The sequence below is a fragment of the Streptomyces sp. NPDC001507 genome (assembly GCF_042894765.1).
Lineage (GTDB): Bacteria > Actinomycetota > Actinomycetes > Streptomycetales > Streptomycetaceae > Streptomyces.
Genome location: NZ_JBIAVV010000020.1, coordinates 1 through 57,671, shown reverse-complemented (window position 1 = coordinate 57,671; position 57,671 = coordinate 1). Strand labels below are relative to the sequence as shown.

At 68.0% G+C, this 57,671-nt stretch carries 46 protein-coding genes and 5 pseudogenes (1 of these 51 running past the window's edge); 26 read left to right on the top strand and 25 right to left on the bottom strand.

The genetic code is table 11. The features are described 5' to 3' along the window. Together ACFY0K_RS44015 and ACFY0K_RS44010 are read left to right on the top strand one after the other, a co-directional pair. On the top strand, positions 1-2,069 hold the 3' portion of the coding sequence (locus ACFY0K_RS44015; protein ID WP_390644661.1) for a hypothetical protein. Its footprint begins 1,228 nt before the window's first position; 2,069 of the gene's 3,297 nt are visible here — the last part of the coding sequence; the start codon falls outside the window, past its left edge; the stop codon is at positions 2,067-2,069. Continuing rightward, positions 2,069-4,834: an RNaseH domain-containing protein gene (locus ACFY0K_RS44010; protein ID WP_390644660.1), complete on the top strand. Its 2,766-nt coding sequence runs from the start codon at positions 2,069-2,071 to the stop codon at positions 4,832-4,834. The genes ACFY0K_RS44015 and ACFY0K_RS44010 overlap by 1 nt, the downstream gene beginning before the upstream one ends. Positions 4,835-4,952: 118 nt before the next feature. Here ACFY0K_RS44010 and ACFY0K_RS44005 read toward each other — a convergent pair whose 3' ends face one another. After that, a complete protein-coding gene (locus ACFY0K_RS44005; protein WP_390644659.1) occupies positions 4,953-6,272 on the bottom strand; it encodes a hypothetical protein in 1,320 nt (439 codons plus the stop codon). Between the two features lie 426 nt (positions 6,273-6,698). Between ACFY0K_RS44005 and ACFY0K_RS44000 the strand changes: the two genes are divergently transcribed. Then, on the top strand, positions 6,699-7,214 hold the full coding sequence (locus ACFY0K_RS44000) for a TIGR00725 family protein (RefSeq protein WP_390644658.1): 516 nt from the start codon (positions 6,699-6,701) through the stop codon (positions 7,212-7,214). Continuing rightward, complete coding sequence (locus ACFY0K_RS43995) at positions 7,211-7,708, top strand: hypothetical protein (protein WP_390644657.1); 498 nt, start codon at positions 7,211-7,213, stop codon at positions 7,706-7,708. The genes ACFY0K_RS44000 and ACFY0K_RS43995 overlap by 4 nt, the downstream gene beginning before the upstream one ends. A gap of 335 nt (positions 7,709-8,043) precedes the next feature. Here ACFY0K_RS43995 and ACFY0K_RS43990 read toward each other — a convergent pair whose 3' ends face one another. From ACFY0K_RS43990 to ACFY0K_RS43975, 4 genes are all read right to left on the bottom strand, one after another. Next, positions 8,044-9,513: a UvrD-helicase domain-containing protein gene (locus ACFY0K_RS43990; RefSeq protein ID WP_390644656.1), complete on the bottom strand. Its 1,470-nt coding sequence runs from the start codon at positions 9,511-9,513 to the stop codon at positions 8,044-8,046. Continuing rightward, positions 9,510-9,992 carry a hypothetical protein gene (locus ACFY0K_RS43985; RefSeq protein ID WP_390644655.1) on the bottom strand — a complete coding sequence of 161 codons (483 nt, stop codon included), beginning with the start codon at positions 9,990-9,992 and terminating at the stop codon, positions 9,510-9,512. Before ACFY0K_RS43985 ends, ACFY0K_RS43990 begins: the two co-directional genes overlap by 4 nt. A gap of 88 nt (positions 9,993-10,080) precedes the next feature. Then, on the bottom strand, positions 10,081-10,770 hold the full coding sequence (locus ACFY0K_RS43980; RefSeq protein WP_390644654.1) for a DUF6083 domain-containing protein: 690 nt from the start codon (positions 10,768-10,770) through the stop codon (positions 10,081-10,083). Positions 10,771-11,017: 247 nt separating this feature from the next. Beyond that, positions 11,018-11,281, bottom strand: a complete 264-nt coding sequence (locus tag ACFY0K_RS43975) for a helix-turn-helix transcriptional regulator (protein WP_390644653.1) — start codon at positions 11,279-11,281, stop codon at positions 11,018-11,020. A gap of 177 nt (positions 11,282-11,458) precedes the next feature. Here ACFY0K_RS43975 and ACFY0K_RS43970 point away from each other — a divergent pair, with 177 nt between their 5' ends. After that, positions 11,459-12,511: a hypothetical protein gene (locus tag ACFY0K_RS43970; protein ID WP_390644652.1), complete on the top strand. Its 1,053-nt coding sequence runs from the start codon at positions 11,459-11,461 to the stop codon at positions 12,509-12,511. Positions 12,512-12,686: 175 nt separating this feature from the next. Then, complete coding sequence (locus ACFY0K_RS43965; protein WP_390644651.1) at positions 12,687-13,280, top strand: hypothetical protein; 594 nt, start codon at positions 12,687-12,689, stop codon at positions 13,278-13,280. Between the two features lie 113 nt (positions 13,281-13,393). Here ACFY0K_RS43965 and ACFY0K_RS43960 read toward each other — a convergent pair whose 3' ends face one another. The 3 genes from ACFY0K_RS43960 to ACFY0K_RS43950 form a co-directional block, all read right to left on the bottom strand. Further along, positions 13,394-14,365, bottom strand: coding sequence for a hypothetical protein (locus ACFY0K_RS43960; protein ID WP_390644650.1), 972 nt, complete (start codon positions 14,363-14,365; stop codon positions 13,394-13,396). A gap of 137 nt (positions 14,366-14,502) precedes the next feature. Continuing rightward, on the bottom strand, positions 14,503-15,072 hold the full coding sequence (locus ACFY0K_RS43955) for a hypothetical protein (RefSeq protein ID WP_390644649.1): 570 nt from the start codon (positions 15,070-15,072) through the stop codon (positions 14,503-14,505). 137 nt (positions 15,073-15,209) lie between these two features. Beyond that, positions 15,210-17,423: a DUF262 domain-containing protein gene (locus ACFY0K_RS43950; protein ID WP_390644648.1), complete on the bottom strand. Its 2,214-nt coding sequence runs from the start codon at positions 17,421-17,423 to the stop codon at positions 15,210-15,212. 267 nt (positions 17,424-17,690) lie between these two features. On the opposite strand from ACFY0K_RS43950, the gene ACFY0K_RS43945 reads away from it, so the two are divergent. The 3 genes and pseudogenes from ACFY0K_RS43945 to ACFY0K_RS43935 all read left to right on the top strand — a co-directional run bounded on the left by ACFY0K_RS43945 (position 17,691) and on the right by ACFY0K_RS43935 (position 20,859). Further along, the gene (locus ACFY0K_RS43945; RefSeq protein ID WP_390644647.1) at positions 17,691-19,565 is read left to right on the top strand and encodes a WD40 repeat domain-containing protein; all 1,875 of its coding nucleotides are present in this window, start codon (positions 17,691-17,693) and stop codon (positions 19,563-19,565) included. Positions 19,566-19,840: 275 nt separating this feature from the next. Further along, positions 19,841-20,317, top strand: a pseudogene (locus tag ACFY0K_RS43940) (MBL fold metallo-hydrolase); the annotation flags it as partial. A 191-nt stretch (positions 20,318-20,508) separates the two neighbouring features. Then, complete coding sequence (locus tag ACFY0K_RS43935; protein WP_390644646.1) at positions 20,509-20,859, top strand: hypothetical protein; 351 nt, start codon at positions 20,509-20,511, stop codon at positions 20,857-20,859. A gap of 94 nt (positions 20,860-20,953) precedes the next feature. Here the strand turns inward: ACFY0K_RS43935 and ACFY0K_RS43930 are convergent, their stop codons facing one another. The 3 genes from ACFY0K_RS43930 to ACFY0K_RS43920 all read right to left on the bottom strand — a co-directional run bounded on the left by ACFY0K_RS43930 (position 20,954) and on the right by ACFY0K_RS43920 (position 24,036). Then, positions 20,954-22,456 (bottom strand): hypothetical protein, encoded by a 1,503-nt coding sequence (locus ACFY0K_RS43930; protein ID WP_390644645.1) that lies wholly within the window; start codon positions 22,454-22,456, stop codon positions 20,954-20,956. A gap of 326 nt (positions 22,457-22,782) precedes the next feature. Continuing rightward, positions 22,783-22,941 carry a hypothetical protein gene (locus tag ACFY0K_RS43925; protein ID WP_390644676.1) on the bottom strand — a complete coding sequence of 53 codons (159 nt, stop codon included), beginning with the start codon at positions 22,939-22,941 and terminating at the stop codon, positions 22,783-22,785. Positions 22,942-23,196: 255 nt separating this feature from the next. Beyond that, on the bottom strand, positions 23,197-24,036 hold the full coding sequence (locus tag ACFY0K_RS43920; RefSeq protein ID WP_390644644.1) for a site-specific integrase: 840 nt from the start codon (positions 24,034-24,036) through the stop codon (positions 23,197-23,199). A gap of 36 nt (positions 24,037-24,072) precedes the next feature. Here ACFY0K_RS43920 and ACFY0K_RS43915 point away from each other — a divergent pair, with 36 nt between their 5' ends. After that, complete coding sequence (locus ACFY0K_RS43915; RefSeq protein WP_390644643.1) at positions 24,073-24,705, top strand: IS4 family transposase; 633 nt, start codon at positions 24,073-24,075, stop codon at positions 24,703-24,705. A 362-nt stretch (positions 24,706-25,067) separates the two neighbouring features. Next, positions 25,068-25,919 (top strand): helix-turn-helix transcriptional regulator, encoded by an 852-nt coding sequence (locus ACFY0K_RS43910; protein WP_390644642.1) that lies wholly within the window; start codon positions 25,068-25,070, stop codon positions 25,917-25,919. Between the two features lie 213 nt (positions 25,920-26,132). Here the strand turns inward: ACFY0K_RS43910 and ACFY0K_RS43905 are convergent, their stop codons facing one another. Together ACFY0K_RS43905 and ACFY0K_RS43900 are read right to left on the bottom strand one after the other, a co-directional pair. Then, positions 26,133-27,236 (bottom strand): alpha/beta hydrolase fold domain-containing protein, encoded by a 1,104-nt coding sequence (locus ACFY0K_RS43905; protein WP_390644641.1) that lies wholly within the window; start codon positions 27,234-27,236, stop codon positions 26,133-26,135. Positions 27,237-27,421: 185 nt separating this feature from the next. Beyond that, positions 27,422-28,165 carry an Asp/Glu racemase gene (locus ACFY0K_RS43900; RefSeq protein WP_390644640.1) on the bottom strand — a complete coding sequence of 248 codons (744 nt, stop codon included), beginning with the start codon at positions 28,163-28,165 and terminating at the stop codon, positions 27,422-27,424. 588 nt (positions 28,166-28,753) lie between these two features. Here ACFY0K_RS43900 and ACFY0K_RS43895 point away from each other — a divergent pair. From ACFY0K_RS43895 to ACFY0K_RS43870, 6 genes are all read left to right on the top strand, one after another. Further along, positions 28,754-29,956, top strand: coding sequence for a homogentisate 1,2-dioxygenase (locus ACFY0K_RS43895; protein ID WP_390644639.1), 1,203 nt, complete (start codon positions 28,754-28,756; stop codon positions 29,954-29,956). Continuing rightward, a complete protein-coding gene (locus ACFY0K_RS43890) occupies positions 29,949-31,223 on the top strand; it encodes a hypothetical protein (RefSeq protein ID WP_390644638.1) in 1,275 nt (424 codons plus the stop codon). Before ACFY0K_RS43895 ends, ACFY0K_RS43890 begins: the two co-directional genes overlap by 8 nt. 103 nt (positions 31,224-31,326) lie before the next feature. Beyond that, on the top strand, positions 31,327-31,602 hold the full coding sequence (locus ACFY0K_RS43885) for a YciI family protein (protein WP_390644637.1): 276 nt from the start codon (positions 31,327-31,329) through the stop codon (positions 31,600-31,602). A 238-nt stretch (positions 31,603-31,840) separates the two neighbouring features. Next, complete coding sequence (locus ACFY0K_RS43880; protein ID WP_390644636.1) at positions 31,841-32,284, top strand: putative quinol monooxygenase; 444 nt, start codon at positions 31,841-31,843, stop codon at positions 32,282-32,284. 633 nt (positions 32,285-32,917) lie between these two features. Continuing rightward, positions 32,918-34,288 carry a homogentisate 1,2-dioxygenase gene (locus ACFY0K_RS43875; protein WP_390644675.1) on the top strand — a complete coding sequence of 457 codons (1,371 nt, stop codon included), beginning with the start codon at positions 32,918-32,920 and terminating at the stop codon, positions 34,286-34,288. A 1,129-nt stretch (positions 34,289-35,417) separates the two neighbouring features. Next, positions 35,418-36,206 (top strand): alpha/beta hydrolase family protein, encoded by a 789-nt coding sequence (locus tag ACFY0K_RS43870; protein WP_390644635.1) that lies wholly within the window; start codon positions 35,418-35,420, stop codon positions 36,204-36,206. Positions 36,207-36,288: 82 nt separating this feature from the next. Here ACFY0K_RS43870 and ACFY0K_RS43865 read toward each other — a convergent pair. From ACFY0K_RS43865 to ACFY0K_RS43845, 5 genes and pseudogenes are all read right to left on the bottom strand, one after another. Next, positions 36,289-36,595, bottom strand: a pseudogene (locus tag ACFY0K_RS43865) (IS5/IS1182 family transposase); the annotation flags it as partial. Between the two features lie 527 nt (positions 36,596-37,122). After that, positions 37,123-37,971, bottom strand: coding sequence for a phosphatase PAP2 family protein (locus ACFY0K_RS43860; protein WP_382729525.1), 849 nt, complete (start codon positions 37,969-37,971; stop codon positions 37,123-37,125). Positions 37,972-38,543: 572 nt separating this feature from the next. Beyond that, entirely contained in the window at positions 38,544-39,170 is a 627-nt protein-coding gene (locus ACFY0K_RS43855) for a sigma-70 family RNA polymerase sigma factor (RefSeq protein WP_390644634.1), read from the bottom strand. Positions 39,171-39,198: 28 nt separating this feature from the next. Next, a complete protein-coding gene (locus tag ACFY0K_RS43850) occupies positions 39,199-39,666 on the bottom strand; it encodes a hypothetical protein (protein ID WP_390644633.1) in 468 nt (155 codons plus the stop codon). Positions 39,667-40,442: 776 nt separating this feature from the next. Then, complete coding sequence (locus tag ACFY0K_RS43845; RefSeq protein ID WP_390644632.1) at positions 40,443-41,291, bottom strand: helix-turn-helix domain-containing protein; 849 nt, start codon at positions 41,289-41,291, stop codon at positions 40,443-40,445. A 767-nt stretch (positions 41,292-42,058) separates the two neighbouring features. Here ACFY0K_RS43845 and ACFY0K_RS43840 point away from each other — a divergent pair. Next, complete coding sequence (locus tag ACFY0K_RS43840) at positions 42,059-42,358, top strand: helix-turn-helix domain-containing protein (RefSeq protein WP_390644631.1); 300 nt, start codon at positions 42,059-42,061, stop codon at positions 42,356-42,358. A 397-nt stretch (positions 42,359-42,755) separates the two neighbouring features. Here the strand turns inward: ACFY0K_RS43840 and ACFY0K_RS43835 are convergent, their stop codons facing one another. Beyond that, the gene (locus tag ACFY0K_RS43835) at positions 42,756-43,157 is read right to left on the bottom strand and encodes an SsgA family sporulation/cell division regulator (RefSeq protein ID WP_390644630.1); all 402 of its coding nucleotides are present in this window, start codon (positions 43,155-43,157) and stop codon (positions 42,756-42,758) included. Between the two features lie 288 nt (positions 43,158-43,445). Beyond that, positions 43,446-43,877 carry a hypothetical protein gene (locus tag ACFY0K_RS43830; protein ID WP_390644629.1) on the bottom strand — a complete coding sequence of 144 codons (432 nt, stop codon included), beginning with the start codon at positions 43,875-43,877 and terminating at the stop codon, positions 43,446-43,448. A gap of 631 nt (positions 43,878-44,508) precedes the next feature. Here ACFY0K_RS43830 and ACFY0K_RS43825 point away from each other — a divergent pair. Beyond that, positions 44,509-45,022 (top strand): annotated as a pseudogene (locus ACFY0K_RS43825) (transposase); the annotation flags it as partial. 192 nt (positions 45,023-45,214) lie between these two features. Here ACFY0K_RS43825 and ACFY0K_RS43820 read toward each other — a convergent pair. Then, positions 45,215-46,246 (bottom strand): IS110 family transposase, encoded by a 1,032-nt coding sequence (locus tag ACFY0K_RS43820; RefSeq protein WP_390644628.1) that lies wholly within the window; start codon positions 46,244-46,246, stop codon positions 45,215-45,217. Positions 46,247-46,607: 361 nt separating this feature from the next. On the opposite strand from ACFY0K_RS43820, the pseudogene ACFY0K_RS43815 reads away from it, so the two are divergent. Next, positions 46,608-47,677 (top strand): annotated as a pseudogene (locus ACFY0K_RS43815) (IS110 family transposase). Positions 47,678-47,737: 60 nt separating this feature from the next. Here ACFY0K_RS43815 and ACFY0K_RS43810 read toward each other — a convergent pair. From ACFY0K_RS43810 to ACFY0K_RS43800, 3 genes are all read right to left on the bottom strand, one after another. Continuing rightward, positions 47,738-48,289 (bottom strand): OsmC family protein, encoded by a 552-nt coding sequence (locus ACFY0K_RS43810; protein WP_388938458.1) that lies wholly within the window; start codon positions 48,287-48,289, stop codon positions 47,738-47,740. A 145-nt stretch (positions 48,290-48,434) separates the two neighbouring features. Then, the gene (locus ACFY0K_RS43805) at positions 48,435-48,782 is read right to left on the bottom strand and encodes a carboxymuconolactone decarboxylase family protein (protein WP_382729506.1); all 348 of its coding nucleotides are present in this window, start codon (positions 48,780-48,782) and stop codon (positions 48,435-48,437) included. Positions 48,783-48,828: 46 nt separating this feature from the next. Beyond that, positions 48,829-49,617, bottom strand: coding sequence for an SDR family NAD(P)-dependent oxidoreductase (locus ACFY0K_RS43800; RefSeq protein ID WP_390644627.1), 789 nt, complete (start codon positions 49,615-49,617; stop codon positions 48,829-48,831). Positions 49,618-49,976: 359 nt separating this feature from the next. Here ACFY0K_RS43800 and ACFY0K_RS43795 point away from each other — a divergent pair, with 359 nt between their 5' ends. Together ACFY0K_RS43795 and ACFY0K_RS43790 are read left to right on the top strand one after the other, a co-directional pair. After that, positions 49,977-50,912 carry a LysR family transcriptional regulator gene (locus ACFY0K_RS43795; RefSeq protein WP_382729502.1) on the top strand — a complete coding sequence of 312 codons (936 nt, stop codon included), beginning with the start codon at positions 49,977-49,979 and terminating at the stop codon, positions 50,910-50,912. 340 nt (positions 50,913-51,252) lie between these two features. Further along, positions 51,253-52,137 carry a DMT family transporter gene (locus ACFY0K_RS43790; RefSeq protein ID WP_390644626.1) on the top strand — a complete coding sequence of 295 codons (885 nt, stop codon included), beginning with the start codon at positions 51,253-51,255 and terminating at the stop codon, positions 52,135-52,137. A 191-nt stretch (positions 52,138-52,328) separates the two neighbouring features. Here ACFY0K_RS43790 and ACFY0K_RS43785 read toward each other — a convergent pair. Beyond that, positions 52,329-52,425, bottom strand: a pseudogene (locus tag ACFY0K_RS43785) (IS5/IS1182 family transposase); the annotation flags it as partial. 481 nt (positions 52,426-52,906) lie between these two features. On the opposite strand from ACFY0K_RS43785, the gene ACFY0K_RS43780 reads away from it, so the two are divergent. Genes ACFY0K_RS43780 through ACFY0K_RS43765 form a run of 4 tightly spaced genes read left to right on the top strand, consistent with a single transcriptional unit; the run spans position 52,907 to position 56,496 of the window. Further along, positions 52,907-54,094: a CE1758 family FMN-dependent luciferase-like monooxygenase gene (locus tag ACFY0K_RS43780; protein WP_390644625.1), complete on the top strand. Its 1,188-nt coding sequence runs from the start codon at positions 52,907-52,909 to the stop codon at positions 54,092-54,094. Beyond that, positions 54,094-54,576: a MarR family winged helix-turn-helix transcriptional regulator gene (locus ACFY0K_RS43775; RefSeq protein ID WP_390644624.1), complete on the top strand. Its 483-nt coding sequence runs from the start codon at positions 54,094-54,096 to the stop codon at positions 54,574-54,576. Before ACFY0K_RS43780 ends, ACFY0K_RS43775 begins: the two co-directional genes overlap by 1 nt. Next, positions 54,573-55,301, top strand: coding sequence for a CE1759 family FMN reductase (locus ACFY0K_RS43770; RefSeq protein WP_382729494.1), 729 nt, complete (start codon positions 54,573-54,575; stop codon positions 55,299-55,301). The genes ACFY0K_RS43775 and ACFY0K_RS43770 overlap by 4 nt, the downstream gene beginning before the upstream one ends. A gap of 58 nt (positions 55,302-55,359) precedes the next feature. Next, complete coding sequence (locus ACFY0K_RS43765; protein WP_390644623.1) at positions 55,360-56,496, top strand: flavin-containing monooxygenase; 1,137 nt, start codon at positions 55,360-55,362, stop codon at positions 56,494-56,496. Positions 56,497-57,671 lie beyond the last annotated feature (1,175 nt).

Here is a 57,671-nt window from a genome sequence, read left to right as displayed (position 1 = left end):
CCAACCACCACAACCTGATCCGTGGACGCTGCAAGGTGCCCGTCGAGGTGGACGGCGAGCGGGTCGTCCATGACATGAGCGTGCTGGAGTTCGTGCTGCGCCGCTGCCGCGTCGTGATCATCGACGAGGTCGACGCCTTCCAGTCCACCTGGTGCACGCAGGGCGCGCAGGAGTTCACCCTCATCAGCCGCGGCCGGGGCCACTCCGGGCGGCTGGAAGAGGTCGACCGACACCGGGGCGGCCTGTCGGCGCTGGAGAACCTGCTGGTGACCGGCCCGTTGATGGAGGCGCGCCGGCTCAGCGAAACCTTCCTGGACAACGTCCTGACCGGGCACCTCTACCTGGACTCCGAACAAGAGCGCCAAAATCGCCCGGGCTCCGGCTGGTACATGGTGGGCAAGAAGGATGCCGAGCTGTGCCGTCTTCTGACCGGCGCCTCGGCGGACGCCGAGATCACCGAAGCAGTGCACCAGGCCTACCTGGCCCTCTTCCCGGGTGAGCGGTCCGACGCCGAGCCGCTGGCGGGCTGGCAGCCGCTCGCCGATCAGATCCGCCAGGCCCTGGCCGGCAAGGTCAAAGGCACCCGCCGCAGCAGAAAACTCGCGGTCTTCAAGGACTCCATCGCCCGCATCCTGGCCGACGCGCCGTTCCACGTGCCCGCCTCCCAACGCGCCGCGCTGGTCAACGACCTCCTCGTGCGGGCCTGGCTCGGCGCGCTCCACAACGAGCTCCACACCCTGAAGTGGTCCATCCTGCCGCTGCTCGGGCAGCTGAACGCGGCCACCGACCTGGTCTCCACCATGGGGCTGCTCCCCCGCGACGAGCCGATTCCCTACGGGCCGCTCGGACAGAACCTGTACGGATTCAAGCTCGACAAGAATGCGAGCGGCACCGGCCGCCTCTCGCTGCAGTCCCTGGGCGGCGACCCGCACACCTCCACCGTCCGCCTCGGCGACACCGTCGCGCTGGCCACCGCCGGGGTACGGCGCAGCGTCCTGGGCCTGTCCGCCACCGCGTTCTTCCCCAAGGCCGCCCTGCAGCACGTGCACACCCTGCCCGCCTATGTGATGACCGACGCCGCCCCCGGCGCGGTCACCGCCCATGCCGGGAGCGTGTCGTCCACCGATGTGGGCTGGCAGCCCATCTCGATCGGCGGCGTGGAGGAGAAACGCAAACCCTCCGAGCTGCGCAAGCTCGCCGAACGGCTGTGGCACACCCAGATGTCATCGCACCTGGAGAAGGTCGCCCGCAACGACCCGCTGCGGGAGCTGGCCCTGCTGGCCGGGAACTCCTACTTCCACGCGGCGGTGATGGCCGCCGGGATCGCGGCCGCGTGCGGCCGCCCGGAATGGGTCGCCCTCCTCGTCAGCAGCAACCAGGCCGCTTCCGGGAAGGCCGTGCATCTGCCCGAGGGCGTGGTGCGGGTGACCATCGACGAACTTGAGGACCTGCCCGCCACCCACCCACGGGTGAAGGTGATCTGCGCGCCGCTGTCGGTGGTCTCCCGCGGCCTGAACATCCTCATCCCCCACACCGACCGCTCAGCCCTCGCCTCGGTGTGGGTGGGCGTGCGCCCCCTCACCCACCTGCACGAGCCGGCCGTCATGTACGCGAGCATCAATGCCTGCGGCATCGCCGCCGGCACCGTCAGCGCCGATCCCGCCGGCATGCTCGCCTCCCAACGGAGCGCAGCCGTCCGCCAGCGGGAGTTGCTGCTGCGCACCGACCCGCGGTTCTCCCGCATGCCGAAGTTCCTCAAGACCGAGATCCTGGCGGGCATCCTCGTCGAACTCATCCAGCTGGCCGGGCGCGCACGCCGCGGCGGCACCCCCGTCGAGCTGTACCTGGTCGACCACGCCTTCTTCAACCAGCAGTTGGGCTGCGACTTCCCCCGGCTGCTGCGCTCCTACTACGGCCAGCTGGATGCGGAGGAGCAGGACATCCTGCGCCGCGTCTACGGCTCCACCCTCACCGCCTGGCTCGACCTCGCCCACAGCGAGGACCTGCTGCTGCCCAACCCCGTCACCCTCATCCCCGCCCCGACCCCGGATGCCCAAGGACCTCAGTAATGCCGTCGAATGACACCCGCATGTCCCTGCTGGCCGCGCCGTTGACCAGCTCGTTGATGGGCACCGTGTGGCTGTACCGGCTCCCCGAGAAGATCGAGCCCGCCTGGAAGAAGCTGCGTGCCATCTACCACGGCAAGACCGGCTCGAAGGCCAACTTGCCCTATGCCGGGCTGCTGATGGTGCTGCGCGCCAGCGGCGCCACCAGCGCATCGCTGTATCCCACCAGCAAGAGCAAGCCGCCGCAGTTCCTTGCCCTGTCCAAGAAGCTGCCGCCGGCCCACCTGAGGGCCGCGGTCGCGCTGTGGGAGCAGGCTCTGCTGCAGACACCTCAGAACGAGATCTCCCTGGCCCACCCCAGTGACCTCGCCGACCTGTTCGCCTCGGTGGAGCCCGAGCAGGTGGCGGTGTGGGACCACGTCCGCCTCGGAGCGCACGCGGTGGACGCGGACGGCTGGGTGTGGGACGCGGCCAGCTGGAACCTCGCCTCCCTCCTGGCCGGGACCGACCTGGCGGTGGACGGCCGCGCCATCCCGCTCCGCCCGGACACCGAGAACAACATGATGGTCTGGGACACCGAACACCTCTGGTCCAACACCTGGCTCGAGGCCCGGCCCGCCAAGGAGAAGACGGGCGAAGCCAAGGCAGACGGGGCGGCCACGGAGGCCGAGGAGTGGAAGATCAGACGCCACTACGCCGCGCTGCGGGTGGAGGTGGCGATGAAGTCGCTGCACTCCCTTCCCGTTCCGCTCGTGGTCATGACACCGCGCGTGTCGAGACTGAGCAATCAGATCAACGGTGCCCGCACCGCCTGGTGGGCGCCCCGCTCCCCCGGCGCCCCGCTGCTGCGTGTGAACCTGGGCGGCACGGGCAAGTACACCCACCTCGAGCACACCAGCCGCCTGGCCCTGAACGCCTGGGTGCGGCTGATGGACGACCCCGTCTTCCCGCGCAGCATGGACGACACCGAGTTCCTTCCCCTCAGCGCCATGGACCTGTCCGGCACGCCAGGCAACTTCCGCGCGCTGATCCCCTTCCCAAAGTCGTTCCCCATCGGCAAGGGCGTCGGCCTGCACACCATCACCGCCCTCGCCGAGCACCTGTCCACCGTCACCGGGCAGGATCTCGTCCACGGCAGGCAGGTCGCCAAAGTCCTCTCGGTGGGCGCCCGCAAGACCGAGTACGGCCGCGATGCCACCCTCCTCGACGACGCCAGCCTCAAAGAGATCCTGGCCGCCGCCAGCTGCTCCAAGCTGCGTGTCCTGGCCCTGTACCAGCACCAGGACATGCGCACCCGCATGCAGCGCCTGCTTGCCTACCACTTCAACCAGCCCCACCTCGCCGACGGCATGCCCGACGACGAAATCGTGCAACTCGGCTGCCGCACCGAGGTGTTGCTGCACCGGGCCCCCATGCTGCTGTCCCACGGCAGCCACCATGACCGGCGCGGCGCACTCACCGACGCCCTGCCCGGACTTCAGGCCGAAGACACCGGGGTCCTGGCCCTGGTCGAGACCGAGTACGACGCCAAGGACTGGGGCCGCAAACGGCGCGCCGCCCGCCGCGGGGAGGACGGCACCGTCGACCCGTACACGCTCGATGCCAAGCCGGAGGTCTCCCGCCACCTGGCACGGCACGGCGTGCTCGCCCAGTTCCTGACCCCCGAAACAAAGAAGCGGCGCTCGAAGAAGAAGGAACGCGAGGCCCAGACCCCGCTCGAGGCCCTCGGCATGGAGCTCGCCGCGGACTTCCCCGGCCACCACGCCATCGGGGACATGCTGCGCTCCGCCGGCCTGGTCCATCCCCGCCTGACCCGCGCCATCTCCACGGGAAAGGGGATCAAGGACCGCGTCGCCCACCTCGGCCTGCACATGCGCGCCCAGCTCGGCGAGAAGCACACCAACCGCACCGAGGAACCCAAACTCATGTGGGTCCTCACCGCCTTCGTGCCGGTCGGCGAGCAGTGGAAGGCCCTCGCCCACCTTCCCGCCGGCCGAGGCGGCCACGGCGGCTGGTTCAACTACGCCCGCGCCCAGGGCCTGTCCCGCAGCCGGCCCATCCCGGAGGGCAGCCGCGGCGACGACACCCTGCCCCGCCGCATCGACCACGCCCTGTACGAACTGAGCCGGCACCTCGAGTGCGGCTACGTCCTCTACGTCTCCGGTGACTCCACCCGCCCCGTGTGGCCCCTGCTTTCGAACAAGAACGCCGACCTGCTCCCCGACCACAACGGCCTGGCCAACGGCAGGCCCGCCCTGCCCGGTGCCACCCTTGCGCCCGAGCACCGGCCGCGTGCCGTCATCCGCACCACCTCCAGCGCCGACCCCAGCATCCCCCTGCCCGCGCTCTTCCACGAGATCGACGAGAACGGCACCGCGAGCGACGGCGACAAGACCAGCAACGCACTGTTTCAACTCGACGGCACCGACACCACGTTCATCATGAGCCGCCGCCCGCACCAGATGGACGGAAAGACCCCCTCAGCCAAGTCCGGCCGCAGCCAGGGCCGTTGGCTGTGTGATGACCAGGAGCTGCAGGCCGAGACCTGGCACAATCTGACCGCCACCGAGATTGCCGTCATCGAACGCCCCGCCGGGGATGACGCCCTGCCCTACGCCCTGACCGCGGCGCGGCTGTGCAACCACGCCCTGGCCTGGGAACACCGCACGCGGCATCCTCTGCCCATCCACGCCGCCATCCAGATGGACAAAAATCACCCCGAATACCGGCGCACCGTCGACTGGGACAGCGACGACGCCACCGGATGACCCGCCGGAAGCGGTGAGTGGCCGCGGCCGGTGGTGGCCGCGGCCACGGCAGGACCGGTTCGGTCGGCCGCGCGGGGCTGCAGGCGGGCCGCAGGCCGGGCAAGAGGGTGCGGGTCTGCTATCGGCGGAAGCCCCGTCGCGGATCGCGGGCCGCGCCGTTGCCGAAGGGCTCAAACCAGGAGTCCACACGGAGGTCTCCCGCTCCCAGGCGCTGGTTCGCCGGGTTGTCGGGCTCCTCGATCCCGGCAAGGGATGCGTCGAAGAGCATCAGAACATCGTGGTCTTGGAAGAGGAGGTCGGAGCAGCCATCCCAGCTGTAGTCGTCCTCGTGCCGGGGCAGGATGTGATGTTCATCGTCTGCGGGCCGGTCCTCGAGGTAGGTGGGGGCGTCTTCGATGGCCAGGTGGAGGGCCATTTCCTCGGCGGTGCAGGTGGGTTCGGGCCAGCGGCCCTTGTCCAGGTCGTCGGCGAGGTCGTCGAAGGCCCTGGCCATGCGCCGACGCCAGCGGTGATCAGCGGACCGGGTCAGCGGCGGGAGGCGGTCGAAGACGGCCCAGCCGGTGGAGTGAGCGTCCGGCAGGTATTGATCGCCCAGCCTGTCGGCGTCGTCGAAGGCATGGTCTGCGAGCACCGACAGGGCCGTGCTCAGCAGGTCAGCCGTGCGGGGCGTCAGCTGCCATCCGCAGGCCTCGCAGTCTTCCGACTCGCCGGCACAGTCGCACTCGCGGATCGGGAACAGCGCCGCGTAGTTCGCTGTCTGCGTCTTGGCAGCGGGACGGCTACGCTCGTAGCGCAGCCGCCATCCGTGGTGGAACCGGATCGTAACCGGGGACGGGTTCCAGTCCGCGAGTTCGTCCCCGTCCTCGGAGCTGAGGACTTCGGCGACGCTCTGGTCCTCCAGGGTTCGCGCGCCGGGGACATTCAAATCGTCGGTGAGCGTCATGACGGCGCCGACGAGATCACGCGGGTCGTCGTCTCCCAACTCGGTCGCCAGCAAGGGCTCCCACCCGCGATCGGTCGCGGCCCGGATCAAGGCGTCCTCGTCGGTGACGTGGAACTCGTAGAGGCGGGCGATCCTCACGACCTTCCCCGGCAGGTCTGCGAGCCGCGGGTGGCTGGTCAGCTCGAACGGCACGGACGCGGTCTCCTGCGCGGCGTCGGATTCGAGGTCCTCTGGGTCGGCGACTTCGTAGAGCACCCCTGGGCCGGTCGGCCAGGTCCCGCTCGCGGCGTGGGTGACGGCCTGGCGCAGCGAGCCGGCAGGCGCGTCGGGCATGACGGCGGTCAATGCCCGCAGTTCGTCGTCGGCGCACGTGGCCTCGCGCCTGGCCAGGACACGGCGCAGGATGTCGACGGCCTCGTACGCGTGGTCGGGTTCCTTGCAGGTCAGGACGGCGGTCAGGGAACGGGGGGCGTGATCGTGGTCGAGTAGGGCCATCACGCGGCTCTTGCTGGGGGTGTGCTCGCACAGGAAGTCGACGGCCCGGGCCGTACGGGGCAATGCGGTCATCGCGAAGTCTCCACATGGCATGTCCCGTGCGCGGCCCGGCCGGCAGGCGTGCTGTGCACGGAAATGGACACCCGCTGGTCGACGCGGTACGAGCGCATCCCCGGGCGGTGGCAAGGAAGTTGATGGGATCGGCTGGTGCCGTCGCTGCGAACGAAGGCCCGGGCCTGACCGCGCAACACCGTACCCCAGTCGGCGCTGACTCATCCGCCGGTTTGGCAGACCCAAGACCTACGGCTTGGTGGGCCACGGCCGCATGCGTGGCGCGGGCGAGGCGTGGGTACGTCTGCCCAGACCCATCGCTGCTTCAGCGTCCCCGCGACATGCACAGCGCACCGTGCGGCATTGGAGAGGTGCATGGCCGATCCCCTCCCCCCTGTCCCCCCGTACATTGCCGTGGTCGGGCCCGGCGCCGCCACCAGTTACGAGGCGTCCCTGGCCCGACAGGTGGGGAACCTGCTGGCAGAGCACGGTGCGGTCGTCGTGTGCGGAGGCCTCGGCGGCGTGATGGAGGCATGCGCCGAGGGCGTCAGTGCCGCCGGCGGTGTCGTAGTGGGTGTCCTTCCCGGCGGTGACCGTACCTTGGGCAACCGGTACCTCACACATGTCCTGGCAACCGGGCTCGGCGAGCTGCGCAACGGGGTCCTGGTCAACAGCTGCGACGCGCTCATCGCCGTGGGCGGCAGCTGGGGCGCCCTCAGCGAGATAGCCCTGGCCCTGCATGCCGGAAAGCTGGTCGTCTCACTGCACGGCTGGGATCTTCCCGCGCAGTCCGCCGCATCGCCGGAAGCAGGGCTGTTCATCGAAGTGTCCACGGCCGTGGAAGCCGTCCAGGCCGTCATGCAGCCTGTCTCGCAGGGCGGTGCCGGATGACGGCGCCCGACCCCGTGAATCCACCTGCCCTCGCTCCGCTTCCTGAGTTGTGGAAGGCCTACGAACTCGCCCAACAGCACTACGATGCGGACCTGGAACTGCACTCCAGCCGCATGAACCTCTTTCTGGTAGTCCAAAGCGCCCTGGTGGCCTTCGTCGCGGGTCAGCGCAGCACCGTCGACCGGCACTGGCTGGCCTTCTTCGGCATGACCCTGTGCGCAGGCTGGCTGCTGGTAGCCGTCAGTTCCTACCAGTGGATCAAGACGTGGCGCACCCACATGTCCAGCCTCGGACAACAGATCAAAGACATCAGCGGTGTGGCTCCCTCAAGCCTGCTGTTCGACCGCACCCACCGCCACAACGCCGTCGCACCGACCAGGATCTTCCCACGCTGCCTGGAATGGTTCTCCTGGCACATACGCCCCACGCTCATCACCTGCTGTCTCCCCGCCCTGTTTCTCGGCGGCTGGATCTACCTCAGCTGTACCGCTTGAACCCGGCGCATCCGTCACTCGCTCCGACAGGCCGATGCACGCTGGGCTCTCCGGGGCATCGAGAAGCGCCCGCCCGGCAGGCCGCCCGCTCAGTGACCGCCGCGATCACCGATCAGCCCCAACCAGGAGCACCACCGCGTGGCCCAGCTGTTCGAGGCCGCCAAGCGGTCCTTCCTCAGCCAGCCTCGCCGACCTCGTACCCGTGACCGATCCCGTCGCCTGACATAGTCATCCACCAACTGCCATTACTTTCCGGTGTCACCCGGCAGTGCCGTCGGACACGACTCAGGACCCGCAAGACGCACCGGACGCGATAGCTGACGCCGGGTTGTTGTTTAGGAGCCGCGGGTGCCTTCGGGGTGATCGTGGATCCAGGACAGGCCGCCCAGATCGAGGCGTTGGCGGGTGCGGGTGACGGCTACATAGGCCAGGCGGGCTTCGGCGTCGTCGATGGGATCGGGTGCCGGCGCGGGGCCTGTCTGTTCGTCGGGCGGGTTGTCCTTGGGACGGGCGAAGTCGTCCGCGATGAGCACGCGGGGCCATTCACGTCCTTTCGCCTTGTGGGCGGTGGAGACGGTGACTTGGGCGTGCGGCTCGGGGGCAAGGTGGGCGACGGCGGCGAGGATGGCCTCGGTGCCGTGGGTGTCGACGAGGTTGACCAGGGGCTGCAGGTCGCGGCCGGCCGGGTCGTGGGCGGCGTAATCCTGCAGATCGCCCCATGTGGGGAAGAGGATGAGTTCGGGGTGTTGCGTGCGGCGGCCTTCCTTCAGGTCGCGGGCTGCGAGGGCCAGGGCCTGCAGGCTGCCCCCTCCCCCGGCCAGGGCAACCCGGTAGCCGGCTTCCATGAGGGTCATGACGTGGGCCATGGCGCCGACGTTGGTGCGGCACAGCACGGCGTCCGGCTGGGTGACGGGGCCGAGTTCGGTGGGCACGGCGGGGGTGCCGGTGAGGCGGATGGGGGCGTCGGCGAGGTGCAGCCAGCGGTTCGCCTCGGCGGCGAGGGCGGGGCCGAAGCGGAAGGACTGGGACAGGATCAGGTGGGTGCCGTCGAAGCCGGTCATGACGTCTTTGGCGCCGCGCCAGTGGTAGATGGCCTGGGCGGAGTCGCCGACCATGACCAGTTGGGTGTGCTCGCGCTGGTTGAGGAAGATCTGTTCGACGACGGGGTTGGTGTCCTGGGCCTCGTCCAACAGCAGGAAGTCGGCCTGGACGCGGGGCCGGGCAAGGGCCCAGATCTTGAGGTAGTGGTCGTGGTCGAAGCGGACGGCGCCTTCGTCCGGATGCTGCAGGTCAGCCCAGGCTTTGCGGGCGAACGGCACGATGTGGGCGGCGAGTTCGGCGTGCAGGTCGGGATCGTCCAGACCGCGCAGGCGGGGTACATGGTGGCGGGTGATGGCCTCGTCCGCAGTGTGGCAGAAGTGGGCGACGGTGCGCAGGGCGGCGTTGGACAGGGCCCGTTGGGAGATCTCGCGGTCGCCGATGCGGACGGCTTTGGCCAGGCCGAGGGCCTGACCGGTCTGCCAGGCCGGGCGGCGGGGTGCGTTCAGACGGCGGGTGTAGCGGTGGCCGACGGCCGCGTAGGCGAGGGCGTGGGCGGTCTTGCACTGCACGGTGTTGGGGAAGCGGGCGCGGGCGTCCTGGGCGATGACCCGGTTGTAGGCAAGGTAGCGGCCGCGGCGGGTAGTGGCGCGGGCGAGCAGGGCGAGGGTGGTGGTCTTACCGGTGCCCGCGCCGGCCTGCAGGGCGAGGTGGTCGCCGGCGTGGAAGGCATCGGCGGCGGCGGTCTGTTCGTCGGTGGGTTTCATGGGGTGGGGCTTTCGGGGAGTCGGGTGAGCGCCCGGCCGACGGCGGACAGCAGGTAGCCGGGGCTGGTGTGGGCGAGGAGTTGGCGTACCTCGCGGTGGAGGCGGTCGGTTTCCTGGTCGGCGTGTTCGGCCAGGGCCCGGTGCAGGGCCAGTTCCACGAAGCGTTCGGGTGTCTGTGCGGCGCGCCGGGCTTGGGCGGTGAGGGCGGCGTGTACGGCGGATGGCAAGGCGACGTTGAGCAGCACGTGGTGGTCGGCGTCCGGGTAGTGCATGGTGATCACGTCGATGGGCAGCCGGTCCCCGAGTCGGTGGCGCAGCCGGCGGAGGGCCCGGCGGGGGGTCTTGGCGGGCAGGAGTGCCATGAGGCGGGTGGCGTCGTGGTTGGCGGCGAGCGGGAGCAGGCGGGCGGCGTGGAGCAGGGCTGCCGAGGAGAGGGGGCGGGTGAGGGTGATTTCCAGAGCGTGGTGCGGCATGGTCATCCCTGCCGGCGCCGGTCGGCCGCGGGGTGCGGCAGGCGGGTGTGGACGTGGGCTGCGTGCCGGAACGGGTCGAAGATCTGCCAGGTGGTCAGAGTGAGGTCGGCGGCGGCGCTGAGGGCGGCATGGTTGGGGCAGCGTTGGGTGCGCCAGCGGCGCGCTGTTCGGCGTGGGGCAGGAAACCGAGGTCGTAGACGGCCATCAGGCTGTCGGGGAGGAGTGGTTGGTGGTGGCGGCGTGGGCCCGTGGGCAGCAGTCGCCAGGTTCCGGCCGGGCTGTCGGGGTGCAGGACGGGCTGGGGGCACCGCTGCCGGTGGCGGGTCTGGGCCACGCAGCGGATGTGCTCGAAGGTGGCGCCGGAGAGGTAGCGGTCCAGCAGCATGCTCACGACCGGACGGGCGGGGTGGCCGGTGATGGCTGGCGGCGTGTCGGTCGGGAGGGGGGTGAGGTGGCCGGTGTCGATCAGACGGCGGGTGCGGACCGCGAGTTGGCGGCGCAGCTCGTTCATGTATGGACTGGTCTGGCAGTGGGGGGTGAGGGCCGGGCAGAGGGCGGCGTGCGGGATGCGGCACCAGTCACTGCCGTCGTCGTGAGGGTGGGCGATGCCACTGCTGAGGTGCCAGCGGCAGGTCGCCGGGACGCTGTGGGTGGTGAGTTCGGTGGGGTGAAGGGCGATGGGCCGCTGGTCGGGGCGCGGATAGATGTCGATGCGGTGGCCGCAGCTGCGGCAGATGCCGCTGTGGCCGTGGCGCAGCAGACGGCTCGGGCCCTCTGCGGCCACGTGGAGACAGCGGCGTGGATGCGTAGTGCGTGGACTGCCGTCCCAGTGGCGGCCGGTGGGGGTGTAGTTGAGGCACATGGCGGGGACCGTGCCAGGCCGCATTCAGCGGTGGGGCACGTGGCGGCTGTGGTGTCCCCCGGACGGCCCCACCTGCTCGAACAGGTGAGCTGACGAACCGTCACATGTTCTAGCGCGGTTCACCGTTCGGGTGATTTTGCGGCACCGTTCTCGGCGAGGAGACGCGCGGTCAGGCGTGCGGCGTGCCGGGCGGGGTGTGGTTGTCACAGAGGGCGCCGAGGAGTTCCCCGATGGGGACGTCGAGGGCGTGCGCGAGGGCGTGCCAGGTGGTGATGTTGCCAGCGCCGCGGCCGTGTTCGAGGTCAATGACGGTGCGCCGGGCCAGGCCGCTGCGATCAGCGAGTTCGTCGAAGGTCCAGCCGCGGTCGTTCCTCAGACGCGCCAGCGTTACGCGCAGGGCGGTGAGGTCGGGATCGGGCTGGAAGATCGACACTCGACTATCCGACGGTCCCGCCACCCGCCCTGTCAGTGCGAATTTCTGCACTTTCGGTTTCTGCGAGAGAGTGCCGCTGACGGTTTGGGAATCTGCCCGTCTGTGCGTCCGGCCGGGTGCCTTTCCCCGGTACGCACCGGCCACGGCGGCAGTGAACGACAGGAGGGCAACCCGCCGATGAGGCTTGCCGGTGGGCACGTCGCGGTGCGGCGTATCTGGACGGTGCAACTGCGTTCCCGGGCAGGCACGCCACGCCTTGTCTGCACACGCTGCACCCCACACGCGGCGCCCCTCGGGGCGGCGTCCGCGCGGTCCGCCGCCCTGGCGCATCTGGCCTGTCACGCCCGCACCGATGTGCTGCCCGGGCACCTGCGGATCTGCCAGTGCCGGGAACGCGGGTGCTCGTGGCATCCGCGTCACCGCGGCTGCGCCGGCCCCGTTCTGCTCGCTCTCACCCGCGACCACAGCGGCCGCACCTGGCGGCTGGCCGACGTCTGCGCCGCCTGCGCGGCCGCGACCAGCCACACCGCCATCGTGCCGGACACGGTCCTCGGCCCCCGCCGGCCACGGCTGTCCAACTGCCCGCCGTCCCCCACGCCCGTAAAGCCCCGCTCGGCATCCGAGGAGCCGCTGCGGGTACGGGAGATGCTCACCTACCTGGCCACCGCACTGCCCCGGTTCACCTCCCCCGGCGCCCGGCTTCTCGCTCTGCAGTGCGCCCTGCGCGCAGACACCCACGGGCGCCTGCGGGTACCGCACGGCCTCCTGCGGGCCATGCGGCTGCGCGGACACACAGAACTGTGGCAGGAGTTGGCCCAGGCCCACTGGCTCCATCTGCCCGACCTCAAATCAGCGCCGATTCAGGTGCAGCTGCGTGATGTCACGCTCCTGGACCACGTTCCCGGCCGCCGTACCCGCTGCCACGCCGCCCACTGGGCCCTTCACCCCGCACCATTGGCCGCGCCGGCCACCGCACCGCCGGCCGTGCGACTGACCGCGCTCGTGCTGGCCGCTCACACCTCCGCCCATGACCGCCGCGGAGTCGACCTGGACGTCCTTGCCCGCCTGTGCGGCCACTCCCCCCAGCAGACAGGAGAACTGCTCGACCGGCTGGTGGCCGGCCGCACCCTGTCGGCCTGGCACCATCAGCGGGACACCGACGAAGTGCACTGGCAGCCGGCGTCGCATCACCAGCGCCTCCTCGGCTCCGCCAAGAGCTCTGCGCACTGAGGGATGAGTCTGCCGGGTCTCAGCGGCAACCGAGAACAACGCAGGTGCCATGCGTAGTATCGCTACACAGAACTGTGCGGCGGTAACTGCTACTGCTCTCACAGCAACAAGCGGAAAAGCATCCGCAGACGCCACGCACTCGCTGACCGCGGTGCCCAGAAAGGGTGTGAGCGCCATGTCCGAAACCACCGACCTGACCTCGCAGTACAGCGCGCAGGTGACCGGCGACCTTGAACGCAACCTCAAGGAGCAAGAACGCCTCAGCGGTGAAATCGAAGCGCTTCAGGCGCAGTTGGCTGCTCTGCGGCACGACCACACCGTTCTGGTGAATATCCAGCAAGCCCTCGGCGTCTCCGGGACGACCGCTGCGCCTGAACCCGTCGCGACAGTGCCGGCCGCCCGCCAGCAGGCAGCAGGCGCATCGGGCACGGCCAAGAAGTCCCCCGCGGAAGGGAAGCGAACTGGCAAGAAGGCCGCGAAGGCGGCGGCCGCACCGTCAGCATCGCCGACGCTTGTCGACCTCGTGCGTGAACACCTGGCGGGCCAGAACGAACCCCGCTCCGCTGCCGAAATCGCCACCGCACTGGGTCAGCAACACCCCGAGCGCACCATCAAGACCACCGTCGTGCGCACCACGCTCGAAGGGCTCATGGCCAAGAGCCGGGCCCAGCGCACCAAACAGGGCTCCTCTGTCTTCTACACGGCGGCCGACGCGACGCAGCCAGCATCCGCCGAGACCGAAAGCCAGCCCGAACCGGCCAATCCCTGACCCGGTCCATCAATGCCCATCCGCTGCCCGGCCCCTTTGATGCAGGGGGCGCCTGAACGGAAGGCAAGGGAAGCCGACGAAACACGGTGCGCGGGTGTGCCGGAATACGAAGATCAAATCCCCTGTGAGGCCGACACGATGTCTGCGCCTGCGCTTCGGATGAGTCTATCCGGACTGCGCCCGGACGGAAGCTCTGTGCCTGCCGCATCCTGCCCGCTGAACCCTTCGCACGAATGCAGGCAGCGCAAGCACCGCAGAGGCTGGCCGTTCGGCTCCTGTCCCAGGCTGTGCGCGAGCTCCTGCACATCGAATTCGATCTTCGTGAATCGGGCCAGGGGGTCTCTCGGCCGAGACACCATGCTTACTTCGTGGATCTGTCCCTCGGCCATGACTGGGCGGGGGTAGGCAAGAACGCTTTGGCCGTCCGTATGAGGACAGCTGCGGCGCCCGCATGCGTTGCAGGTGCCTTCCGGGGTGTGGCGGACAATAAGTGGGTACCGGGTGTCGAGCAGGTGCTCACATTCATCGAGGTCATTCCCGCACAGGGAGCACAGCCGTATCGCGGTGAAGCCGATGGACAGGCCCGATCTGCGGTGCATCAAAGACAGGGGGCAGGTGTCCCAGTAGCTGTCCTCGCTGTACTCGATGTCGCAGCCAAAGATGCCTCCGACCAGTGCGGCGACGTGATGTGAATGCTGATGCGCCAGCTCGGCGAGGTCGGTGTCCTCCAGAAAGTTGAAGGCATCGACGGCCCGGGCCAGCGATGTCCGCGCCCAGTCCTCAAGTTCGGGCCACAGTCGGGAGGACGCCTGCGTAAGGGGCGGCATCTGCAGGGCCCGTGCCATCCCCTGATACCGGCGGTGCTCGGTTCCGGCGGCCCGCAGTGACACCGGCCCCGCGAGGGTGACCTGGGGGCGCGTGAACCGGTTGATGCCTCGCCGCAGCCGGCGCTCGGCCTGAGACCACACTCGTGTGAGGTACAGCTGCTGCGCCTTCATGGTGCGAAGTCCGCGCCGGTCAATGGCTTCGGTGGTGGCCTCCCACGACGGGAGCTGCGACAGGGACAGGCCCCAGGTCTGGGACATGCTGCGACAGCACTGCCCGTACAGGCGCATGGACTGCCTCAGACTCGCGATTCCTTCCTGTCGCATCATCGCCTGGCGGCCTGGCCCCCCGGCGGGTGGCAGGGGCACGCCAGTGCGGATGAGACGTCCGGCGAATCTCATGCGGGAGGGTCCGCCTCCCCGGTGGCATCCGGAGCCGCGGGAGGCAGTGCCGTGGGGCCGGGAGCGGACAGGGCGTTGCGGAAAAGGCCTTCGATGTCGGCGGCCCGGCCGCTGACCTCCAGACCGCGGATGACGATCTCATCCCCGTTCCGTGTCACCTCAGCGGCCTTGACGGTCACGGGGGCGGAGTCGACCTGCTGCGGTGTGCATCCGCCGCCGAGGGCGGAGCGGGCCCGGTGCCACACGAGCCGGGCGATGCTCTTGACGACCTCAGTGCTGAGGTCGCCCGCGACAGCAACGGCGATCACGGCCACCACATCGATGGCCCCGTACTCGCTGAGATAGCGCCTGTCTTCCCGCGGCAGGGCGAAGTCGACGTCCAGGCCCTGATGCCTCATCGTCTTGACCAGGCCGGCCACGTCGTCCCGGTAGATGCCGACGCCGTCGAGGGTCGTGTCCGGGAGCAGGAACAGGCGGCTGCCCGCGGGGGCGGCCAGCACCTGCCCGGGCAGGTCCGGGACATCCCAGGATGTAATCGCGTTCTCGGGCGCGGGGGTATCAGCCATCGGCCGTTCGTGCTCCCGTCGTTGCCAGCCGGTTTTGCCACGAGGGTAGCGACCGGTGCGGGCCGGTGAATGCGGTTGACTTCCTGCCCGCCCGCAAAGAAGGGGACGGCAGCCGGCTTCGGCGATGCCGGGAGGGGTTAGAGGGCGCCGGAGGCCACCGCGCGATCGCGCAGGGTGCGCAGGCTGATGCGGACTCCTTCCTCGTCTTCGATGTGCCATTCGTTCATGCCCTGGCAGGTTTTGGTGCCGCGGGCGACAGCGCCGGCTTCGTCGACCCGGCCGTAGGGGGTGCCGCCGGTCGCGGTGAGGATGATGCCGCCGTCTTCATCGATGGTGGCCCAGTGATCGGTGGAGCGGTAGGTGAGCACGATCCGTGTGCCGGCGATGAGGATCTGGGCGGCGACCATGCGGGCGACGTCAGTGCGGCGGCGCCCGACCACCGGCCGGCGCTGCGTGGCGGCCTGGCGGGGCCGGGCCGGCGGCTGAGTGCCGTCTTCTGGCTCGCAGGCTGGGGTGATGGGCAGGCCGAGGCGCTCAGGGTTCCAGATGTGTTCGAACAGGCCCAGATACAGCTCCTGGCGGGTCTGGACGACGGAGGTCATCGTCTCCCGGGGGCCGAACGGCCTGAGGACCTTGTCGAGCTTGTGGGTCTTGATGAACTCGCGCAGCAGCGGGTTTCGCTGGTCGTAGCCGGGGGCGATGATGCCCAGCAGGACGTTGCTGCGGGCGTAGTAGGCGGCCTTGTCGTGCAGGGGCAGGTCGTTGATGGATGAGTTCTCGCGGCCCATCAGCAGGCCCAGACCGCCCAGTTGGTTGCGGCGGCTGCGGAAGACGACGGGGTCAGGTATTTCCTCCTTCACGCGGTGGTGATGGTTGGCCCACAGGTGCTCGATGTGGAACCGATCCCCGTCTAGGTAGGCGAGCACGTCGTGGGGGCGCTGGCAGGCCTCTTCGACGTAGGCGGTGGCCCGGGCCAGCAGATAGCGGATCTGGTGGGCGTTGTTGCCGCGCAGCCCGAGCGTGACCGCGTCGCGGATCGAGCCCGGATCCTGGGTGAGGAGGTCGCCGAGCGCGGCGGCGACGTCGGCCACGGTGCGGCACCTGCGCAGGACCGGGACAAGCGTGTCGTGGGCAAGGGCGTCTGCGTCGGCGGACTGCACGGGCAGGTCCTGCAGGACCCTCAGGGCGTACCAGCGGTCCACGTAGTCGGCGACGAGGCGGCCTTTGTCCTTGGCGTCAGAGGGCCGGTCGTCGGGGTCGATGGCGGCGAGGATGGCGACGGCCTGGCAGGTGAGTCCGTTGCGTTCGTTGAAGAGCACCGTCTCCAGGCGGTCGCCGCCTGTCTTGAGCGCGCGGCCGGCGGCCAGGAAGGGCCGAAAGAGTCTGGCCGACTTCAGCAGGTCCTGCACGAAGTTCAGAAAGTTGTCGGGGCGTTCGGGTACCAGGCGCAGGTGGGCGGCGTTCTGGCGGACCCATACGTTGAGGTTGCTGTCGATCTGCCGGCGGTCCTCCTGCTGGCCCTCGCGTGCGCAGCGGGCCAGCAGGAAGGCCTTGATGAAGCGGGATGCGGCTGCATGGTCTTCCCGGTCGGTGGCCAGTTCCCGCAGCATCTCGTGCCATTGGGTGTTCAGTTGGTCCTCGTTCGCTCCGACGTGGGAGAGCAGGTGGCTCTTGAGGAGGTCCACGGCGGTGAGGCGGGCGCCGCGGTCGTTCATCGTCTCGAACATCCGGTAGCCGTGGTCGGCACTGGCCGCGCGGATCCCGACCAGGATCACCCGGTCCAGCAGCCACTCGGTGAACCGGGTCAGGTTTTCTGCGTCGAGTTCTTCCGCGAGCTGAGATTCGATCTGTCGGCTGCGCGCCCACAGATTGCGGCGGGAGAGCGAATCCCCCACGCCTGTTTCGTAGGTGCGGGCGTCGGCGACCGCGCGCAGGACGGGTTCGTGATCGGTGATGCCGAGCGAGAAGTGCTCTCCGTCAGTCGTGATCACCCGGTTGAGCCGGTCGACGGCCCGGGTGTCCGCGCGCTCCTGTGCCGCCAGCCGCAGCTGCAGGAAGAGCAGGTGCAGCGTGACGAAGCGCTGCTGCCCGTCGACCAGATAGCGCCGGTTCCTGGAGGGCTCGTAGTAGACGAACGGCCCCAGGAAGTATTGCGGTGCGGTGTGCGGCCGACGCAGGTAGGACGGGTTGGCGGACCAGTTCCTGAACGATCCGCACAGATCCCGCAGCAGCGTGCGGACTTCGTCCTCGCCCCAGGTGTAGTCGCGCTGGTAGTAGTCGATCTCGTAGGTCACGTCACGGAACAGTTCCTTCAGGCTGAAGCCCTGGGACCTGATCTCGTCCGAACCCATGACACCACTCCCCACCTGCCCGGTTGTCTGCTCATGTTCCCAACTCCCCCAGGTTGCGTACAGACAGCGTGCACGCGGAGAGGCCACGGGTGGACGATGCGGTCCGCTCACACCGGGGCGCTGCCGGTTGACCGCTGCTCGGCGCCGCGGCCATAAGGGGGTCGCCGGCCCTCTGAAGGAACCGTCTGTTCGAACTGGCGGGCAAAACGGTGGCGGTGGAGAACCTGCCGAGCGGTCAATGGCATTCTTCCCCTCGTCGCCGCCCCTGTGCTGACTCCGACAGCCGTCGGCTGGCAGCCGGGCGGCAATGTCGTGGGATTCCTCCCCGGGCATGTGCGCGGACTATGCACGTGGAACACCGAGGACGGACGCGGGCTGATCGCGGCGGGCGCCCGCGACGGCATCGGGGTCTGGGACAGCAGCGGACAACGGCTGGTTCAGATCTCCTGCGCCACCGTGTCGGACCTGGCCGTCCTGGCAGGAAACAGCGGCCGGACCTTCCTTGCCGCCGCCACCGTCGAGGGTGCAGGCGTCTTCGACCCTCTGTCAGGGCAGCAGCTGGCCTGGCTGTCCCTGGCCCGCGCCCGCGAGGTACGCGTGCTGCGCGAGGGTTTCGACCGTTGGCTGCTGGCGGTTTGCACGCGGCGGGAGATAGTGACTTGGGCGCCGTCGGAGCAGACACACAGGCGTGTGCAGCTGCCCGACGCACGCCTCGACCTCACCAGAGGCTGCTGGGTCGGGGACACGGCTGGGGCGAGCTGGAGACTGCTGGAGCAGTCCAGTAACAAGCCGGTCCTGTTCAACCCGCTCACCCTGCAAACCCTGCCCGTCGCTCTGAGACCCACCACCGTGCGTTCGTTGACGGCCGTTACCGGCCCGTCAGGCTGCGACGTCCTTGCTGTGGTCCGCAAAACCCAGCACGTCGATCTGCTCGACCCGTTCTCCGGTGAACTGGTTGCTCGCCGTTTCACCCCGGGCGGCAAGGCGCTGCCCGTTCCCCTGCCGAACGGTGCCACCCTTTTGGGAGTCTGGGACAACCACACGATCACCGTGTGGGACACCGCGGCCGAGCGACCCGACCGGACATCCCGGTTCTTGGCCCGTACCGTCTCGCGGGTGGCGGGCGTGCGCACACCCGATGGCCCTCTGGCCCTGGTCGCCGCCAGCGACGAAGGCATCCTCCTGCACAGGACGGGGCAGACCCGCAGTCTCCCGGACGTTGCCGTACCGGCTGTCACCAAAGCCGGCCTGAAGGTTGCGCAGACGCCAGACGGCAGAGAACTGGTCGCGGCTTGCCTGCCCGCGCACGTGGTTCTCCTGGATCCAACCACCCACCGTCCGCTCTTCGGTTGGGGCCTACGGGGTCCGGTCGGCATCATGGAGGCGGTTCCCGGCCAGGCCGAGATTCCCTCCGTCGTCTTCACCCAGCGCGGTGGCGCCTATCGGCGCAGCCGTGTAATCCAGTGGAATCCGTCGTCCGACACCGTCGAGGACCTCGGGAACGGGCACGACTACCACACGAGTATCACGGTGCAACTGCCGGACGGGCGGACCTGTCTGGTCCTGGGGCACGACCTGGGGGTCGACACACTCTCCCTGCAGGCGAGGCAGAGACAGTTCATCCCTTTGAGCAAGTACGTTCCCGTCACCCACCTGCTGGCGCTGCCCTCTCACCCAGATCAGTGTCTCGTCGCCGGCCTGGGCCGGGGGAAGATCACCGTGTGGGACCTCGTCACCGGGCAGAGTGTGCAGGAGGCCCGCCCGCTGGCGCCCACCGCGGTGGTACGCGCCGCCTGCCTCCTTCCGCTGTCCTCGGGCACCACGGCGGTGGCTATCGCCACCTCCCGGGGAGTCAGGCTGTGGAACCCGGACGGCTGGAACGAGATCCGCCGCTTTGAGGTTCCCCCCGTCCACGACATGCTTGCCCTCGCGCAGGGCAGCGGCTCGGCGCTGCTGGCCGCCGGGACCGCCAGCGGCCTGAGCCTGTGGGACCCCCGGACGGGACGGCTGGTCCGCTCCCTGATCACAGCAGCACCTGTCACCAGCATCGTGCATACCACCTCGGGCGGTCACCGGCTACACATCGGCGGCCCCGCCGGGCTCGCTGCGCTCACGTGGTCAGCACAGGCACCGCTGTATTGACGTGGCTACTGCCCTCCCTCGTCGGAGGGGACGAGCTGATGGATGGGTCGCCGCCGAGGCCCAATCGCTCGGCGTAGACGTTACATTCCAGGTCTCCTGCCTGGCGTCGCGCCCTGTTGAGGCACCAGTCGGACGGAGGAACCAACCGTTACCAGTCGGAGGTGAGTTACTGGGCGGTCGGGATCGTCAAGATCAATTTTGGTAATCCGAGCCTCGGGGTGCCCACTGCATCGGTTGATGTCCGTGGTCTCCGCGTGGAAGGACGTGGGAACATCAAGGTGGACGCTGGCTTCACCCGCGCCGATGGCCACCGCCTGGTCGCCGAGATCCTCGACTCGGGCAAGACCCTCACCACCGTGTTCAGCTCCCATGGCGACCCGGACTTCTACTTCGGCGCGGAGGCCGTCGCCGACGCCTTCCCCGAGGCGAAGTTCGTCGCCACCCCGATCGTCATCGAGCACATCCAGCACTCCTACGAGGGCAAGCTCAAGGCCTGGGCCGCGCTCGGCCCGAACCTGCCCACCCGCCTGGTCGACATCGAGCCGCTGACCGGTGACCTCACCCTGGAGGGCCACCGCTTCGAGCTCAAGGGCGGGCCGGCCGGACTGCCCGACCGCCACTACCTGTGGCAGGCCGAACACTGCGCCCTGCTCGGCGGCGTCCTGCTCTTCCAGCAGGAGCACGTCTGGGTCGCCGACACCCCCACCCCCAGCGACCGCACCGCCTGGATCGACCTCCTCGACGAAATGGCCAAAGGCCGTGGGTTCGAGTTTTCCGAAGGGGGCTCGTAGCCGAACTCGCGGGTGGTGCGTCCAGAACGGTACTGGAGCGGGCTCGGGTTCGTTCAGGCCCGCCGAACCGAGGGCCAGGCTGAAACCCCGGACGAGTGACGGACGGCTGAGTGCCGTTCCGCAAGGGGCCGCGCCCTGAGTAGGGTCCGCTCATGTCGCAGCATCAGGAGCTCATACACGGGACGCTCGTCGTCACCCAGGAGATCGCCTACATCACCCCCGCTCAGCGCCGTGAGATAGGCATGACCACGCGTGACGTGGTGGAGAACGCGCTGTACCTCATCGACCCTTCACGGATGGTTCCTCCAGGCTGTGACATCCAAGGCTGTACCTACCGGCGGCCGGAGACGGCCGATTTCGACACGCCTGAATGGGCTACGCATCGTGTCTCGAAGTCGCGGGGCCTGTTCCGCAAGCGGAAGGCGTACTTCTCGTGTCCTGAGCATCTGGACACGGTGAAAGCCGCGCTTGTCTTCGGCCACAGCGGCGACCCCAACCCTTGACCCTTACACGGCTCCTCAGCACGTGCTCGGTGTCGATTCCGTCGGGTGTGGCTACTCGGGCCCTGGCTTCGGTGCCGGTCCCGCGTTGCGGAGGCTATGTTCGATGAGGCCGGGTTGGTCGACGGTGCCGGTGTAGCGCAGAGCCGCGCCGACGGACAAGCCGAACAGGTCGCAGATGCGGCGAGGGTCGCCGCCGGTGGCCTCGGCCTCGTGGCGGAGGCGGCTGGGGGGGCATACCGAGCACGTCATTGATCCAGACGTGACTGACCGGCTCCACGCCGCAGCCCGTGGTCTGGGAGACGAACAGGTGGGGGTTTGCGGTGCGGGGCCAGCGCCGGTTCCGGTAGTTCAGGTAGGCCGCCAGACGACTACGCACGAGTTCGGCGAGCAGGACAGTCCGGTTCGGCAGGAACAGCCGCCCATCGCGCAGGTCTGTGGTCTTGAGCATGCGCAGCTGCCCAGAGGTGAGCGCGTGGAAGATGGCCAAGGCGGCCAGGGCCGCCCGCGGCCCCTCCTGGTCGTGGAGGACTCTGCGGAGGTCGTCGACCTCGACCGGCAGGGGGATCGTGGTGGTCGGCATGCCGCAGAAGATCCGGGCGGTGGGGTCGGTGAAGATGACCCGCTGGGTCTTCAACGGTCGCAGGATGTGCCGCAGGCCCTGGAGCATGTCGACGCGTGGCGTCCCGCTGTCGGGCAGTACAGCAAGGACGTCGGCCCGGGTGATGGACCTCAGTGAGTCCTTGCCCTGGTCCGCCCACGCCCGCAGGGCGGGCAGCGCTTTGTTCACCATCCGCTGAATCCACCGATGTGGTCGCGCTTTCACGTGGGGTGCGGTGGTACTGCCGGGCAGCTTCAGCTCGAACCAGGTGGTGAGCTCGCCGAGCATCGGCTCGGGGAGACCGGCGGTGCGCTCGCGGAACCAGGGGATGATGTTCGGCGTGCGGTCGTCGTCGAGCATGTCGACCTGGGCGAGCAACCTCAGCAGGGGCCTGACGGGCAACATCAGGTCCCGCAGCAATAGGACGTCGGACGCCAGGAACCGCGTGCCGGGCGTGTCCTGGATGCTCAGCAGGACCCGTAGTCCGCGGTCCAGGCCCCAGGCGGTGCTGTACTCCAGCCCGTGGCGTCGCGCGTAGCCATCGACAGCGGCCTTCAGGGCTGTCGCGACCTCGGGTGCGTCACCGTCAGGAAAGCCGCGCTCCTGACCGCGCCGCATGTCCCGGCCGGGCGGAGGGAACAGGGCGAGCTGCCGGTGCCACGCTGGCACCAGCGGGGGCAGAGGCTCCGGGACCGGCTCCGGCCGACACCGCGACGATTTCGGATTCAGCAGCTGCAAGCGCCGTTCGGTGTCCGCGAAGTACAGCTGCTGCCCGTACCGGTTCGTCCCTTCCAAATCCAAGTCGTGGCGGCGGGGCCGCAGCTTCTGGGCTTGCTTGGTGCATAGCCGGCACGCGCCGGTCCCGCCCAGGTGCAGGATGCGCCCGCAGATCCGGCACGAGTCGGCGTTCGGGTAGAGCCGACGCCAGCCCCTGCACCCGACGCACATCCGGCCGTAGCGCCGCAGCATCTCCCAGGCAAAGCAGTCCGGGCAGGACATCGGACGTCGGCTGACGAACCGCGGTAACAGTTAGGGCACTTGAAGGCGGTCCAGTAGCCCTCGGTCGATCCGCACTGACGGCACGGTGGCGAGTCGCACGGTTGCGGCCGGCAGCGGTGGCAGTACTTCGCGCCCTGGCTCGACACCGGCCGCTGCCAGCACCGTGGGCAGATCCTCGGCGGTGCCATCAGAGCGGTGGAAGGGTCCGGCCGCGGCCCAGCCGCGGCACCACCGACGTAGACCCGGTCGCCGCCTGCGATTCGGCCTGCGGCCGCCTGGCCGCCGCCACCTCCGACTCGTGGACAACAAATCTGCCGTCATGCACTTCAGCACCAGGCAGAAGATGTAAGGTCACCGAGCCGGACGGTGGTGGGCGTCCCCGTCCACAGCGCCGACATCTTGCCCGCGCTGATCTCCAGTCCGGTCTCCGCCAGGCGCCGACGCATCTCGGTGGACTTCCAGATCCCCTGCTCGGCGGCTTTCATCCGCAAGTTCCAGCGCAAATCTCTTCCTCAGCCCAGGCCCAGCCGGTCTGTGACCTGCTGGTTCGCCGTCGCCCACGTCTGCTCGATGTGGTTCTCGTGGACGTGGCGTAGTGGACAGCCATTCGTGGCCCAAAAGCTCTTGGACCGCCTTCAAGTCGACGCCTTGCAGGTAGAGCGAGGACGCGCAGAAGTGCCGCAGCACGTGCGGTGTCAGCCGCCCGGCCCAGGCGGGAAGGAAGGTCGCCACCGCAGCCTTCAGGCCCGACCGCAGCGCGTCGTCACCGGCCGGAGGCAGAACCCTGTGAGGGGGTCACGGCGCTCGCTGGGGAGCATCGGGGCATCGGGGGTGGCGTAGTCGTCACCGAACTGGTGTCGTACGTCCCCAAGCCACCAGTCCATCAGCGCGTCGGCCGAGTTGATCGCCGGCACCAGTCGGCCCTTCGGCCCACGCCCGCGGTTGCCCTTGCCGTGCCGGACGTGCAGCTTGCCAAAGTCGCCGAGGTCCGGCCGCCAGTCTCGGATGTCCAGCATGAGCGTCTCGGTCATCCGCATCCCGACGCGTCGCCACAGCGAAGCGGCTATGCAGTCCCGGGCGGCGGGCAAGAACTTCCGCGCCCCGCCCAGAGACTCCCGCCACCCGCTGAACAGCTGGTCCACCTCCGCCTCCGAGGGCGGAATCCGCTGCGTTCCGTATTCGCTCTTCGCCGGACGGTTGAACTCGTCGATCGGCTGCACCAGCACATGACCGGCCAGCGCGTGGATGTCGCCCTGGTAGCGGGCGATCAGGAAGTCGAAGAACTGCGCAAGCGTCCACGCCCTGCTCTGGACTGTGCTGTGCGCGAGTCGCTTGGCCTTGCGCTGATCCGCGAGGAACCGGTCGGCGTCCTCCGGGCCCGTGGTCCATACCGGGCGGCCGAGGAACCGCACGAACTCGAAGATCGCCCGCCGGTCGTCGGCGATGGAACTGTCCGCCATCCCGGCGCCGACGCCCGCGAGCAGGAACTGGTCAACCAGCTCCTGCTCGAAGTCCTCATACTCCTGTGCCGTCGCCAGTCGCCTCGCTGTACCGATCGACCGGACGACCGCGAGCGTCATCGACGCCTCAGCTCACTGCGACCGTGTTTGGTCGAGGTGGGCACCCACCTCGACCTGGATGCCGAGCTGGCCGGTTGCCGCACCGGCGAAGTCACCCTGGTCAGCCGCCTGCCCCGTTCCTGCGGGCCCGGCGAACTGGTTCTGGCGGACCGCGAGTTCCTCGGCGTGCCGTTGTGGCGGGCCTTCACCGACAGCGGTGCCGACCTGTTGTGGCGGGTGCCCGCCAATCGGGTCCTGCCCGTGGAGCGGCAGTTGCGGGACGGGTCCTGGCTCTCGCGCATTCACGCCGCCACCGATCGAGCGCACCGTGATCCGGTCACGGTGCGGGTGGTCGCCTATCAGCTGCACGGCACCGGCGGCCCGGGCGAGGACTGCCGGCTGGTGACCACCCTGCTCGACGCCCGTCGCTTTCCCGCCCGCCAGCTGGCCGCGCTCTACCAGGAACGCTGGGAGGCGGAGGCCGTCTTTGCCGAGCTCAAGACCCATCAACGCGGAGCCCGCACCGTGCTCACCAGCAAGACGCCCGACGGTGTCCTGCAGCAGATCTGGGCGCACCGGCTGGTCCACCACGCGCTGCGCGAGCTGATGGTGAGAACCGCCGCCACCCGCGGCCTGGATCCCGACCGGGTCTCGTTCACCGAAACCTGCGCTCTGCCCGGCGCAGCGTGACCGTCACGCCGGGCAGCTTTTCCCCCTGAGCTGCTGGTCAGATCCCTCGTCCTGCTTCAGCACGACCTGCTCGAACGCCTCCTGCCGCCCAGACGACCGCGGAGCCAGCCCCGGGTCGTCAAACGCAAGATGTCCAACTACCGGCTCAAACGGGCCGACCACCATGGCTGGCCCCAGCCCACCCGCGCCGGCACCCGAGCAGTCCGCGTCCAACGCCCCCAACATGCCGAGCCCTAAAACAACGGCATTGGCTTTAGCGGGTGCCCCTCACCGGGGAGGTCGCCGCAGACGGCGACCGGTCGATTCGATCATGGTAACCAGAGGGGGAGGATACGGCGCGGACCGGGAAGCATCATGGAGGGATGACCGATAAGAGCGAGCTGGCGGCATTCCTGCGATCACGCCGGGAACAGTTGAAACCTGAACTCGTGGGGTTGTCTTCCTCTGGCCGGCGGCGAACCCCCGGGCTGCGGCGAGTGGAGCTCGCCACGCTCGCCGGCTTGAGTGTGGAATACCTGGAACGGCTGGAGCAGGGCCGGAACCTCAATCCCTCCGTCGCGGTGCTCGCCGCTCTTGCCCAGGCACTGCGGCTCTCCGATGGCGACAAACGCCACCTTGCGATGCTGGCCATGAAACGGCACAGCGCCGAGCTCTGGCCGGCTCCCCGCCCGGTCAGTGATGAGCCACGCCCGACGGTGCGTGTACTGCTGGATCATCTTGATCCCACCCCGGCGTTCCTGCTCGGGCCGATCTGCAACGTTGTGGCATGGAACAAGGCGTGGGAAACCGTGGTCAGGCCGCTGGGAGTGCTGGATGAGGACCCTCCCAACTTGCTCCGCAATCACTTTCTGAACCCCCGGGGGCGCCGGGTATTCGCCGACAACGATTGGGCAGCTGCCGCGGACGAGCTGGTCGGCTGGCTGCGCTCCGCCCAAACGGACTGGGGCGAGGACAACGAGTTCCGTGCCCTGGTCGACGAACTGGGCGCGGTGCCCGAGTTCGCGCGCCGATGGGCTGCCCACCCGATCGCATACCAGCAGTCAAGCGTCAAGCGTCTTTTCCACCCCGATGCCGGAGTCCTGCACGTCGCTGTCGAGGTTCTCCGCGTTGGAGAGGCCGACCACTGGCTCCAGCTGTGGCTGCCCGACGAAAACACCACGCCCGCCATCAATGCACTTCTCTCCGCACCCCTCGACATCGCCCCGTCGCGGTAGCACTCCGGGCCGACGGCATACCGCGAGCAGGCCACAGTGCAGCCGCTTGGCCAACCCTGAGCAGCTCAGCGCCGGCGCGCAGTCCCTTGCCCGTCGCCTCTCTGCGTCGGCGCATCGGTGAGAAAGCCGGCTTCCACGCCGGGAACCGGATCGCACCGCTCATCACGGCCGTTGTTGGCATCGCCGACTGGAACAACGGCGGATTCCTCACATTCATGGCGCCGGGCGCCGCAGGGAATAAGCGAAGCTGCTGATGCTGCGGACGTTTGCGGCGTAGACATCGGGCAGCGCCACACGGAAGAGGGTCTCTCCGACGTGGGGCAGCCCCATGTTCATCCAGCCCACCGCCCGGACGCCCGCCGCGAGCAGCTTGCGGTAGTAGTCGAGTCCCTCGTCCCGCAACGGGTCGACCTCGTTGACCGAGATCACGTGCGGCGGGAGCCCTTCCAGGTCGGCGGTCGTGGCCCGGGAGGGCCAGCAGGTCGCCTCGTCGGAGTTCTCCGAACCCGGGTCGTAGATCTCGGCGAGTACCTGCATCATGTCGCGCTCGAGGACGTACCCGTCGTAGTCGGCCAGCGATGGCAGCTCCTCGCCGTCATGGGCCCACTTACCGTAGATGTAGGGGCATTGGGCATACACCCCGGAGATCATGGAGAGGAAGCCCTCCCGTTTGGCCTTGATGGTCAGCGCGAGAGCGAGGTTCGCGCCACCTGACTCGCCCGATACCACGATGTTCGACACCCCCAGCTCGGCGGCATGCGTCGCGGCCCACTGCAAGCCGGCTGCACAGTCCTCGAGCCCGGCCGGGTACGGATGCGGCCCGAGCTTGCCCGCGCCATTGCGGAACTCGACACCAATGACGACCAGGCCGGTAGCGGCAAGTTCTTGCCGCCAGCGGGTGTAGCCGGCGCTCGTGGCCCCCGTGATGACCATGCCGCCGCCGTGTATGTGGTAAAGGCACGGCAGCCGGCTCTCCACGGTCTCCGGACGGGTCACGTACAGCTGGATCTGATGGCCATCCGCTGCCGTGACGGTGTGCGTCTCGGTTGTGACGCCCTCGACTTCAGGTAGGCCGGCGTTCATCGTGTCGAACATCGGCTCGGAGCCGGATTCGGCAGCGACGGCGAATTGCAGAAGCTCCGCACGTGCGGAACGGAAACTCACCGGTGGCGCCGACGCCAACTGGTCGAGCCCGAACGGCGCCAGCGCCGCTACGGCACCTGGATGCACCTGGGGATCGGTCTTGAGCGAGCGCTCAGGGGCGCCAAGTCGTCTCAGAGCGTCATCGCGAAGCTCCCCGGCAGATTCAGCCGTCACGGCCGACTCCTTCTTCAGGAAATGATGAGTACGGAATGCGGTCCAGGCATGAGACACCTGCGCGCTCGCGAGGTGGGGGCGGGACGGGCTCGCCCCCACGTGCCGCCGCACAGGATCATTCGTTCGCCGAAGCGGTCCTCACAGGCCATGGCTGTTGTCAGCCTTCCTCGGAAATCCGCCCGGGCTCAGCCCTTGAACAGTGCGCCAGACCCTGGGACTGAGGCGTAGGCCCCGAGCGCGGACAGCACCTGCCAGGACGTAGCGGTGGCAGCAGTGATGACTGGCAGGTCGACGGCGGCTTCGGCGGCGGGAATGGCCTCCAGTGACGGCATCTGAACGCACGCACTCAGCACCACGGCGTCGGCCCCGCGCGTGTCGAGCCGACGCGCAATGTCCGGCAGCTGTCCCTGGTCGAGGCGCCCGACGGCGAGGTTGTCGTCCACCTCCAAACTGATCGCATCCTGGACCTCGATGCCTTCTTCCTCGATGTACTCGACTACGCGTGCGGTGAGAGGTTTGAGGTACGGGGTCACGAGGGAGACCTTGCGGGCACCGATGTGGTGCAGCCCGGCAACGAGAGCCCCTGCGCTCGACACGACGTCCACAGCTGCACCCGCCTCCGCCGACGTCTTGGTGAGCCGCTTTTCGATGTCACGGTGGGCGCCAGGGCCCTGAGCCATGATGGCGACCAGACATGCGTAGGCCATCACATCCACGGACGCATCGGCCAGCTCGACCGTCGCGCGATCGGCGTCCGCGTTCATCGCGGCGAGCTCGCTTTCACTCACCGTCTTCATCCGCATCCGGCTGGAGTGGAACGTGAACCGGTCGCCGGTTGTGGCCGCCACCCGGCGCAACACCTCGGGAACCTCGGTCTCCATCGTTGTGTTGGAACTCGGCACCAACAGTCCCACGCGGTATGAACTCATCGATAGTCGCCTCTCGTTGTAAGTGTGGATCGGCACTGGTGGTCTGTGCTGCGACGCACAGATGACGCCGCTCATCGGACCGCGCGTGAGTCGCCGGCAAGACCACCGGCGACTCGCGCGGACGAGAGGTGGTGAATAGGGCATCCGTTGTTTTCGCCGGCACCCGGGATTGTGAATCCCGCCCGGCCCGCCCGATCACACCGGGCTGTCTCCTTGCGCTCTGCTTCGACCGCTCACCATGACGATGCACGCCGCGTACCTGTGGTGGAACGCCCCAGGAGTAGGCGTACTCGCAGGGCGAGGCTCCTTCTCGCAGGCGCGGCACCGGGTGGACGTCCATCGGTTTCGCTGAGGTCGGGCCTGCCTGCCCATGGACCCACGCAGGCCCGACCAGAACGTCACGCGCGGCACCTCAGGGCGCTCACGCACGAAGGTCGTGCGGTTCGCATGGCTCGGCAATACCCAACAGCGCCGGCGTGGCGGCAGCGTCTCCCTGCGAGTACCCGTATCCCTGCGGCGTTCCACCACGGAGCACGTCGCGTCCATCGTCATGCCCAACGGTCGGACACAGTCGAAGGAGACAGTCCTATGGACATCAGGCCGATGCGATCGTGGATTCACCACAGCAGGGGCACGGTGCTGCGGCAGGCAGGCGTGGCCCGGCACGAGGTGGGTGACCTGCATGAGGACATGCTCACGCGGCATGGCTTCGAGGGCCGAGACGCACACCTGTACCGACGCAACGAACCGACCGCCTGGAAGCGCGCCGAGGGAAGCGGGAACCACCTCGACATCGACGGGCGGCTGCTGGAGCCCTCCGACCTGACGCACGCCAATGGCGGCCCGCTGCGGCTGTTCCACAATCCCGATGTCTCCATCTGGGTGAGCCGGCGCACCGCCAACATGACCTATTCGGCGCGCAACGCCGACGGGGACGAACTGTACTTCGTGCACGAGGGCACGGGCGCCTTCTACACCGAGTTCGGCCCGATCCCCTACGAGCCCGGTGATTACGTCGTCATGCCGAAGGGCGTGACATACCGGATTCGCCCCACTGGTCCGGTGAACTACTTCCTGATCGTCGAGACGACCGAGGAGCTCGGCTTCGCCGACATCGGCCCGCTGGGTCGCCGCGCTCCGTTCGACCCGGCCCTGTTGTATGTACCCTCCCCGGCCCTGGACGAGCTGGGCGACGGCCGTACCGAGGACGGCGAGTGGCCCGTACGGATCAAGCTGCAGGGTGAGTACACCTCGGCGTTCTACGACTTCGACCCGATCGACGCCGAGGGGTGGAAGGGCGACCTGTTCCCATTCAAGATCAACATCCGGGACTTTCGGCCGATCACCAGCGACCGCATCCATCTCATGCCGAGCGCACACAGTATTTTCGCCACGTCGACTGTCGTCGTGGGCAATCTCCTCCCCCGTCCGCTCGAGGCGGCTCCGGACGCGGAGCAATTCCCGCCGTACCACCGCAACATGGACTACGACGAGTTCATGTTCACGCACAGCGGGACAGCTCTCGGGCTGCCCATAGCCCCAGCCAGCGTTTCGCTCACGCCGCGGGGGCTGCACCACGGCCTTCCCACCTCGGTCGAGGAGGAGCTTCGCAAGAACATCAAGCCGGGCGACCGTGCGGACTTCGAGTTCATTTTCGTGGACACGGCGCAATCGTTGACCCCCACGCCGGAGGCGCAGGCCAAGAAGCGCGAGGAGCAGATATTCCGGGTGGGGCTCGGCCCAGCAACGATCACAGACAACGACGCATTCGAGGTACCGGACAATGACTGAGCAGCAGAAGAAGATCAGCACTGTGGGCGTCGGCATCATCGATTTCGATGCGCTGCCCGCAGGGACCGAAACGACGGTCATCCCGGTCAACGCCTCTGACGGTGTCGCCTCACGCGGAATCCTCTACGCCCGGGGCGGCGAGCGGACGGTCGTGGTGGCGTCGCATCCCCGGGGCGACATGAGCCGACACTACGCCGCTCCGGCGGTCCTGGAGGCCGGGTATGCCTTCTATGTCCACCAGCCCCGGAGCCTGAACAACGACGTCGACTGCGAGCACGAGCGGGTGTTGCTCGATCTCGCGGTCGGGCTGAGCCATCTGAAGAACGAGCGCGGCTTCGAGAAGATCGTGCTGCTGGGCAACAGCGGCGGTGGATCGCTTCTGGCGTTCTACCAGCAGCAGGCGAGCACGGCACCGCCGGGGCGGCTGACGGACACCGCGGCCGGGGAGCCGCTGGATCTCAACGCGGTGGAGATGCCCGGCGCCGATGGGTTCGTCCTGCTCGCAGCGCACCCCGGCCAGGGAGCGTTCATGCTGACCGGCATCGACCCTTCGGTGATCGACGAAGACGATCCGCTGGCGGTGGATCCGGACCTGGACATGTACAACCCGGCGAACGGGTTCCGCGAACCCCCGGAGCCCAGCACCTACTCCGAGGAATTCCTGGAGCGCTACCGCGCGGCGCAGCGGGCCCGCGTGGCCCGACTCGACGCCCGGGCCCGCGGGTTGATCGCCGACCAGCAGCGCCACCGGCAGCGGACGCAGGAGCCGGGGTTCGCCGACCTGCCGCTGGAGGAGCGCAACTACATCACCCGCCGCGCACTGGTCGGCCAGTACATGGTCGTCCACCGGACCGAGGCCGACCCGGCGTTCCTGGACGTGAGCCTGCACTCCTGGAAGTCCACCCGCAAGCCCGCCTCGATTCTCGGGCCCCGACCGGACGAGACGAACTACGCGCCCAACGGGTTCGGCCGGCTGATCACACCGCGCGCGTGGCTGAGCACCTGGTCAGGACTGTCGACACGGGCCAACCTGCTCAAGACGGTGGAGTCAGTGCACGAACCACTGCTCGTGATCAACTTCACCGGGGACAACCTCGCCTTCCCCGACGACAACCAGACACAGTTCCACGCCAGCCCGGCCGAGGACAAGACGATGCACTTCATCGAAGCCGACCACTTCGGCCTCCCCCTCCCGGAGCGGGAGAAGGCCCTGCAGACCCTCGTCGAATGGCTCGCTCCGCGCTTCCCCGCGGCGGAGAACCGCTGAGCAAATCATCTGACCGGTGTGGTGGGGGCGCCCCGCCACCACACCGGTCGGGCATGGACCAAGAGAACTGTTATCTCGGTCGACCAGCAATGTGGAGGATCTTGTGAAGCAATTCGTCGTAACGCTTGAGTTCCCGGGCGGACCGCCGGACCAGAAAGTGGGTGCAGCGCAGGGAGTCCTCCTGGACGAGCTGTACGACGCGGGCACCCTCGTGCTCGCGGGCCCGTTCGTCGACGGCCGTGGCGGTATGGCCGTCCTACGCTGTGACTCCCTCGAGCAGGTGCGAGACATCTATCAGGACAGCCCGCTCATCCGCTCCGGCCAGGCAACCTTCCGCGTGCGCGAATGGAACGTCGTGAGGGGATCGGTGCAACAGTAAGCGCCCACCACCAGTTGTCACACGAGCGACCTGCCCAGTCGCCGGGAGCTGGCCCCAGACGTCGACGACCACAGCGGAGGTCACCGCGCAGACCACCCCCGGGATCACCGAGACATTGATCGGCCGGGGTCCTGCACCAGTTGTTGCAGTCGGTCCCCGGCCTAGCGGGGGGACGGTCTGGTGGACAGTTCCGGCCGGGAAGTCCGCCCGCCATCGGGCCGATCAGGCGGAAGCGGTCGTGACCGCCACCTCAGAGGAGACCCCGAAGAACGCCCCACTGGCCGCAAAAGCCGATGCGCTCACACAGGCACCGGCCGGCACCATCACTCTTCCGTATTACGGCACTTCAGGAGGACCCATGACAAAAAATGGGTACGCGCTCATCGTACGCTGCACCATCCGCGACGCCGACGCCGCCCGGCACTTCGACGCCCTTGTGGCTCGCACGCTGGAAGGCGTCCGTGAGGAGCCGGGCGCCTTGGTCTATGTCAACCACATCCCCGACAACGAGCCCCTCCAGCGTGTCATCTACGAGTTCTACCCTGACGAAGCCGCCTTCCAGACCCACGTGAACCAGTCTCACACCCAGACGATGGCGAAGGAGGTCGAGCAGTACCTGGTGTCCATGGAGATAACCTTCCTGCACGAGCAGGCCGGTAAGCGGCCGGCACAGGCGCCGTGAGACCACAGGCAAGCGAGATGGATCCGGACCGAGTAGAGCGCATGAAGCGTTCGGGACCGTGACTGTCCGGGAGCCGAGGACCGATCCCCCCCCCCCGCGTAACTTGACGCGGGTTGCCTACCGGTGAGCACGCTGGCGGGTAGTGCCGCAATTACCGGGAAGCACCGGATGTCGAGGCTGAGCGTTGGGAGTGGACACCCCTCTGCGCACATGGGTCCGCAAGGACACCGTCCAGCACACGTCCGAATAACGCGTCGCCGGGGCCGGCCAAAGTCCGGCTGAGGAACTGGCTCGGCCCGACGCGATCGAGATGGCAGTCGCCGTTCACGGCGGCCACGTCAACGGCGTCGTATTCCACACGGACAGCGGCGCCCCATACGTGAGCCCGAGCTTCGCCGACGCCTGCCGACGACACGGCATCCGCCGCAGCACGGGGCGCGTCGGACCGAGCCACGGCAATGCCCCCTCCAGGGTCTGAAGCGGGAGCTGGACCTCGAAGGCCCAGACGCGGCTCGAGCTGTTCCGCCGGCTCGCCTACTACAACCGGCGCCATACGACTGCGTGTGCCACGAACATCACAGCGCCCGAACGGTGAGACGTATCGGGCAAAGCTCAACGCGAAAGGACCTTCAAATGACAGCCACCCCTGAGGAGATCGCGGCAGAGGCTCGGGTGCGGCAACAGGCCCGCAAGAGGGCGGCCTCGCTGAGCTACTCCATCGGTTTCGGCAACGAGCACAGCAGTGAGGCCCTGGTGGGGGCGCTGCCGAGGGGACACAACAACCCTCAGCACCCTGCATACGGCTTGTACACGGAGCTGCTGTCCGGCACGGCGTTCACCGAACTCCGGCCGATCACTCGCCGCACCTGGCTCTACCGCATCCGTCCGTCGATCGTGCACCCGCCTTTCACGCGCATCGATCACGGGACCCTGCTCACGCCGCCGTTCACGCAGGTTCCCGTGGAGCCGAGGCTGCTGTTCTGGGCGCCGAGGCCGGCACCTGCGCCGGGAACCGATTTCGTCTCGGGCCTGTGGACCCTGGGCGGCAACGGCGATCCCGCCCTGCGTAGCGGCATGGCGCTCCATTACTACACGGCCGACACGTCCATGACGGACCGCGTGTTCAGCAATGCCGACGGCGAAATACTGATCATGCCCGAGCTGGGCGGCCTGCTCATCCACACCGAACTCGGCCTGCTGAGCGTGGAGCCCGGCTCGGTCGCCCTGATTCCCCGTGGCGTCAAGTTCCGCGTCGAGATCCTGGGTACCGCTGGTCAGGAAGAGGCCCCGTCGTTCGTCCGCGGCTATGTGTGCGAGAACTTCGGCACGCCGTTCGCCCTCCCGGAACTCGGCCTCATCGGCGCCACGGGACTGGCGAACGCCCGCGATTTCCGTGCCCCCGTCGCCGCCTACGACGACGAAGAGCGGCCGTTCGAGGTGATCCACAAGGTCGCCGGGAATCTCTGGAGCGCCACCTACGACCACTCTCCGCTGGACGTCGTGGCGTGGCACGGGAACAGCGTCCCCTTCGTCTACAACCTCTATGACTTCCAGGCCCTGGGCACGGTCAGTTACGACCACCCGGATCCTTCGCTGCTGACGGCGCTCACTTCGACGACCAGCACACCGGGCCTGCCCAACATCGACTTCCTCATCGTGCCGTCCGTGTGGTCGGTTGCCGAGAACACCTTCCGGCCCCCGTGGTACCACCGCAACGTGAGCACCGAGTGGGTCGGCGTGATCGAGGAGGCGCCGAATCCGGGCGGCTACCGGCAGGGCATCAGCACGCTGACCAACATGATGACCGCGCACGGGATGGGAGAACCCATCTGGGAGGCCGCCACCCAGGCCGACCTCGTACCGGAGAAGTCCGAGGGAATGATGGTCATGGTGGAGACCCAGTGGCCGATCGTGCTCACGCCGCAGGCGGCGCAGGCGGTCGGATCCCCCGACGGTGAGGTGCTGCGCAGCGAGGCCAACCTCCCGAAAAATTTCCGCTACTGACACGGCCTCAGCCCCAATGCCCCGCGGGCCGCAGTGCCCCCTCGGCGACAAACACCTGCGGGCGCCGGGCGCCTGCGGGCGGTCGTCGCCCGCAGGCGCCCGACAAAGCAAAAAAGAAAACACAAAGAAACGACCTATCAGTACGCAGGCAGGACAGCCCTCGTCGCCGGAGGGGGCAGCGGATGAAGACAGTCAGCGAAAGCGAGCTCGCCGCCATGGACGCGGACGCCAATCGTGCAGCGGTCGAGCTGGCTGACGCGTCCGTGGACGTCATGCCCTACGCCTGCCTGGTCGCCACCACCACAGGGCCGCCTCGCGCACCGTCACATCGAGAGGCCGCTCACCAAGACGTCAACAGACCCTGATGCAGCCGTGGACGTCGTCTCGAGCGCGGGAGCCCTCGTCGCCGGGCTGCACCACATCGGTGCCCGCAAAGTCTCACTCATGACCCCGTACCTCAAGCCGCTCACAGCCCGCGTGATCGACTGCATCGAGGTCCAGGACGCGATCGCCTGGAGACGGATGACAACCTTGCCATCGGACGCCTCGATGAGGACAGTTGCCGCAACTCGCGCGCCGACTCGCCGCTCGGGGCGCCGACGCCGCCGTGCTGAGTGCCTGCGTGCAGATGCCGTCAGCGGAGGCGATTCCCGCCGCCGAAGCAGGCGTCGACCTGCCGGTCATCACTGCCGCGACTGCCACGGCCTGGCAGGTGCTGTCCGCCCTCGATGCCTATGCCCCGGTTACTGGGTACGGCGCATGTGCCCTGACAGAATCAGCCGCGCTCCGATCCCCCGCTCACCTCACCGAGCACGCCCACGCGAGAACTTGCCGATCGGGTAGGACCGGTTCGCTCGGCCCTCCCCCTTCCCCCAACCACCGGACATGGAGGCCCCGCATCCGGCGGTTCGTCTAGCCGATCTGAGGCGGGCCCACGAGTCCTTGTAGGGACTTGCAGCCCTGAGACTGCTAGCTGCTCACCACCCAGCCGGCCGCCGTCCACAAGCCACCCTCTGACGCGCCGACAATGACAAGCACCGCACTCACTGCTTGCTGGCGCGGAGCACGCGCGTGGCACCCGCCGGTCTCGCTCTCATCTCCCCGACCCCGCGAACAGCTCCATGCCTAGGTGATCAACGACATGACTGAAAAAGTGAGATTCAACAGCATCGTCGGCCCGGAACTGGCAGGAGAAATCGATCTGCCAGACGGCGAGATCCGGGGCTGGGGAATCTTCGTCCACGGATTCACACTCGGCAAGAACTCGCCGGCCGCCTCGCGCGTCAGCAAGCAGCTGGCACGCGAGGGCATCGGGATGCTGCGCTACGACAACCTCGGGATCGGAGACTCCGACGGCGACTGGGGGGACGGTTCCTTCACCATCAAGGTCCAGGACACGGTACGTGCGGCAACGTTGATGGCAGAGCGGGGCACTCCAGCAGACCTGCTGGTGGGGCACTCGTGGGGAGGCGCCGCCGCCATCGCCGCAGCGGCCGAGACAACCGGTGTCCGCGCGGTCGCCACGATCGGAGCACCTGTCGACCCCAGCCACGTCGAAGGGCAGTACAACGCGGTCGTGGATCGCGTTCTCAGTGAAGGGTCGCACGAGTGGTTCGTCGGCGGGAGGACCCTGGTCCTCAAGCGTGCCTTCGTCGACGACGTCCGCCATGCTCGTCTGCGTGACCGGATACGCGAGTTGCACGTTCCGCTACTCGTCCTGCATTCGCCTACCGACAATACCGTCGACATCGCCAACGCGGGAGAGATCTTCCGCGAGGCACGACACCCGCGAAGCTTCGTCTCGCTCGAAGGAGCGGACCATCTCCTGACCGTACGAGGACAAGCGCAGCGGGCCGCCCGCATCGTCAGCGCCTGGGCCGACCAGTACATCCACAGGTCACGGCCCGTGAGCCGGTAGAAGTCGTTCTGTCAGGCGTGGGTGCGCTCCACGTGCTCGACCACCCCGTCCACGGCCTGTTCAACGGCCTGCCGCGGCAGAAGATGACGGTGGCGCGCCGCTCGTAGCAGCAGGCGAGGCGGTAGAAGGCGTTCTGCCAAGCCTGGGTGCGTTCGGGTTCTCAACGCTGACTGGCCAGGATCGTGCCGTATCGCCATTGTGCGCGACGCAACCGTGCAGGCCGCGCTCGTCAAGCAGGGCGCGGGTCTCGGCCTGGGTCGTAGCCGGCGTCCAGGTGCGCAGTGATGCCGCCGGGCAATGGTTCCAGGTCGTCCAGGCGGTCCAAGTCGCAGCGAGCAGCGGGGAATTTGGCGATTGGCACCAGCCAGGACACGACCCAGCGCAATGCCGAGGTCCTGCTCGCCGACAGCCGGGTGGAGTTCCTCTGCGCTCAGGAGGAACCCCACCCGGCCCGGGTGCGCCGCACCGTCCCCACGATGCGGCGCGAACAGGCCGTCGTCCGGTCATCCCACGGACAGCGACCTGGGCCTTACGTCAATCCGAGCCGGAGAGGCACCGCCACGTCGACGAAGCATGTGCGGTACTCCTCATCCGCCTACCGTCTCTCCAGGACCGGGCAGAGGCGTGCCGTACCTGTCAGCTGTGCGGGGATGTATTCCGACGCCGGATGGTCGGCGGGCACCTCTCCGCGCTCCGCGCCGCGCCGGACGGCCTTCTGCAGGGTGTCGGTCTCGGGTTCGGGTCTGCACCTGCTTGGTGTCGCGGCGGAGCCACTCGGCCGCGGACCCCACCGCCGCGCGCAGCTCTCCGACGAGCGAACGGGGATCGACGCTTGCATAAGAGGCACCGATCGGCCCTGATGGCAGCACACGGCCACACGCCGGGGGTCTCGACGAGGTGGGGAGATCCACTGTGGTCAGCCTCTTCGCAGCGGCACAAGGACCGGAGGTGACAGCTCGTCTTGGTCCTGCTCCGTGGGCCGGTGCCGACGCGTGGCCAGGGCTTGAAGACGTCCTGCCACATACCAGCTCAGTTGCGCCAGGACCGCGCCCGCAAACGCATCGAGCACATAGTGATTGGCGGTCAGGACGACCGTGGCGTCCATGGACACGGTGAGCGCCACAGCCAGGACACGCAGCCAGATCGTCCTGGTGGCGGCGAGGATCGCCAGCGTCATGAGCAGGTTCCAGCCGACGTGGAGACTGGGCATCGCCGCGTACTGGTTGGTGAAGGCGGGCGGCTGCAGCACCCGGTAGGCGTGGGACTGTTCGGTGACGGTGTCGGTCATACCCAGGGCCGCCAGCCGGGGCGGGGCCACCGGGAACACGGCGAAGGCGACGAGACCGACCGCCCCGGAGAGCAGCATCGCGCAGGCCGCCCTTACGTACAGCTCCGGGTGCCGGGACAACAACCAAATCAGGGTGAGAGCGATAACCGGCCAGTGGCCGAAGATGTAAATCCAGTTGAGGATTCGAGTGATGGCCTGGTCGTTGACCACCAGGCTCTGCACGGTGGGCTCCCAGTCAAGGTGCAGGCCCCGCTCGGCCGCCTCGACTCGTGCGGCGTCGTGCAACGCCGTGACCTGCGAGCTGTCTGTCAGTCCTCTGACACCGAAGTAGCCGAGGACGGCCCCTATGACGATACCGATCCGCAGGACGATGCGGGATGAGGCTCCCGACGGCCGCGACAGACGTGGTGAACGACCCAGCAAAGCCCTGGACACCGCGCAGCGGGGGCGCCGCGCGCAGAACGCGACCACCCTCATCGCGTGTCCTCAACAATGTGGCGGCTGCCTTGGACGCCCGCGTGGTGTCCGCTCCAGGCGTCGGTGACGTACTCCCTGAGGGCACGTACGTGCGGTGCCGAGGCCTGGCGGGAGGACGGCAGACCGTCATCGGTCAGCAGCGGGCATCGCTTGCTCACCGTATGCACGACCGACAGCGGCACGAGGAGCTGCGCGCTGGTTCTACGGTGCGATGCAGCGGCACCAGGTGCCGCTGCGGCCAGGGGTCCCATGTTCGCCTTACCTGATTGGTGGTTCAATTTCGCAGAAGTTACGTGAGTCTGTGTTGCCGCTGGCTGCTCGAGCCCGAGCCGCAGCGGGAGCAGCTGGCAGGGCGTGCAGCCTTCCCTGCGCTCCGCCCATGCGCGGATCGTGCGGCTTTTGCCACCTATTCGCCCTGAGGTCTTGCGGTGACGCCGCCGTCCTCACTCCAGCCTGTCGACCGGCAAGATCAACCCGATCCGGGAGTTTCTGCACGTGCGGACACATGCGGACCGCGGTCCAGCCGCGACGGAACGACGGTGCAGGCTCCACCCACGCGCGGATTCCACGCCTCACGGCGCAGCCGAGTCTCCGACAGAGCCCTTGCCCGTGCGACTGAGAAGACCGCGTCGGCGAGCGGCGTCGGTGAGCAGCCCCCGCAGACATCGTCGCCCGTAGTGCAACCGGGACCGCACGGTGCTGGAGGGGACGCGGAGGATCTCCGCGATCTCCATGTGAGAGAACTCCTCAACATCAGCCAGGTGTACAACGATGGCGAGCTTTCGCGGGAGTTGCCGAAGCGCAGCTTTCACCTCATGGTCTGGCAGCCGGCCCAAAGCCTGCGCCTGAGCGGTCTGGGAAACCCGCAACGTGGAGTGCGTTGGTTCCGGCAACCGGCCGACGGGGCGTCCCGGCAGGGAGCTTGAGCGCACGGGGGGCTGCGGCTCACCACAAGCATCGAGCGAGGTGTCGGCCAAGACCTGGAACAGCCACATCCTCAGATTTGTCGTCCAAGCGAATGACCCGAAGGCGTCGAACGCCCTCCGATAGGTCTCCTGAATCAGGTCCTCGGCATCACCGCGGTCGCGGGTCATCTGCACTGCCGCCGCGTACAACTGGTCGATGAATGGCGTGGCCACGCGCTCGAAGAGCACTACGAGTTCGGCTGGATCCGGCGCAGCGGTGACAGAGCCGTTCACAGCGCCAGCGTTTTGCGTAGTGGCGGTCTCAGGACGGTACCCGGCTCACTGCTGCCTTTCCTGGGCCGTGGAGAGCGGCAGGGCGGCGATGCCGTCCTTGGCCGGAAAGCCAGAGGTTCGGCACACGGTCCACCGCTGCTCGCCCGCGATGCCGGCCCCGTGACAGGACGGTGCCGCGCACGACGATGGCGATCATCAGGTTCCGTGGGTCGGCGGAGTAGTCCTGGGTGAGTGGGAACTCTCCCGCGTAGCTGTTGTTTTTCAGGACGAAGGCGAGGCGGCCGGTGTCTGCGGTCGCGGCCGTGACGCCTCTTTCGGTCTGGGACTCATCGGTAGCCTCGGAGACTACGGGCTCGGCCAAGTCGCCAGCGGCTTCGACCAGCCGGACGGTTTCCTGCAGGGTCTCGGCTGTGCCGTCGGGCACTCCTGCCTGCGCCTGCCGCAGCACCTTGCCCCTGCTGTCGTGAATCCACGATCGCATCGGCCTGATGTTCATCAGTCTGACTCCTCGCCTTCGGTTCAACTGCTTGCCTTATGACGATGCAGGCCAGGTATCGGTGGTGGAACGCCAGGCTGATCCCCGTCCCCGCAGGGCGGGGCTGCCGCTTGTTGGGCACCACATCGTGTCGCCCGGCGACGCAGACTCCTTGACCGCTTGCCTGAGAGCTTCGTGCGTGAGCGAGTGAGGCGACGTGCGTGACGTCAGCCGGGCAGATAGGGGGCCGCGGGCAAGTCGGCCAATGTCCATGAGGCCGAAAAGGCCGTCCGCTCGATGCCGCAGCCCACGAAAGACTCCCCCGCCCTGCGAGGACGGGGATCAGCCCGGGGTTCCACCGCCGGTGCCTGGCCTGCATCGTCATTGGGCAAGCAGGCGAACCGAGGGCGAGGAGGTATGCCGGTGCGACTGAGCCGGCCTCGGGACGGATCCACACGCGATCGTGCGGGCCCCCAACTCGGCCGCCTGCATCCGTACCGACTCCCTGACGAGCCGAAGTCAGTAACGACCTCAGCCCGTCCGGTGGAAAGATGGTTTGCCGACCTCACCCACACGAGCCTCCGGGATAACGTCCACCGCTCCGTCCAAGCCCTCGAACGTGACATCCAAGCCTGACCCGCAGACCTGGAACACACCCGCGGCCGTTCATCTGCACGAAGACCACCGAAGACCGCCGCCGAGATCCTCGACAAAGTCGCCAAGTGCTGCCGCGGCCAGGGCTGACCTGCTTCGGGTTGGCGAGGCGATTCCGCTGAGGGCCCGCTCACGGCTCGCGGTCAGCCCGGAGCAGGGGCATTGATGGCGGACGCGGTCCCCTCATCGGCCGGGATCAACATCTGGAGCCATTGACCCGCCTCCCCGACGAGGAGCACCTCGGTAGTGATGCCCAGGATTCCGGCATCGGGGTGGGAGAAAATTGTGTCGGAAGGCTGCGTGTATTCAGCAACCGGGTGGGCAGCCCATCGCGACGTGAACTCTGGGACCAAGCCCAAGCCGTCGACCAGCGCGTGAAACTCATCAGCGCTACCCCAGTCCGGTTGGGCAGCCCGCAGCCAGCCAACCAGCTCGTCCGCCTTGGCAGCCCAGTCGCTTTGGGTGAATATCTCGCGCGCCCTGGGATTCAGGAAGTGGTAGCGAATCAAATTGGGCGATTCTTCATCCAGCACCCCCAGCGGCCTGACCAGGGCTTCCCATGTGCTGTTCCATGCCACAATGTTGCAGATCGGCCCGAACACGCTCGCCGGCATGGGCTCTAGATGGTCCAGCAGCGTACGCACCATGGGTCGTGTGTCATCGCTTACCGGACGGGGAGGCGGCAAGAGCGCGGCGCTGTGACGTTTCATGGCCAACGTCGCAAGGTGCTGCCTCTCGCTGTCGGAGAGCTGCAGCGCCTCGGCAAGCGCGGCGAGCACCGCATGTGAGGGATTGGTATCCCGGCCCTGCTCCAGCCGTTCCAGGTACTCGACACTCAAGCCGGCGAGCGCAGCGAGCTCCTCCCGCCGCAACCCAGGAGTCCGTCGCCGACCAAAGGAGGGCAAACCCACTTGTTCGGGTTTAAGTTGTTCTCGGCGTGATCGCAGAAACGACATCTCGCCTGACCTGATCTCCTCTGCGAATTCAGTCATGGGCAAACCCATCTCCCACGCCGAAGATTCCGAATCGCATGTCCACCTCACTCTTTCCAACTGGGCGCCAGTTTTGCTGTAGAAATGCCCCACAGCCAGGCTTCCCGGCAACGCTCAACACAGCGGCAATCAATGCAAACAATCGAGCTGCCCACGCGTCCCGCCCCGGTCAGAGCGGACACCCATGACCGCAGCCGCCAGATGGACGTTTCGCCCTCGGCGTCCCGGTCCACGTGACGACCTCCCGGTCCGAGCATCTCGCCCGGGACGATCGGCGAGCCGGCCTGCTGGTCCAGCAGCCGAGGCCGATCCTCGCCAACCCCAGGAAAACGGACCATTGCCGACATACTGAATACGGGGCCCGAGGCCGGATGGCCTACTGCTTTCGCATTGTGACGGGTTGGGGGTACCCGGGCGCACAGGCCAAGCCGTCCGGGCGTTCGGACCCTGCGACGGCAGGACATAAACGCCCCCTTCACGGGAGCTGCGGTTGCCGGTGGTTGCGTTCACACGATTTACGGTGCATCGAGCAAAACGAGATGTCCAGTTACTTACGCTTTGGGAACAAAGAAGGATTGCTTCATGGAGCAGGGGGACAGCAGACCTCGGTTGCGAATTCCGCGGCGGCCCTGCGGATCAGTGAGATCTGGGCTGCTCTGGCAGCCGCGTAGGCGGCGTTGGTGCGGACTCCCGCCATGCCAGCGGCCGAGGTCACGCAGCTGTCACTCGAACCGGGGGTGCGTTGGTGGAGCGTCCCTGGCTCCCTCATGGCCGCCGCCCGCAAGGCCTTCGCCGAGCAGGGCCTGAATGCTTCTCTGGAGGGCGTCGCCCGCGAGGCCAGAGCCGCGATCGGAATGCTCTACCGCCACTTCCCCAACCGGCTCGACTTGGTCGAAGAGCTGTTCGCCGCGAAGTTCCCGGAGCTGCTCGGCGCCGCCGAGAGGCCGCAGCCATGGACGACGCCTGGGAGGGGTTTTGAGGAAAGATTCTGTGAGCTGCAGGCCTGTGACAGCGCCTTCGACTACGTGGCACGGTGCGGCTGCCCGTCCACGCCCTGGGCAGGATAATGTTCGAGAGCACGGAAGAACTGGGTGCTCAGATCTTCCGCAACGCCCAGGAGCAGGGTGTCCTCCGCAACGACGTCACCCCGGAAGACATCGTCTTCGTGATCTGGTCCCAGGCCGGGATCATCCAGACCACACGCACCGTTGCCCCCACCGCCCGGCGCCGCCATTTTCACCTGTGCTCGACGCCTTCTGCGCCGAGTGCGTCCACGAGTTGCCCGAGCTCCCGCTGCCCCCCGGAGGCCGAGCGAACCCTCACCACTCTCGACCGCCCCGAGAAGGCACGGCCCGCCACCGCAGGCGAGGCCGCCGGGCAACAGGACATACAGCGGACCCGGGGGGCCGCGGTCGGCAACCGCAACCTGACGCCCAAGGGGGCGCCACCATCCAGGGCAGGCGTTCAGCTCCCCGCCAGCAACTGTGCCAGCCCGGCGTCCAGGTCGAACCGGCTGGACTCGGCCCCCGGCGGCACCACGGACCGCGTTTCGTGCAGGAAGGATTCCTCGCCCCGCGCGGGGAGTTCGAGCAGGGCCGATCCCGCAGGCGAACGAAGAGCGATGCACAGCGCCTCGCGTCCCGCGCCGCCTGTCGGCCACATCCGCACATCTGCTTGCCCGATGTGTCCGCGCAGGGCCTGAGCCAGCATGTCACGGCTGAGGAACCACTCAACCGTCCCACCCCGGCCCAGGGGATGGAAGGCGGCACGGACTACATAGGGATCATCCGCCTCGTACCGCAGTGCCACACGCATCGACACCGACACGTGTGACACGAGAAGCCGCACGGGCAGCTCGGACGCCACGGTTCGTTCCGATCTCACCTGTGCCTCACTTGCCTCTTTCCGCTCGCCGGGCACTCCGGTCGCTCCCCGTGCGCTTCGCAGCATGAGACATGGCGGCAACATGGCAGCACAGCCGGAAGGATCGGAAGACGAAACAGCGCACGCGGCCGCCGCGTGTACCCCGTTCGGCCGGGAAGCGAGCTCATCAGCCCGGGCCGACTCCGGTCCGGCCAGCGGCCATCCAACGGGACGCAACCCTCAGGCCGCGTCCTTGCGACACGTCAAGCCGACCCCGTGGCCTGGGCGGCATCAGCGGTGGTTCACGTACCACACGAACTGGTCCCAGGACCAGCGGTCGACATCGACGTCGTGCCGCCACGTCACCTCGACCCACCGGTCCCCATCCCAGACGCACAGGTGGCGACCGTCCCACCACTCTTCCCCCGTGCGGTGGTGGTGCCGGCCATGGTGGTGGTGGCCTCGACGGTCGTCGTCCGTGTACCAGCCACGGTCTCCGGCCCGGCCGTTGCCCCGTTCCCCGTAGTGACCGCTTCCGTACCCGTCGTCGCGGTAGCCGTCACGTCCGCCGTCGGTCCCGAAGACGGCGATCGAGGTCTGCGCGCGCTCTACGGACCCCGAAGCCGTCGCCGCTGACGCCGAGCCGCCGGCACCGAGAAGGGCTCCGCCTGCCATCGCCGCAGAAGCGAGAGCGATCGAGACGCGCCTGATCCACCTGTTCATAGTCATCTCCTTGTGACATGCCGCGCTTCCGCCGACCAGGCGGCCGCAGGCCATGTCCGTGATCTGCGATCCGGAAACTCCGAATCAACCGGGGACGAGCTACGAGGGATCCGGAGGGGATCCCACGTCCATCAGCCTGTCTCCCGGCCGTCGGTTCCACTGCTTGCCCTATGACAATGCAGGCCAGATACCGGCGGTGGAACACCTGGCGGATCCCCGTCCCCCTAGGGCGAGGCTGTCGCTCCATGGGCACCGGCATCGATGCTCCCCCACCGGGCTGCCGGTCTGCCGCACGGGGCACAGCACGCAGGCGCACAACGGCATACAGCAGTGCGCCGTCGCGCACAACCGACGCCTCCAGGGCTCAGGGCGGGATGGGCGAGTCGGCTGGCTCTTCCGCACGCTGTCATCACTCCATTGGTTGTTGCGCTTCTGGCGGCGGGCTGGCGGCCGCGTCGCGCGTGTGACGCGGCCGCCAGCCGGTCCGCCTAACCTGATCCTTAACGGCCGACGTCGAATAGTGCCTCGAACTTGATCGCTCGGTGCGGTAACCGCCGTACGCTAAAGCGGCCTTCGTCTGAACATGTGCTCCGGCCAAGGAACACACACGTCCAGCACGAAGGCCGTGAGGATGATCCTGCTGTATCGCGATGCCCGACAAGAGGCGTTGGCTGAACTGTCATGCTTCCGGGGCGAGTTCTACTCCTGTCTCACCGCTCGTTCGGATGCTTTGTTCGACCTGGCTGACGCCATCCTGTGCGGCGACGGGCCGGTGAGATCACTGGCCGAGCTGTCGTTGGCCGGCGAGCACCGCCGCGGTCACGGCGGGCTCTACGCCGCCGTCGCCCGTGGCCGCGTCGATACCAGCCGGCTGCAGCAGCCCTGGCCGCAATCCCACTGCCCCAGGCCGCCGACGGCAGGCCGGTCCTGACCATCGACATCACCTGCTGGCTACGCCCCGATGCCCACACCTCACCGCAGCGGATCTGTGTCACACCTACGGCCGGGGAAAGGACCAACACATCCCTGTTCCCGGCTGGCCGTACTCGATCATCTGCGCACTCGAGCCGGGTCGCAGTTCCTGGACCGCGCCTTTGGACGCGCTTCGCCTGGCCCCCGGGGACGACACTGCCACGAAAGCGGCTTGACATCAGCTGTGAATCTGTTGGGTGGCTGGTCCGGGACCGGCTGGCAGGGTTGACGTCGGTCGCCTCACCGAAGTCGTGACTCGTGACAACAGTGGCCCTCAAGGGTGCCTTGCTAGTGAACTGTCCGCCTGTGGTGGGTGGCCGGCGCCGGCCCGGCCCACCTCGGTGGCCTGATAGCGCCTCTGTGTGTCAAGCGGCTTGAGCGAGGTGGTTCTGTTGGTCTCGTTTCATGATCCGGTAGACCACGTTGGACAGGCGTCGCTTGAGAGCCCTGCGGGACTCCGAAGGCGTCTTCCCCTCAGCGATCTTGCGGAGGTAGTAGTTCTGTCCGCGCCCGCCGTCGCGAATCTGGCAGACGGCGATCGTGTGCAGCACCGAGTTCAGCGCGCGGTTGCCGCCGGTGTTGAGCCGGTGGCGGACGTTGTTGCCGCTGGAGGCATCCAGGGGTGCGCTGCCCGTGTAGCTGGCGAAGTGGTGCTCTGTCTGGAAGCGGCTGATGTCCCCGATGTGGCCGATGACCTTCGCGGCCAGTACGGTGCCCAGGCCCGGCAGGGTGGTCAGCGTGGTGTGGGTCGCGGCGAGGGCCTCGCGCATTTCGGCTTCGTTGTCCTTGACCTGCCGGTCCAGTCTGCGCAGGTCGGCCAGCAGGTCACGGGCTATGTCTCGGCGGCAGTTGTCGGTGGCCGTGACCGGCCGGATCCCCTTCATCAGGACGGCGGCCTTGTCTGCCGACAGCCCGGTGGGGGCACCGCCAGGCAGCAGATCGCGAAGGACGGCGTGGAGCCGGTTCAGGACGCGGGTGCGTTCGTGGACCAGGTCGTCTCGCCGCTCGGTCAGCAGCCGCAGGATCGTGGTCTGGTCTTCCTGGACCACGGGGCGCAGGTCATGGCGGAAGAGAGCGACCTGAGCGATGTGGAGGGCGTCTTTCGCGTCGGTTTTGCGGTCGCCGCCGGTGGCCAGCAGCCGGGCTCGCGCCGAGAGGGTGGAGGGCACATCGACGACGTTCTCGCCCGCGGCGGCCAGCTGCTGGGCGAGCGTACGGCCCAGGCCGCCGGCTCCCTCGACCGCGAAACGACGGTCGGGCCACTGCGCGCACCAGCGCATCAACTGGCCGAAGGTCCCGGCGTTGACGACGAACCGGCGCTGGGCCACCTGGTGGCCGGCGTCGACGGCGACGGCGGTGTGGGACGACTTGTGGGGATCGATGCCGATCAGGATCACAGGCTGCTGCCTTCGCACTCGATGAGACAGGAAGGAGAGTGCGGCGGGCACCCTGACTTGAAGTCACCGTGTCACCTTCATGCCTCTGTCGAGCCACACCGCGCGGGTGTCGGCCGGTGGCGGCACGCTATCAGTGAGCCAGCCCGAAGGCGGCAAGAAGCACTGCGAGCCCGTGCCGACCGACACCCTGGACGCTACGGCTGCAGACCGAGCATCTGGACTCGATTCAACAAGTCAGAAGCCTGCCCGACCCACCGGGGTCGTGGCCCGTCACAGTTCTGCCTCGAAGTGACCTCTCCCGGGCACGGCACTGGTCCACGGCGACCGGGATCACCGTCTGACGGAGAGGAACCCAGATCGCGTGGACAGCATTGTCGCCCACACACGTTCGTTCGTTATCGGCGTTGACACCCACGCCAGGACTCATACCTACGCCGTACTCGCCGCCAACGGCGGGCACCTGGGCACGGAGACCCTCCCCAACACCCACGCCGGCAGGGCCCGTGCGATCGCCTGGGCCGCACGCCGCACCGGCGGGGACCTTGGCGCCCTGTGGGTCATCGAGGGCGTCGGCAGCTACGGGGCCCAGATCGCCCGCCAGACGGCACTCCCCGGCTACCAGGTGGCCGAAGCCGCCCGTATGGGCCGCACCGGCCGGCGCGGGATCGGCAAGTCCGACCCGATCGACGCCCGACGCATCGCCGCAGCCGTACTCCCGCTCGCCGAAGAGCAATTGCGCACTCCGCGGATGGACGAGGGGGTCCGGGCGGCAGCGCAGATCCTCCTCACCGCCCGCGCCGAACTCACCGGTGAGCGGACCCGAGCCGTGAACGCCCTGACCGCCCTCGTGCGCGTCGCCGACCTCGGTATCGATGCCCGGCGTCCCCTCGGCGTGAAGAAGATCAGCGAGATCGCCCGCTGGCACCCCCGCGAGGAAGACCTTGCAACCACCATCGCCCGCACCGAAGCCGTCCGGCTCGCCAAGAGGATCCTCACCCTTGACGCCGAGCTCTCGGACAACATGAACCGGACGGGCGAGCTCGTCGACGCCAGCCCCGCCGCCGGCCTTCTCCAGGAAACCGGCATCGGTCCCGCCACCGTCCTGGTGCCTGGTCCCACCCGGGACGGGTCCGTGACGAAGCCGCTTTCGCCGCCCTCGCGGGCGTGAACCCCATACCCGCATCCTCGGGGAACACCACCCGCCACCGACTCAACCGCGGCGGCGACAGGCGTCTCAACCGGGCCCTGAACGTCATCGCCATGGTCCGCATGCTTCATCACCCCCAGACCCGCGCCTACTCCGACCGACGGGGCACAGAGGGCAAGACAGACCGTGAGGTCCGCCGCTGCCTCAAGCGATACCTCGCCCGCCGCTTCTACCGACACCTCAACAACGCCGCCGCGGCTGAATTGGGGGTTGACCGGACATAGAAGCTTCATCGGGAAGCTCCTTGGCACTTGGATCGCCGCAGTTGACGCCTGGTGCTCTACTCAGGCGAGTGTGGTGTGGACGTCGACCGGGTTGGCGAGGGTGTCGCGGATGGCCGAGCGCTTCTGAACGAGGGAGATGAGTTCCTGGAGTTGCTCGGGGGTGGCGTCGGGAGCGTCGAGGTCGACGCGCACGCGGATCTGCTGAAGGCCCGGTCGAACCGAGGGGGCGATTCCGAGGAACCCGCGCATGTCGATGTCGGCTTCGAGTTCCAGACCGATGGCCTTGAGCTCGATGCCCTGCAGGGCGGCGTGCGTGGTGATGGTGACGGTGTAGCAGCCGGCGAGCGCGTGCAGCACGTATTCAGCGGGTGTGGGTGCGGTGTCGGTGCCCAGCGACGCCGTCGGTTCGTCGCTGTGCATCGCGAACTTCGCGACGCGCGTCTCGTCGCGTTCGCCGCCCTGGTTCAGAGCACCCGTCCGCGTGGTGATGCGGTAGCCGCCCTGCCACGAACCGTCGATGGCGAATGTGGCCCGGCCGAGGCCGGGATCGGCTCGCATGGCGTCGGCGCTGTCCCGCAGGGCACGGACGTCGACCTCATTGATGTCGGTCATCGGTGTGGTCTCCTTCGTCGCATAGGGGCGGCCTGCCGTGAGCTCCGGCCGCCGTGCTCACAGCCGAGTTGCGGGGGCTGCGTCCGGGGCGCGGCGCTCACCGCAGGCCGGCAGAAGTGGTCGTCGGCATGGTTCCCATGTCAGGTCACAGAGCGTTGTTCTGCTCGGCCTGGTCGAAGAACTTCATGGCCATGAAGCCGTGCGCGTATCCACCGCCCGCGCGCAGTGCCGCGGCGATCATGACGGTTTCCGCCAGTTCTTGCTGGGTGGCGCCTGCGGAGTGTGCGGCCTTGGTGTGTGCCTCGATGCAGTAGGCGCACTGGGTGGTCAACGCCACGGCCACGGCCATGAGTTCGGTGTGCTTGGGCGAAATGACCTTGTCGCTGCCACGCAGGACCTGGTTGTCGAAGGCCATGAACGCCTTGAAGGCTTCCGGGGCGCCGGCGCGGATGTGCTTGGCGTACTGGTGGTCGGTGTGTTCGTGGTAGGACACGGCGTGCTCCTTTGCTGTCGGCTGGTGAGCGGGGTGGGAGGACCGGTCAGTACTTGTTGCGTCCGGCCCGGACGCCGCCGTCGACGTCCCAGGTGGCGCCGGTGACCCAGTCGGCCTGGTCGGAGAGGAGCAAGGCGATGGCGGGAGCGACGTCCTCGGGGTTTCCGACGCGGCCGATGGGGTGGAAGGAGTTGAGGGATTCGAGCATGGCGGGGATCTCGTCCTTCGGCATGAACGCCTCGTAGATCGGGGTGCGCACCACGGCCGGGGCGACGGTGTTGACGCGGATGCCGTACGGGGCCAGCTCCATGGCCAGGTGCTGGGTGAGGGAGTGCAGGCCGGCCTTGGCCACGGAGTACGCCGAGGACGGCGTGGCGGCCATGGCCTGGTGCGCCAGCATGCCACCGATGTTGACGACGGCTCCCTTGCTGCCGCGGGCGATCATGTTGCTGGCGACGGTCTGGGTGATGAAGTAGAAGGCCCGAGTGATGGCCTGGTAGCGGTCGTAGTCCTCCTCGGTGTGCGCGAGGAAGGTCTTTGGCTCGAAGACGCCTGCGGCGTTGACGAGCAGCGTGGCATCGGCGTGCTGCTCGGTCAGCGTGTCGCGCAGGCGGTCCACGGAGGCGGGGTCGAACAGGTCGACGGCCAGTCCGACCGCTTTCCCGTAGAAAGCCAGTTCGGCCACCGCCTTTGCGGCGCTGGCTTCGGACCGGCCGGTCACGACGGCGTTGCCGCCGCCCTCGAGGACACGGCGGGCGGAAGCCAGCCCCATGCCGCTGGTACCGCCGATCACGACGACCTTCCGCCCGGTGAAATCGAAAGCGTTGGTGGGCATGGTTCTCTCCTGAATCTGGTGGCTTTGCAAGTTGGTGGCCGGGGGCGGGACACGACGGCCGGCGTACTCGAGGTGGCGTCGCCGGATCCACCGGTGGGGTCCGTTCGCCGGAACAGGCCAGGCCTGCCGCACTGGAGCGGATGTGGCCCGGAAACCGCAGAAGCGGTGTGGGTGTTTGTCCCCTTACGCCACACAATGCGGTAATACAGGACTAAGGTCCAGTTAGTGGTTTTTTACCCATGCGTAAGTTGGGCTGAACCGATCTGCTGAGGCCCCCATCCCGGCGATGTCCTCGACCGTAGATCGCCCCGCGCAGCTCCGGTAGAGGATCTTTGGTGATGCAGATATAGCTTTTGGCTATGCCCAGGAAAGGGAGAGGCGTGAATATCGAGGCGCTGCGCTACGCCCAGGCCGTCTTTCGAACGGAGTCCTTCAGTGCGGCAGCACGGGCTTACGGCGTGACGCAACCAGCGCTGTCCAACGGCGTCGCACGGCTGGAGAAAGAGCTGGGCGTGAAGCTCTTCGACCGCTCACCCCGCGGCGTGAGGCCCACCGAGCACGGCGCACGGATTCTGCCCCTGATCGACCATGCTCTCGGCTCTCTCGACATGCTGGCCGCCCAGGCCCAGCGGCTGGCCGGCCCGGCCGTCGAAACGATTCGCATGGGTGTGTCACCCCTGGTCGGAGCGGAACTCGTCGCCCGCGCCTTCGACGCGGCCCGCAGTCTGGTGCCCCCGCGTGATCTCGTCCTGAGGGAGGCGGACCTCGATCCGCTGCGCAGTGACCTGCAGGCGGGCCGCCTGGACATCGTCCTCGTCCCCGCCGTGCCCGGCATGCCTGCCATGCGCCATCATGTCGTCGCCCGGGAACCGATAGTCGTGATCGACCCTGCCGCCGTCGCGGCCGACAGTCCGGTCGAGCTGGAGGACGCGACAGACGCCGCCTACATCCTTGGGCCTCCCACCTGCGGACTGACCACTTTCACCACCGAACTCTTCCGCAGCCACGACCTGGCGCTGCGCGCGTATCCGGGTGAAGCCGCCAGCTTCCGCGCGGTCGACGAGTGGGCAGCCATGGGCCTCGGGGCCGCGCTCCTACCCCGCTCCAAGGTCACGCACGAGCACGCCGGCTGCCGTCCCCTGCTCCGGGCCGGGAAACCCGTCGAGATCGCCTATGAAGCCGTCTGGGACTGCGACACACCCCTCGGCGCCGACCTGGAGGACTTCGTCATCGCACTGACCGGGGAGAACGCCCTCGGCCGTACGAACATCACCTCCCGAACGTCCGAGGGGTAAGCAGAGGTAATGGCTCCGTGGGCGGGCAGGAAGCGAGGCGGGCCATAAGCCGCGCTTCTGGCCGGCCTCACTGCGTGCGACAGGCCTCCAGCAGCCGCAGCCAGACCTCGCTGATCGTCGGGAAGGCACGTACGGCATGCCGGAGCCGGTTGAGGGGCACCTCGCCGACGGCAGCGACGGTGGCCGAGTGCAGATGTTCTCCAACGCCCGGCCCGCAGGCAGGCGCCAAGCGGGACCCAGACGCCAGGCGGGCCGCTTCCGAAATACGTAAGCAATCCTTATTGGTAGTCCAAGAACAAGTAACTGGATCTTTGTCATTGGGCGGGGCATCGTCGTTCCCATGAGCAGCAGCACCGGCAGCCGCAGCTTCCTCGCCCTGGCAGGGGTCGTCGTCCTCTGGGCCTCGGCTTTTCCGGCCATCCGCGTCGGGGTCGACGGCCTCGGAGTGGCCGGACTGTCCTTGCTGAGGCTGGCCATTGCCTCCGTCGTCCTGACAGCGGTGGCACCCTTGCTCGGCGTTCGGCGTCCGCGGCGCAGCGACCTGCCGTTGATCGCCCTTGCCGGGGCTACCGGCATGACCGGCTACCAGGTGCTGCTCAACTGGGGCGAGGTGCACGTGTCCGCCGGCACCGCCAGCATGCTCATCTCCATCGCCCCCGTCTTCAGCCTTCTGCTGGGCAGGGCGTTCCTGTCCGAAGCACTGACACGCCTCGTGATCATCGGCAGCGGCGTCGCGCTCGGAGGGTGTGTGGTCGTCGCGCTGGGAGGCGGCTCCACGGGATTTTCTCTCAATGCGCTCGCGGTCCTGGCGGCCGCCGTCGTGCAGGGGGCGTACCACTGCGTGTCCAAGCCTCTCCTGCTCCGCTACAGCGGTGTCGAGGTCGCGACGTATGCGATGGCGGCAGGGACGGTCTTCGCGTTGCCGCTGCTTCCAGCGACAGTGGGTGCCGTCGCCAGTGCCTCGTCGGCAGCGCTCGTCTCGGTGGCGTACCTCGGCCTGCTGCCCTCCGCCGTGGGATTCGTGATCTGGGGCTATGCCGTGGCCCGGCTGCCGCTCGCCGTCTCCACCGGCGCCCTCTACCTGGTGCCGCCCGTCGCACTGGTCGTCGCATTCGTGTGGCTGTCCGAGGTTCCCCATCTGCTCGAAGTGGCGGGCGGCGCCGTCGTCATCAGCGGCGTGGTGCTGCTCAACCAACGTTCCCGCACGACCATTCAAGAGGAGTGACGGATGCCAGACGCTGACATATCCCAAGCGGACGACTGAGACCCTCCACAGATGACAGACGAGGATTACCCTGACCTGCTCTGTGGGTCTGTCAATAGTCCACCGGTCAGCTCACCTCGCCAGCCGGCAGCAGCAGACGAGGGTGCAGGCGACACCCGCGAAGGCTAGAAAGTGGCTGGCCTCGCCTTCGCAACGGCGATGCAGACGCCGGCAACCCGCTAGCCAGGCCATGGTGCGCTCGAAGGTCCAGCGATGACGTCCCAGCCCCTTGGAAGACTCGATGCCCCCCTGCGGACGATGCGGTGCCGGATACCACACTGACGTAACCATCAGACCCGACCGACCGCGGTACCGCCGGTGCATGAAGGCAGACTTTCCCATGGGCTTGTCAGGCTGTGCTCGCGGCGGGTTGTGCGGGTTCGAAGCGGCGTCCGTCTCGGCGTAGAGCTCATAGGGCGTCGACATGTCACCGGGACGAGGACCAAGTCGGCCGAAGAGCAGCGTTCCCCTCGGGGCGGTGTGCGGAGCCTTCGTCCGTCTCGCCAGCGCCCCTTGTCCGCGGTCGCCGCTCCGCTGTCGATGCGGGCCGTCTCGCTAGGTGTCTGCAGTCCGGCAGGGACACGGACGCCCTCGGCAGTGCCGAGGTGCCCGAGCCCCCGTACGAGCCATGGCGGGGATCACAGCGCTGCTGGTCGGCCCCAGGGGGAATACATGCTCAGTCATGTTGTTTGATTTGCATGCGAAGTCATGTATCAGCAAGGAGAACACCGTGCAGTTCGGCATCTTCGGGGTCGGTGACATCTCGCCCGACCCGACCACGGGACACACCCAGAGCGAGGCGGAGCGGATCAGTAACCTGATCAAGATCGCCCGGCGGGCCGACGAGGTGGGCCTCGATGTCTTCGCGCTGGGCGAGCACCACAATCCACCGTTCGTGATGTCCTCGCCGCCGGCCCTCCTCGCCCACATCGCGGCACTGACGGACCGGATCATTCTGAGCACCGCGGTGACCCTGATCACGACCAACGACCCGGTGAAGATCGCCGAGGACTACGCGATGGTGCAGCACGTCGCCAAGGGGCGGCTGGACCTGATGCTCGGCCGCGGGAACACCGTGCCCGTGTATCCGTGGTTCGGGAAGGACATCCGCCAGGGTGTCCCCCTTGCCCTGGAGAACTACAACCTGCTTCACCGGCTGTGGCGCGAGGACGTGATCGACTGGGAAGGAAAGTTCCGCACCCCGCTGCAGGGCTTCACCTCCACCCCGCGTCCGCTGGACGACGTCCCGCCGTTCGTGTGGCACGGCTCGATCCGCAGCCCTGAGACGGCCGAGCAGGCGGCGTACTACGGCAACGGGTTCTTCGCCAACCACGTCCTGGCCCCGAACTTCCATTTCAAGCCGATCGTCGAGCTCTACCGGCGGCGGTACGAGCACTACGGCCACGGCACCGCCGAGCAGGCCATCGTCGGGCTGGGCGGCCAGGCGTTCGTCGCCAGGCGCTCCCAGGACGCGGTCAACACCTATCGGCCCTATTTCGAGAACTACCCGATCTTCCGCGGCTCGAAGCTGGAGGACTACATGGCGGGCACGCCGCTGACCGTCGGCAGCCCGCAGGAGGTGATCGAGAAGGTCCTCACCTTCCAGGAGGGCTTCGGGGACTACCAACGCCAGCTCTTCTCGGTCGACGCCCTCGGCCTGCCCCTCGACGTGGCGTTGGAACAGGTCGAACTGCTGGGCACTGAGGTGGTGCCCGTGCTGCGCAAGGAGATGGCGGCCCGCCGCAAGCCCGGTGTCCCCGACGCTCCGACGCACGCTTCCCTGGTCAGGGCGAAGTACGGCGACGCCGAGCCGCGTCAGCCGCGGCCGAACCCGAACCGGGGCGACAACCTGTCGGGCACCTCGCCGTACCAGGACAGCGACCCGGCCGTCGAAGCCAGCTTCCCGGCGGCGTTCTGATGGCCGGCGTCAGCCGACTGGCAAACGAGGCATGGGAGGCGATGTTCCGGGCCCAGGCAACCCTCGCGCGCGAGTTCGAGTACGAGGGCGACTGGGGTGGCTTCCCGCCGCGCGAGTACGGCGTGCTCTACGCGCTGGCCGGAGCGAGGGACGGCTTGCGGATCACCGACCTGATCGACGACGCTCTGCTCACCCAGGCGGGGGTGTCCCGGCTCGTCGCCCGCCTGGAGAAGCGGGGGCTCGTCGAACGGCGGCCCGATCCCGACGACGCCCGCGCCTGCCGCATCGTTCTCACCGCCGAAGGCCGTGAAGTGCAACAGCGCCTCGGCCGCACCCACGCGCGGCATGTCACGACCGCGATGACCCGGGCCCTGAGCCGCGAACAACTGGAGACGCTGCGCGAGCTCGGCCGCACACTTCTCGCCGCGGCCCCGGCCACCGCCGACCACCCCACGAAAGCACCCGCGAGGGACACTCCGTGAACGACCTCACCCCCGCCGCGGCCTCGTTGACGATCGCCGTCGTCAACGCCGGCGTCAGCGATCCCTCCTCGACCCGGTTGCTCGCCGACCGCATAGCCCAAAAGACGGTCGACACGCTCGCGGCGTCGGGCACGGCAGCCACCGTGCGCTCGATCGATCTCGGTCCGCTCGCCACGGACGTCGCGCAGGGCATCGTCTCCGGCATGCTGAACCCGAAGGTGCAGTCCGCCATGGAGCTGCTCGCCCGCACCGACGCGGTCATCGCCGCCACCCCGGTCTACAAGGCGGGGATCAGCGGCCTGTTCAAGTCGTTTGCCGACCTGATCGACAACGACCTGCTCATCGCCAAACCGGTCGTCCTCGCCGCGACGGGCCAAAGCGCCCGACACGCCATGGTCGTCGACGACCAGCTCCGGCCGCTGTTCGCTTTTCTGCGCACCATCCCGGTGCCCACCTCCCTGTACGCCGCACCCGAGGACTGGGCATCGACCGACCTCGGCAAGCGCATCGCCCGAGCCGCACAAGAGCTCTCCGTCCTGCTGCGCAGCGAAGCCGGCCAGCAGATCGCTGACACCAACTGGAGCGGCTACGACCACCAGTTCAGCGGCAACGCCACGCGGGCAGAGCGATCCCTGGACGACGTCGACTTCACGACCGACCTCATGCGACTCGCCACCGGCAAAAGCGCACGCCCTCAAGGAGGTGACCAGGCCGGTGCACGTTGACGCACCCGCCCTGGACAGGGGACGGGCGGGATACAAGCGATCAGGCCGACGTGCGACGGTGGTGGTCATAGGAGGCGGACAGTCGGGGCTCTCGGCCGGCTACCACCTCAAGCGGCGCGGCTTCGCCAGCGCCCTGACCGGCCCGCACGCCTCCGACGATGACCGGACCTTCGTGGTACTCGACGCCGAATCGGCACCCGGCGGGGCGTGGCGTCACCGCTGGGAATCGCTGCGGATGGGCACCGTGAACGGCATCTTCGACCTGCCCGACTTCCCGCAACCACCCGTCGACCCCGACGAGCCCAGCCGCATGGCGGTGCCTCGCTATTTCGCCGCCTTCGAGCAGGCGACCGGCCTGCCGATCCTGCGTCCGGTCACCGTCACCTCCATACGGACCGCGGACGACCGCCCCGACGGAGAACTGGTGGTGGAGTCCAGCGCGGGGACGTGGACCACCCGGGCGGTCATCAACGCCACGGGCACATGGACAAACCCCGTCCGCCCCCACTACCCGGGGCAGGAGACCTTCACCGGCATCCAGGTGCACACCCATGACTATGTCTCGGCCGACCGGTTCGCCGGCCTGCGGGTCGCCGTCGTCGGCGGCGGCATCTCGGCACTCCAGCAACTGGAGGAGATCTCACGGGTGGCCACCACGTTCTGGTACACGCGTCGCGAACCCGTTTTCCGCGAGGGCGAGTTCGAGCGCGAGGTTGCCGGCCGTGAGATCGTCGCCAAGGTTGCCGCCGACGTCGAAGCGGGCAGACCCACCGGCAGCGTCGTCTCCTACACCGACCTGGCCTGGACCCGGTACGCGCTGGCGGCGAAGCAACGCGGGGCCCTGAAGCGTCGATCCATGTTCACCGCCATCGAACCCGACGGCGTCCGCGAGGCAGACGGTTCGTTCACGGCCCTCGACGCCATTCTGTGGGCCACGGGTTTCAAGGCCGCCCTGGCACATCTGGAGCCCCTCATGCTGCGCAACGAGCTCGGCGGGATCACCATGCGCGGCACCCAGGTGGCCGCCGAACCACGCGTGCACCTGGTCGGCTTCGGACCGTCTCAGTCCACCGTCGGCTCCAACCGCGCCGGCCGCCAAGCGGTCAACAGCCTGCTGCAGCTGTGGAACGCCACCGCACTGTCCCTTGCCAGCCCCACGGGCACGCCCGGCGAAGGACCCGAGGCCCACTCATGAAGTTGCAAGTCCCCGTCGCACTACCGAATCTCAAGAACCCTTGAAGGCTATCCCCGAAGGCAGGGGAGCCTTCAATGAGGCCGATGCGAGAAATCAAGACAAACACTAAGGCTGCCTTAACTAAGCAGTTATTAATATTGACTGGATTTCCCTAAAGTGGGGTTTTAGAGTAGTAGCAGTTAGGGCGCTGCGGGCTCCACAGAGATCGAGAAGAGTCGAATCAGGCAATGGCACAGCAAACGCCCGGTGTCCGTAGGAAGACGGACGGTATCCAATCCACGGGTAGACCTGAGCTTACGTCCTCGGCTTCGGCTTGTTCTTGCACACTAAAGGGCTGTCCCGCTGCTCCGCCTCAGGCGGTAGTGTGCCGGATGCGGCGTCCTGGCTGGTCAGTCATCGAACCGTGGGTGTTGCTGGCATGCTGATGCTTGCCTCCAGACCGCATCCGGGGCCTCTCTGCCCGAACCAACGTCGCGACAGACCAGATAGAGCGGCTCTCAGGCGACTACTACCTCTACCTGGGTGCAACCGACCGGGCGCTGCGGCGGTACCTGATCTTTGTGCGGGACGGCTGTATCCGCAGGATGCGGAGTGCGACTGCCACGGTTGTTCCTTCGGTGACGCGCGGCACGCACGCGTGGTGCTTGAGGAAGTCTTGCGCAGCCTCCTGGCCTCGGGCCGAGTCGGGCCAGCGAATGCGTGCATTGGATACCAGGTACCTGGAGCTCACGCTGCGCGGATTCCGTTCTGGGCTTGATCCGCTCTGACGGACATCGAAGATCAGGGGCTTCGACCCCGGAAGGATGATGTCCATCATGGAGAGCATGGGGAAGATGCCGCGTCCCCGCCGCTCCTTCACGCCTGAGTTCAAGGCCAAGATCGTCGAGCTGTGCTGACGCGGTGACCGCTCTGTCGGCCAGGTAGCCAAGGGCCTCGACCTGACCGAGGCCGCGGTGTGCGACTGGGTCAGGGCAGGCCGAGGTCGATGCCGGCGAGCGTGACGGCCTGACCAGCAGCGAACGCGAACAACTGGCCGCCTTGCGGCGGGAGAACCGCCGCCTACGGGAGGACGTGGGACTTCTCAAGCGGGCCACGGCTTTCTTCGCGTCAATGTCAGGCTGTTGGCGATCGGCGGGTGGACACGGGCCGAAGTCGCCTTTGGTGGTTGGTCCTTG

Bases quoted from the DNA above. Each gene is read 5' to 3' on its own strand.
- ACFY0K_RS44010 (WP_390644660.1), top strand. From the start codon at position 2,069: ATGCCGTCGAATGACACCCGCATGTCCCTGCTGGCCGCGCCGTTGACC.
- ACFY0K_RS44005 (WP_390644659.1), bottom strand. From the start codon at position 6,272: ATGGCCCTACTCGACCACGATCACGCCCCCCGTTCCCTGACCGCCGTC.
- ACFY0K_RS44000 (WP_390644658.1), top strand. From the start codon at position 6,699: ATGGCCGATCCCCTCCCCCCTGTCCCCCCGTACATTGCCGTGGTCGGG.
- ACFY0K_RS43995 (WP_390644657.1), top strand. From the start codon at position 7,211: ATGACGGCGCCCGACCCCGTGAATCCACCTGCCCTCGCTCCGCTTCCT.
- ACFY0K_RS43990 (WP_390644656.1), bottom strand. From the start codon at position 9,513: ATGAAACCCACCGACGAACAGACCGCCGCCGCCGATGCCTTCCACGCC.
- ACFY0K_RS43985 (WP_390644655.1), bottom strand. From the start codon at position 9,992: ATGACCATGCCGCACCACGCTCTGGAAATCACCCTCACCCGCCCCCTC.
- ACFY0K_RS43970 (WP_390644652.1), top strand. From the start codon at position 11,459: ATGAGGCTTGCCGGTGGGCACGTCGCGGTGCGGCGTATCTGGACGGTG.
- ACFY0K_RS43965 (WP_390644651.1), top strand. From the start codon at position 12,687: ATGTCCGAAACCACCGACCTGACCTCGCAGTACAGCGCGCAGGTGACC.
- ACFY0K_RS43960 (WP_390644650.1), bottom strand. From the start codon at position 14,365: ATGTCCCAGACCTGGGGCCTGTCCCTGTCGCAGCTCCCGTCGTGGGAG.
- ACFY0K_RS43955 (WP_390644649.1), bottom strand. From the start codon at position 15,072: ATGGCTGATACCCCCGCGCCCGAGAACGCGATTACATCCTGGGATGTC.
- ACFY0K_RS43950 (WP_390644648.1), bottom strand. From the start codon at position 17,423: ATGGGTTCGGACGAGATCAGGTCCCAGGGCTTCAGCCTGAAGGAACTG.
- ACFY0K_RS43935 (WP_390644646.1), top strand. From the start codon at position 20,509: ATGTCGCAGCATCAGGAGCTCATACACGGGACGCTCGTCGTCACCCAG.
- ACFY0K_RS43930 (WP_390644645.1), bottom strand. From the start codon at position 22,456: ATGTCCTGCCCGGACTGCTTTGCCTGGGAGATGCTGCGGCGCTACGGC.
- ACFY0K_RS43925 (WP_390644676.1), bottom strand. From the start codon at position 22,941: ATGAAAGCCGCCGAGCAGGGGATCTGGAAGTCCACCGAGATGCGTCGG.
- ACFY0K_RS43920 (WP_390644644.1), bottom strand. From the start codon at position 24,036: ATGACGCTCGCGGTCGTCCGGTCGATCGGTACAGCGAGGCGACTGGCG.
- ACFY0K_RS43910 (WP_390644642.1), top strand. From the start codon at position 25,068: ATGACCGATAAGAGCGAGCTGGCGGCATTCCTGCGATCACGCCGGGAA.
- ACFY0K_RS43900 (WP_390644640.1), bottom strand. From the start codon at position 28,165: ATGAGTTCATACCGCGTGGGACTGTTGGTGCCGAGTTCCAACACAACG.
- ACFY0K_RS43895 (WP_390644639.1), top strand. From the start codon at position 28,754: ATGGACATCAGGCCGATGCGATCGTGGATTCACCACAGCAGGGGCACG.
- ACFY0K_RS43890 (WP_390644638.1), top strand. From the start codon at position 29,949: ATGACTGAGCAGCAGAAGAAGATCAGCACTGTGGGCGTCGGCATCATC.
- ACFY0K_RS43875 (WP_390644675.1), top strand. From the start codon at position 32,918: ATGACAGCCACCCCTGAGGAGATCGCGGCAGAGGCTCGGGTGCGGCAA.
- ACFY0K_RS43860 (WP_382729525.1), bottom strand. From the start codon at position 37,971: ATGAGGGTGGTCGCGTTCTGCGCGCGGCGCCCCCGCTGCGCGGTGTCC.
- ACFY0K_RS43850 (WP_390644633.1), bottom strand. From the start codon at position 39,666: ATGAACATCAGGCCGATGCGATCGTGGATTCACGACAGCAGGGGCAAG.
- ACFY0K_RS43845 (WP_390644632.1), bottom strand. From the start codon at position 41,291: ATGACTGAATTCGCAGAGGAGATCAGGTCAGGCGAGATGTCGTTTCTG.
- ACFY0K_RS43840 (WP_390644631.1), top strand. From the start codon at position 42,059: ATGGCCGCCGCCCGCAAGGCCTTCGCCGAGCAGGGCCTGAATGCTTCT.
- ACFY0K_RS43830 (WP_390644629.1), bottom strand. From the start codon at position 43,877: ATGAACAGGTGGATCAGGCGCGTCTCGATCGCTCTCGCTTCTGCGGCG.
- ACFY0K_RS43810 (WP_388938458.1), bottom strand. From the start codon at position 48,289: ATGACCGACATCAATGAGGTCGACGTCCGTGCCCTGCGGGACAGCGCC.
- ACFY0K_RS43800 (WP_390644627.1), bottom strand. From the start codon at position 49,617: ATGCCCACCAACGCTTTCGATTTCACCGGGCGGAAGGTCGTCGTGATC.
- ACFY0K_RS43795 (WP_382729502.1), top strand. From the start codon at position 49,977: ATGCCCAGGAAAGGGAGAGGCGTGAATATCGAGGCGCTGCGCTACGCC.
- ACFY0K_RS43790 (WP_390644626.1), top strand. From the start codon at position 51,253: ATGAGCAGCAGCACCGGCAGCCGCAGCTTCCTCGCCCTGGCAGGGGTC.
- ACFY0K_RS43775 (WP_390644624.1), top strand. From the start codon at position 54,094: ATGGCCGGCGTCAGCCGACTGGCAAACGAGGCATGGGAGGCGATGTTC.